We start from the raw sequence: 56004 nt of genomic DNA, 5'->3' as shown, positions 1-56004 counted from the left end.
CAGCTCGGGCAGGGATTCCGCCAGGGCTCCGGCGCCGACCCGGCCGCGCGAGCCGGCGAAGTCGGGCCAGCGCAGCCCATCGGCGCCTTCGCCTCCGAGGAGGACGTCGATTCCGCCGCCGAGGGGGTCGCCGTCGATGAGGATGGTCCGCTCTCCGGCCCGGGCGGCCCGCAGGGCCAGGGCGCAGGCGAGGGTGGAGGCTCCGGCTCCGCCACTGCCCCCGATGACCCCGACGGTGAGGGCGGGCCGCCCTGCCCCCTCCACCACGTCGGCGATCCGGTCGACGAGCCGGCCCTCGGCGTCGGGGAGGGTCAGCACCTCCTCGGCGCCGATCTCCACCGCCCGCTGCCATACCCGGGGGTCGTCCAGATCCCGGCCGACGAGGAAGACCCCGTCCCGCCGGGGTGCGCCGCGCACCCGCCGGGCGGCGTCGTCGCCGACCAGGACGAGGGGAGCCGACTCCCAGCCGACACCCGCGACACCCGCGACATCCGCGCCACGCCCGGCGCCCGCGCCGCTGCCGTCACCGCTGCCGTCACCACCGGCGACGCTTTGCTCGGGCACCGCATGGTGCACATGCGGCTCGGCCCCGGCGGCGGCGCACAGCCGCAGCAGGTCGTCGAGCAGCAGGGGGTCCTCGGTGATGATCAGTGGTCGCCCGCCGGCGGCAACAGGCCTACCGGCACCGGGATTCAGCCCGTCCCCGCCCGCCACCACGAGATCCCGGACTTCACACGACTTCGATCCAGCCACGATCTCCGCCTCCTTCTCACCGCAAATCCAGCGCCGCGGACTTCGCGGCCGGAATCACCGTGACGGGATCGGGAAAAAGAAGTGGATCTTGCTCGAAAACCGTGGACAGCCTGCCCGTTGTGAATAACTCGCTCACCCCAACAGGTGAGTTCCGGTGCGCGCCGGAACGACTACACACCGTGACGAGTTCGGGAGGGTGAGGGCCTTCGCCGTGCGGGCCCCCGGAAGGGGAGGAGACCCGAGGAATGATCACTCAGGGTCGAAAGCGGGGACGCAAACCGCGTCCGGACATGCGACGACCCCCGCCGGGGGGGAGAGCGGGGGTCGTCCCCACGGTCCGACTCGGGGGGGGAGGAGCCAGACCGGGTTAGCACGGTCGCGAACGATCCGTGACTTCCATGGTGTACCCGAGAGGCTTCTCAAGCAAACCCACGCGCCGGACTTTACGCCGAATGGTGGGCGCCTATGCTCGGGGCGTGGAAAACCAGCCCTTGCCGCACTCCTTGCCTCGCACCGCAGCCTTCTTCGACCTGGACAAGACGGTCATTGCGAAGTCGAGCACTCTGACGTTCAGCAAGTCCTTCTACCAGGGCGGCCTGATCAACCGAAGGGCTGTGCTGCGCACCGCCTACACGCAGTTCATCTATCTGGCCGGCGGCGCCGACCACGATCAGATGGAACGGATGCGGGAGTACCTGTCCGCCCTCTGCAAGGGGTGGAACGTGCAGCAGGTCCGGGAGATCGTCGCCGAGACCCTGCACGACCTCATCGACCCGCTGATCTACGACGAGGCCGCCTCCCTCATCGAGGCCCACCACACCGCGGGCCGCGACGTGGTGATCGTGTCCACCTCCGGCGCCGAAGTCGTCGAGCCCATCGGCGAGATGCTGGGCGCCGACCGCGTCGTCGCCACCCGGATGGTGGTGGGCGAGGACGGCTGCTTCACCGGCGAGATCGAGTACTACGCCTACGGACCCACGAAGGCCGAGGCCGTACGGGAACTCGCGGAGTCCGAGGGGTACGACCTCGCGCGCTGCTACGCGTACAGCGACTCGGTCACCGACATCCCGATGCTCGAGGCGGTCGGACACCCGCACGCGGTCAACCCCGACCGGGCACTGCGGCGGGAGGCAGTGGCGCGGGAGTGGCCGGTGCTGGTGTTCAACAAGCCCGTACGGCTCAAGCAGCGGCTGCCGGGACTGTCGATGCCCGCGCGGCCCGCCCTGGTCGCCGCCGCCGCGGTGGGCGCCGCCGCTGCCACCGCCGGACTGGTCTGGTACGCGAGCCGCCGGCGTGCGCTGGCCGCCGCTGCATCCAGCTGACCTGCGAGAACGCCGAATGTCCGGTACCTCCGCAATAGGCCCGTAAAGGCCGGTAAAGCAAAGAAATGCGGCCAGGGGTTTCGCTCCACTCCGAAGCGGAGTACAAAGGAATCAACGGCCCGCGAGACCAAAGAACATCCGAGAGGATCATCTTTAAAACGCAGTAAGGCCCACGGACCGAAGCATGAGCGCCGAGCACCCACGCGACGTCGACCCGTCGATTACGGGCCAGCCGCACCAGGTAACGGGCAGAGTTCCCGACCTGATGGGCATACATCGAGGACGCTTGGTAACTGGGCGCAAATGCCAGCGGCGACACCAGCAGCACGGTGTCGCCGCAACCCATGTCCGGCCCCGGCGGGCGCCCCGGTCCGCCGCCGGACCCGCGTCAGGCCGCGCCGCGCTGGAGCGCCTCGCAGACCGCCGTCGACTCGCGAACGCCGAGCTCGACCGCGCGGCCGCAGTGCGCGATCCAGGCGGACATCCCCTCCGCGGTCCCGGAGACGTAGCCCCCGAAGGCCTCCACATAGGCCTCCCGGCCCTGTTCCGCATGGCCGGCCTCCGCCGGGCAGATCGCCTTCGGGTCCAGGCCGCTGTTGATCAGCACGATCCGCTCCGCAGTCCGCGCGACCAGGCCGTTGTACGAACCGAACGGACGCAGCGCGAGCAGCTCGCCGTGCACCACCGCCGCCGTGATCAGCGCCGGAGCGGAGCCGCCCGCGATGATCAGGCGGGAGAGCCCGTCCAGCCGGCCCGCCACCTCCTGGGCGTCGGGCAGCGGCAGGTCGATCAACGGCTCGTCCACCGGCTCACCGGCCAGGCGGGGCCGGCCGACCACATCGCCGTCGGCCGTGGAGCCCGAGGCCACCAGGTGGAGCCGCGCCAGGACCCGTAGCGGCGACTGGCGCCAGATGCTCAGCAGCTGGCCGGCCTCCGCCGTCAGCCGCAGGGCGGCGCCCACCGTGCGCGCCTGCGGTTCCGAGCCGAAGTCGGTCCGGCGGCGGACCTCCTCCAGCGCCCAGTCGGCGCCGGACAGCGCCGCACTCCCGCGCGCGGCGCGCAGTGCCGCCTCCGAGGTGATCTCCCCGGCGCGGCGCCGCATGACGCGGTGGCCGTAGACCCGGTCCACGGCCTTGCGCACGGAATCCACGGACTCGGCGACACCCGGCAGACCGGCCAGCGGTGCGAGCGGGTCGGCGGCGGCCCCGGAGGAGGCCGAAGCGGCGGCAGCGGAGGAAGAGGCGGAACCGGCGGCGGAAGCAGAAGCGCTACTCATAAGTAGGGAGCCTACGCACTGCTTCCCCATAGCACCGACCCCTCCTTGGAGTGGTCTTCTTCACTCAGGCACACAACACACAGCCACCGACCCACTACGCTTTGTGAACATGAAGATCGCTTTCGTGGGGAAGGGCGGCAGCGGCAAGACCACGCTGTCCTCCCTTTTCATCCGCCACCTCGCCGCCAATGAAGCCCGTGTCGTCGCGGTGGACGCCGACATCAACCAGCACCTGGGCGCCGCGCTCGGACTCAGCGAGGACGAGGCGGCCTCGCTGCCCGCGCTGGGCGCGCACCTGCCCCTCATCAAGGAGTACCTGCGGGGCTCCAACCCGCGCATCGCCTCCGCCGACACGATGATCAAGACCACTCCGCCCGGCACCGGCTCCCGACTGCTGCGCGTCGACGAGGACAACCCCGTCTACGACGCCTGCGCGCGCACCCTGACGCTCGACGGCGAGTCCGTGCGGCTGATGGCGACGGGGCCGTTCACCGAGTCCGACCTGGGCGTGGCCTGCTACCACTCGAAGGTCGGCGCGGTGGAGCTCTGCCTCAACCACCTCGCCGACGGCCCGGACGAGTACGTCGTCGTCGACATGACGGCCGGTTCGGACTCCTTCGCCTCCGGCATGTTCACCCGCTTCGACGTGACCTTCCTGGTCGCCGAGCCGACTCGCAAGGGCATCTCCGTCTACCGCCAGTACAAGGAGTACGCGCGGGACTTCGGGATCACGTTGAAGGTCGTGGGCAACAAGGTGCAGGGACCGGAGGACATCGAGTTCCTCCAGGACGAGGCCGGCGACGACCTGCTGGTGACGGTCGGGCACTCGGACTGGGTGCGGGCGATGGAGAAGGGCCGCCCGGCCGCCTTCGAGCTGCTGGAGGCCACCAACCGGCTGGCCCTGCAGGCACTGCAGGACGCGGCCGACGACTCCTACGCGCTCCGCGACTGGGAGCGGTACACGGAGCAGATGGTCCACTTCCACCTGCGCAACGCGGAGAGCTGGGGCAACACGAAGACCGGGATCGACCTGGCGGAGCAGGTCGATCCCGGTTTCGTCCTACGGGAGCTGCTCACTCCTCGTTCTGACTCGCTTCAGCCGGCTCCGCAGCCGGCTTGACCCCGGCGGGGGCGGCCGGCTTGGCCGGCGGCCCCGCCGTCAGGAATTTGTTCCAGCCCTCCTTCGGCGTCTCGCCGACGCCGAGGGTGCGCATCCACTCCAGGGCCTTCGGGTCCTGGGCGTCCAGCCAGTCCACCAGCTCACGGAAGGGCACGCAGCGGACTTCCTTCTGCGTGCACATGGTCTTGATGGAGTCCTCGACGGCACGCATGTAGGTGCCGCCGTTCCAGGACTCGAAGTGGTTGCCGATGATCAGCGGCGCCCGGTTGCCCTGGTAGGTCCGCTCGAAGGCCTTGACCAGGCCGTCGCGCATCTGCTCGCCCCAGTACTCGTGCTGGGAGGGATCGCCCTGCGTGGTCGTACCGGACTGGTTGACCAGGTAGTTGTAGTCCATGCTGAGCGTTTCGAAGGCGCGGCCCGGCATGGGGACCAGCTGCAGCGGGATGTCCCAGAGGCCGTCCGTCTTCTTCGGCCAGATCTGCTTGCTGATGCCGCTGGAGTCGTAGCGGAAGCCGCCCATCTCCTTGGCCGCCAGCATGAAGTTCTTCTGGCCTTCGAGGCAGGGGGTGCGGGCCCCGATCATCTCCTTGTCGTAGTCGAACGGGAGCGCCTCCATGCCCTTGAGGGCCGGCGAGTTCGTCTTCCAGTTCTTGACGAACGACTTCGCCTGGTTGATCTCGCTCTTCCACTCCTCCACGGACCAGGTCCCGACACCGCCCTCGGGTCCGCAGAAGTGGCCGTTGAAGTGGGTGCCGACCTCGTTGCCCTCCAGCCAGGCCTCGCGCACCTGGGTGGCGGTGTCCTTGATGCCCTGGGGGTCACCGAAGCCGATGTCGGACCGGCCCGAGGAGTGCTGGGGCGCGGTGTAGAGGGAACGCTTCTCCTCCGGGAGCATGTACACGCCGCTGAGGAAGTACGTCATGCGCGCGTTGTACTTCTTGCCGACCTCACGGAAATGCGAGAAGAGCTTCTGGCTGTCCTCTCCCGCTCCGTCCCACGAATACACGACGAACTGCGGCGGCTTTTCGCCGGGCTTCAGCTTCTCCGACTTCTTCACGTTCGGCTGCAGGCCCGTGTACGCGGTCGAGCCGTCACCGATGGGCCGGTTGACGCTGCCCGGCGCCGGGGCCTGTGGGACGGCCGCGCCCTTCTTGGCCGCCTGGCCTCCGGGGGCCGGGCGACTGGTGGGCTCCGAGGTGCTGCACCCGGCCACTCCCAGGACCAGCGCCGTGGCGACCAGACCGCCGGCGATCCTCTTCGTGCCGCCGGCGGCCTTCTTCTTGGTGGCAGTCATCCGCCGCACCTCTTCCCTCGCAGTTCCCTCGCAGGACTTCCGTGCCGCAACGTCCCACGCGGTCCGTTTTAAGGAAGGTGTGACAAGCCGGACTAAATGCCTAATCACTCGTGAGCGTTAATTCCTAGGCCGTTTGCCCGCATTGCCCCCCACTGGCCTTTACTCTCCATTACCTTTCATTTACCGAGTGTTGAGAATCCCGCCGCTTCACCCCTCCCCCGAGGAGACGGGACCTGATGACCGCCAGCCCCGCACCCACTCCCCCTCCCCCCTCCAAAGGCCTGCCGGCCGGCCCGTCGGCCTGCTTGCCGACCGGGCGCCCGTCCGGTCTGCACGCCGATCTCTCCGCCTCCGTCGCCGTCTTCCTGATCGCCCTGCCGCTCTCCCTCGGCATCGCCCTGGCCACCGGCGCACCGCTCCAGGCGGGTCTCGTCGCCGCGGCCGTCGGCGGGATCGTGGCCGGACGGCTCGGCGGAACGCCCCTCCAGGTGAGCGGCCCGGCGACCGGACTCACCGTCGTCACCGCCGAGTTGATCCAGCACTACGGATGGCGCACCACCTGCGCCATCACGGTGCTCGCCGGGCTGTGCCAGCTGGGCCTGGCCGCGCTGCGGACCGCCCGGTCCGCGCTGATGGTCAGCCCGGCCATCGTCCACGGGATGCTCGCCGGCGTCGGAGTCACGATCGCGCTGGCGCAGCTGCACATCGTGCTCGGCGGCACCCCGCAGAGCTCCGCCCTGGCCAATGTCCGCGGCCTGCCCAACCAGTTGGCCGATCTGCATCCCGCCGCGCTCGGTGTCAGCGTGCTCACCCTGGCCGTCCTGTTCTGCTGGCCACGGCTGCCGGGCCGCACCGGGCGGTACCTGCGCAAGATCCCCGCCGCGCTGGCCGCCGTCGCCGTCGCCACGGCCTGCGCCGCCTTCGCCGGGCTCACCCTGCCCCGCGTGGACCTGCCGTCCTGGCGCAGCCACGCGCTGGCCGGGCTGCCCGAGGGCCCGGTCCTCGGCATCCTCGCCGCCGTGCTGACCATCACCCTGGTCGGCAGCGTGGAATCACTGCTCTCGGCAGTGGCGACCGACAAGCTCATCGCCACCCAGCGGGCCCCGGAGGGTCGCCCCGCACGGTCCGACCTCAACCGCGAACTGCGCGGACAGGGCGCGGCGAACATCGTCTCCGGGGCACTGGGCGGACTGCCCGTCGCGGGAGGCGCCGTCCGCAGCATGGCGAACGTCAAGGCCGGGGCCGTCAGCCGCCGGTCGGTCATGCTGCACGGGCTGTGGGTGCTGATCGCCGCCGGGCTGCTGGTACCCGCCCTCGACCTGATCCCGCTCGCCGCGCTCGCCGCCCTGGTGATGGCGGTGGGCGTGCAGATGGTGAACGCCACGCACCTGCGCACCGTCACCCGGCACCGCGAGTTCCTGGTCTACGCGACGACCATCGTGGCCGTGGTGCTCGGCGGGGTCCTGGAGGGCGTCGCCATCGGCATCGCGATGGCCGTCGCCCTGGCCCTGCACCGCCTCGCCCGGACCCGGATCACCGTCGAACAACTCGACAGCGGGGTCCACCGGGTGTGGGCCCGAGGGCAGTTGACCTTCCTCGCGGTCCCGCGGCTGAGCCGGGTGCTGAACCAGATCCCGCACACCGCGCACGCCGTCGTCGAACTGGACGGCTCGTTCATGGACCACGCCGCCTACGAGACCCTCCAGGACTGGCAGGACTCCCATCTGGCCCACGGCGGCTCGCTGGAGGTCACCGGCCGGTCAGGGGCCAGGATCGCCGAAGCCGAGCAGGCCCAGCGGGCCCAGCGGGCCGAGCGGGGTGAGCGGGCCGAGCAGCGCGGGGACCACCAGTGCTGCCGGCCCTGGACCCCGTGGCAGAACCACTGCGACCACCGCGGCACGGTTGCCCGTACACCCCAGACGGTGGCCGTGGCCGCGGCCGCGCCCCCCGTCCCCGCCGTACCGGCCGGCCCCCGCAGGCGCGGCGCCGGTCAACTGGCCAACGGAATCAGCGCATTCCAGCGGGACACCGCCCCGCACGTCCGTGAGGAGCTGGCCCGGCTGGCCCGGGAGGGGCAGCGGCCCTCGCAGCTCTTCCTGACCTGTGCGGACTCCCGACTGGTGACCAGCATGATCACGGCCAGTGGACCGGGAGACCTGTTCACGGTCCGCAACGTCGGCAATCTCGTCCCGCTCCCGGGGGCCGAGTCCACGGACGATTCCGTCGCGGCGGCCATCGAGTACGCCGTGGACGTCCTGCAGGTGGACAGCATCACCGTGTGCGGGCACTCGGGGTGCGGGGCCATGCAGGCGCTGCTCAATTCCGCGCCCGGGGTGCCCATGACCCCGTTGCGGCGGTGGCTTCGGCACGGACTGCCGAGCCTGGAGCGGATGGCCAGCCGCCACCACGCCTGGGCGCGGATCTCCGGGAGGCTGCCGGCGGACGCCGTGGAGCAGCTGTGCCTGACCAATGTCGTGCAGCAGCTGGAGCACCTGCGGGCCCATGAATCGGTGGCCCGGCGGCTCGCCGAGGGCACGCTGGAGCTGCACGGGATGTACTTCCACGTCGGCGAGGCCCAGGCGTACCTGCTGTCGGAGGGGGAGGACTTCTTCGACTGCCGGGTCTTCGACACCGTCGGAGCGGGTGCGCTGCGCGGCTGACCGCCCGCCCCCGGTCAGGAGCCGCCGTCGGATCCGCCCGCCGGATCTCCCCGCTGGGGCTCCCACCAGCGATTCCCGTTCGAGCGGGAGCTTTGAACCGATAGCCTCCCGTATCCGTGCCACTGAGTGGCCCCTTCCCGCCCCCTTCGGCGGGCGGGGGCCACTCGCGCGTGGGCCCAGGCGAGTAATAGGTCTACACCAATTCCCGGCTACCCCTTGTCACCTGGGCCATTGACTGATGAGCTATGCCGGGGACACAACGGACACCCTGGGAAAGGGATATGTCGTGAGCAACGAGAGCCTGGCCAATCTGCTCAAGGAGGAGCGGCGGTTCGTACCGCCTGCCGATCTGGCCGCCGCCGCCAACGTGACAGAGGCCGCGTACGCACAGGCCGACGCGGACCGGCTGGGCTTCTGGGCCGAGCAGGCGCGGCGGCTGAGCTGGGACACCGAGCCCACGCAGACGCTCGACTGGACCAACCCGCCCTTCGCGAAGTGGTTCGCGGACGGCAAGCTGAACGTCGCGTACAACTGCGTGGACCGCCACGTCGAGGCCGGCAACGGCGACCGTGTGGCCATCCATTTCGAGGGCGAGCCCGGCGACAGCCGCTCGATCACCTACGCCGAGCTCAAGGACGAGGTCTCCAAGGCCGCGAACGCCCTGACCGAGCTGGGCGTACAGGCCGGCGACCGGATCGCCGTCTACCTGCCGATGATTCCCGAGGCGGTCGTCGCGATGCTCGCGTGCGCCCGCGTCGGCGCCGCGCACTCCGTGGTCTTCGGCGGTTTCTCCGCCGACGCCGTCGCCTCCCGCATCCAGGACGCCGACGCCAAGCTGGTCATCACCGCGGACGGCGGCTACCGCCGCGGCAAGCCTTCGGCGCTGAAGCCCGCCATCGACGAGGCCGTCGCCAAGTGCCCGCAGGTCGAACACGTCCTCGTGGTGCGCCGCACCGGCCAGGACACCGCCTTCACCGAGGGCCGCGACGTCTGGTGGCACGAGATCGTCGACCGCCAGAGCGCCGAGCACGCGCCCCGCGCCTTCGACGCCGAGCACCCGCTCTTCATCCTCTACACCTCGGGGACGACGGGTAAGCCCAAGGGCATCCTGCACACTTCTGGCGGCTACCTCACGCAGACCGCGTACACCCACCACGCGGTGTTCGACCTGAAGCCGGAGAGCGACGTCTACTGGTGCACCGCCGACATCGGCTGGGTGACCGGGCACTCGTACATCGTCTACGGGCCGCTCGCCAACGGCGCCACCCAGGTGATGTACGAGGGCACGCCGGACACCCCGCACCAGGGCCGGTTCTGGGAGGTCGTGCAGAAGTACGGCGTCACCATCCTCTACACCGCGCCCACGGCGATCCGGACGTTCATGAAGTGGGGAGACGACATCCCCGCGAAGTTCGACCTGTCGAGCCTGCGCGTACTGGGCTCGGTCGGCGAGCCGATCAACCCCGAGGCCTGGATCTGGTACCGCAAGCACATCGGCGGTGACCGCTGCCCGATCGTGGACACCTGGTGGCAGACCGAGACCGGCGCGATGATGATCTCCCCGCTGCCCGGAGTCACCCAGACCAAGCCCGGTTCGGCGCAGCGCGCGCTGCCCGGCATCGCCGCCACCGTCGTGGACGACGAGGCGAACGAGGTCCCGAACGGCGGGGGCGGCTACCTGGTCCTCACCGAGCCGTGGCCGTCGATGCTGCGCACCATCTGGGGCGACGACCAGCGGTTCATCGACACCTACTGGTCCCGCTTCCCGGGCAAGTACTTCGCGGGCGACGGCGCCAAGAAGGACGATGACGGCGACATCTGGCTGCTCGGCCGGGTGGACGACGTGATGCTGGTGTCCGGCCACAACATCTCGACCACCGAGGTGGAGTCGGCGCTCGTCTCGCACCCCTCGGTCGCCGAGGCGGCGGTCGTCGGCGCGAACGACGAGACCACCGGCCAGGCCATCGTGGCCTTCGTCATCCTGCGCGGCAGCGCCACCGAGACGGACACGCTGGTAGGTGAGCTGCGCAACCACGTGGGTGCCACGCTCGGGCCGATCGCCAAGCCGAAGCGGATCCTGCCGGTGCAGGAGCTGCCGAAGACCCGCTCGGGCAAGATCATGCGCCGCCTGCTGCGCGACGTGGCCGAGAACCGCGCGGTCGGTGACGTCACCACGCTCGCGGACTCCTCGGTCATGGACCTGATCCAGAGCAAGCTGCCGGCGGCCGGCAGCGAGGACTGAGGTCCCACCCGGCACCACCCACCTGTGCGACACGGTGGGAAGGGGCATTCGGCGCGTCGCGCCGGATGCCCCTTTCGCACATAAAGTGAAGATCACCGGATACGCCTACGCGTGCACCCTGTAACGTATTAGACGGTTAAAGAACTACTCCACAGGGTGCGCCGGGAAGTCTGGTCGGCAACATGCTTCGCCATGCCGTCCAACCCACCCCGGAGGTACCACCCGTGGTCGCGCCCCACCCCACCGACAACCAGAGCCGCAAGCTCCTCGGCCGCCTTTCGCTGCCCGAGCGCCGCTTCGTGGCCGACGCCCTGCGCGCCGAGACGGTCGGCGGCGTCCTCCTCCTCGTGGCCGCGATCGCCGCACTCGTCTGGGCTAACGTGCCCGCCATCTCGGCGAGCTACGAGAACGTCCGCTCCTTCCACATCGGCCCCGCCTCCCTCGGCCTGGACCTCTCGCTCCAGCACTGGGCGGCCGACGGCCTGCTCGCCGTCTTCTTCTTCGTCGCCGGCATCGAGCTCAAGCGCGAGCTCGTCGCGGGCGACCTGCGCGACGCCAAGGCGGCCGCGCTCCCGGTGATCGCCGCGATCTGCGGCATGGCCGTGCCCGCGCTGGTCTACGTACTGACCAATGTGCTCGGCAACGGCTCGACGGACGGCTGGGCGGTCCCGACCGCCACCGACATCGCCTTCGCGCTCGCCGTCCTCGCCGTCATCGGCACGTCGCTGCCGTCGGCCCTGCGCGCGTTCCTGCTGACCCTCGCCGTCGTCGACGACCTGTTCGCCATCATGATCATCGCGGTGTTCTTCACCAGCGAGATCGACTTCCTGGCGCTCGGCGGCGCGGCCGTGGGCCTGGCCCTCTTCTGGTTCCTGCTGCGTGCGAAGGTGCGCGGCTGGTACATCTACGTCCCGCTCGCCCTGGCGATCTGGGGCCTGATGTACAACAGCGGCGTGCACGCCACCATCGCCGGTGTGTCCATGGGCCTGATGCTGCGCTGCCACCGAGAGGAGGGCGAGCAGCACTCTCCCGGCGAGCACATCGAACACCTCGTCCGGCCCCTGTCGGCCGGCCTCGCCGTCCCGCTCTTCGCCCTGTTCTCGGCCGGCGTCTCCCTCTCCGACGAGGCCATCGGCCAGGTCTTCACCCGGCCCGAGACCCTCGGCGTGGTGCTCGGCCTCGTCATCGGCAAGACGCTGGGCATCTTCGGCGGAACCTGGCTCGCCGCCCGCTTCACCAAGGCGGAGCTCAACGACGGTCTGGCCTGGCCGGACGTGTTCGCCGTCGCCTCGCTCGCCGGCATCGGCTTCACCGTCTCGCTCCTGATCGGCGAACTCGCCTTCACCGACGACCCCGTCCTCACCGACGAGGTCAAGGCCGCCGTGCTGATCGGCTCGCTCATCGCCGCGATCCTGGCGTGCATCCTCCTGAAGATGCGCAACCGCAGGTACAAGGCGCTCACCGAGGACGAGGAGCGCGACGAGGACCTCGACGGCATCCCCGACATCTACGAGCAGGACAAGCCGGACTACCACCTGCGGATGGCCAAGATCTACGAGGCCAAGGCGGCGGAGCACCTGCGCAGGGCCGAAGCGGCCGCGGCCGATGCGCCACACGCCGCGGCAGAAGCTGCGGGCGGGTCCAGCGCCGACGGCGGCCGTCCGGCATGATCTGAACTGACGACAGGACAGCCGTCGCAGTCGGACGACAGAGGGAGAGATCGATGAGCGCAGTGGACCACGGGGCCCCGGGAGCCGAGCGCACACTCGGCCAGCTGGTCGCCTCGGCCACCGCCGAGATGTCCGCCCTGGTGCACGACGAGATCGCCCTCGCCAAGGTGGAGATCAAGCAGGACGTCAAGCGCGCGGGCATCGGCAGCGGCGCCGCCGTCGTCGCGGGCGTGCTCCTCCTCTTCTCGCTGCCGGTGCTGAGCTTCGCGGCGGCGTACGGGATCCACAACCTCGGGCTCGGGCTGGCCTGGTCCTTCCTGATCGTCGGTGTGGCGTTCTGGCTGCTGGCGGGAGTGATCGGTCTGATCGCCCTGGCGAAGTTCAAGAAGATCAAGCCGCCGGTGAAGACCATCGCCTCGGTCAAGGAGACGGCGGCCCTCGTCGGCACCGTCAAGCCCCACGCCCGCTCGGTCAGTGACAACGCCGTGGGTGTGGCACGCTCGTCCTCATGACAGCGCCCTCGTCCGATTCCGGCACATCCGGTACGCCTCCCACCGCCGCCACGGCGGTACGGATCGACATCCCGGGCGGGCGAGCGGTGACCCACCGGGACGTCGCGGCGAACGGGGCGCGGTTCCACGTCGCCGAACTGGGTGACGGACCCCTGGTGCTGCTCCTGCACGGGTTCCCGCAGTTCTGGTGGACGTGGCGGCACCAGATGACCGCCCTCGCCGACGCGGGCTACCGGGCCGTCGCGATGGACCTGCGCGGGGTGGGCGGCAGCGACCGCACCCCGCGCGGCTACGACCCGGCGAACCTGGCGCTCGACATCACCGGGGTCGTACGGTCCCTCGGCGAGCCCGACGCCGCCCTCGTCGGGCACGACCTGGGCGGCTACCTCGCCTGGACGGCGGCGGTGATGCGGCCGAAGCTGGTGCGCCGGCTGGTGGTGTCCTCGATGCCGCACCCGCGCCGCTGGCGCTCCGCGATGCTGTCGGACTTCGGTCAGACCCGGGCCAGTTCGCACATCTGGGGCTTCCAGCGGCCGTTCGTGCCCGAGCGTCAGCTCGTCGCCGACGGCGGGGCGCTCGTCGGCGAACTGATCCGGGACTGGTCGGGCCCGCGGCTCCCCGAGGAGGACGACGTTGCGGTGTACCAGCGCGCGATGTGCATCCCTTCCACGGCGCACTGCTCGGTCGAGCCGTACCGCTGGATGATGCGGTCCATGGCCCGGCCCGACGGTCTGCAGTTCAACCGGCGCATGAAGCGGCCGGTACGGGTACCGACCCTGCACCTGCACGGCTCGCTCGATCCGGTGATGCGTACGCGTAGTTCGGCGGGGTCCGGGCAGTACGTCGAAGCCCCGTACCGCTGGCGGCTCTTCGACGGGCTCGGGCACTTCCCTCACGAGGAGGACCCGGCGGCCTTCTCGACCGAGCTGGTCAACTGGCTGAAGGATCCCGAGCCGGACCGCTGAGCTGACCGATCCTCACACGCCGTTTATATGACAACCGTTCAATTGCCTGACGCATAGGCCAATTGGCCGCCCCCAACGCGATTACCGACCTTGGGGCCCGGGCACAGCTCGGAGTATGAGCTGGACGCACGACTACGGTGACACCGCACACGAACGCCGCTCGACGGTCACGCCGGGCACGCACAGGGGGCAGGGCCGCGAAGGCCACGACGACCCCCGACTAGGGATTCCACGCATTCTGCGCCGGCGGGCCCGCTGGGTCTCCGCCCGGCTCAGGCACCAGCGCACGTAGGCACTGACCCCGCAGGGCTTCCGGGGCGCCCGGGCGGTCACGAGGACCGACAGGGCCCGGGAAGCCCTGCAGGGCTCCGTAGGGCCCCCCGGGGACTCAGAGGGCGCAACCCTGGCTGCCGACCCGCCGGTCCGCGGCCTTCCCGGTCTGGATGTCGTCGCGGACCTCGTCCGCGGTCAGGGCGTAACCGGTGTTGGGATCGTCGAGGGATTTCGCGAAGACGACCCCGTAGACCTTGCCCTCGGGCGTCAGCAGCGGGCCGCCGGAGTTGCCCTGGCGGACCGTCGCGAACAGGGAGTAGACGTCCCTTCGCACGGTTCCGCGGTGGTAGATGTCCGGGCCGTTGGCGTTGATCCGGCCGCGGACCCGCGCCGAGCGGACGTCGTACGAACCGTTCTCCGGGAAGCCCGCGACGATGGCGTCGCTGCCGCTCGCCGCGTCCTTGTCGGTGAACTCCAGTGCGGGCGCCTTCAGCCTGGGCACGTCCAGCACGGCGATGTCGCGCTCCCAGTCGTAGAGCACGACCTTGGCGTCGTAGAGCTTGCCCTCGCCGCCGATCTGCACGGTCGGCTCGGTGACCCCGCCGACGACGTGTGCGTTGGTCATCACCTTGCCCGGTGCGAAGACGAAGCCGGTGCCCTCCAGCACCTTGCTGCACGCGGGCGCCGTGCCGACGACCTTCACGATCGACCGCTTGGCCTGCTCGGCGACGGGGCTGTTCGCGAGCGCCGGATCGGGGGGATTGACCTCGGTGATCGGCTCGTTGGAGAACGGGCTGAAGACCTGTGGGAAGCCGTTGCGGGCCAGGGTGGAGCTGAAGTCCGAGAACCAGGTGTTCGCCTGCGCCGGGAGCACCCTGGAGACGCCGAGGAGCACCTTGGAGTTGCGGACTTCCTTGCCCAGCGTGGGAAGTGACGTACCGGCGAGCGCGGAGCCGATCAGCCAGGCCACCAGCAGCATCGCGACCACGTTCACCAGGGCGCCGCCCGTCGCGTCGAGCGCGCGGGCCGGGGACCACGTGATGTGGCGCCGGAGCTTGCTGCCCAGGTGGGTGGTGAGCGCCTGGCCGATCGAGGCACAGATGATGATCACCACCACGGCGATGACGACGACCGTGGTGGACACCTGGGTGCCGTTGTCGGTGACCCGGTCCCAGATCAGGGGCAGCAGGGACACGGCGATGAGACCACCGCCGAGGAAGCCGATCACCGACAGGATGCCGACGACGAACCCCTGGCGGTAGCCGACGATCGCGAACCATACGGCGGCGAGCAGCAACAAGATGTCCAGCACGTTCACAGGGGCCACCGTCTCATGCGGTCCAGTCGAGCGGGACTTCCCGGGCCCGGTCCCAGGGACGCTCCCAGCCGGCGAAGTGCAGGATCCGGTCGATCACCCCGGCGGTGAAACCCCAGACCAGAGCCGATTCCACGGTGAAGGCCGGGCCGTGGAAGCCGCCTGGGTGGACGACGGTGACCCGGTGCTCCGGGTCCGTGAGATCGGCCACGGGCACCGTGAAGACCCGGGCGGTCTCGGCCGGGTCGACCACGCCGACCGGGCTGGGGGCGCGCCACCAGCCGAGCACCGGGGTCACGACGAACTCGCTGACCGGGATGTAGAGCCGGGGCAGCACTCCGAAGAGCTGGACCCCGGCGGGGTCCAGGCCGGTCTCCTCCTCGGCCTCGCGCAGGGCGGCGCGCAGCGGGCCGGTGGTGTGCGGGTCGCCGTCCTCGGGGTCCAGGGCGCCCCCGGGGAAGGAGGGCTGGCCGGGGTGCGAGCGCAGGGTGCCGGCCCGCTCCATCAGCAGCAGCTCGGGACCGCGGGGGCCCTCGCCGAAGAGGATCAGCACGGCGGACTGGCGGCCTCGCCCGTCCTCCGGCGGCAGGAACCGGCTGAGCTGGGTGGGCCGCACCGTCCGGGCCGCCTCGACGACGGGGTCCAGCCAGCCGGGCAGGCCGCGGGTGAGCAGGGCCGTGCTGCCGCGCCGACCCCTCGGCGCGTCGTGCGTGGCCTCGTGCAGGGCCCCGTAGCGAGCTTCGTACGGATCCTCGGGCGCGGCGCCCGCGCCGGGCCCGGCGGCGTCCGCCCGGCGGTTCTGCGTGGCCTCGGTCATGGGCACCCCTGTCCGTGTTCCCCCACACACCGGCAAACGCGGCGCGGGTAGTGATTCGTTCCTTACGGGTGCGGCTCTGCTGCCGGGCTCCGCACCCGGACCCCTCGAACGCCCCCAGGGCGTCCGGGAGGCCCCGCAGGGGACTCAGGCGCCTGCCGGGGCGGATCGGGCCGGCGCGGGCAGGCCCGGGTAGTCCGGCGGCGGGCTCAGGCGCTGGCCGGGCTGGCCGCCCTTCTCGTACTTCAGGAGCATCGCCGCCTTCTCCGGATCGGTCTCGCCCTCCCCGTAGGCCGGGCAGAGCGGAGCGATCGGGCAGGCCCCGCAGGCGGGCTTGCGGGAGTGGCAGATCCGGCGGCCGTGGAAGACGACGCGGTGCGACAGCATCGTCCACTCGCTCTTCGGGAAGATCGCGCAGATCTCCGCCTCGACCTTCTCCGGGTCCTCCTGCTCGGTCCACTTCCAGCGCCGCACCAGTCGGCCGAAGTGGGTGTCAACCGTGATCCCGGGGACGCCGAAGGCGTTGCCGAGGACCACGTTCGCCGTCTTGCGGCCCACCCCGGGGAGCGTCACCAGGTCCTCGATCCGGCCCGGCACCTCGCCGCCGAAGTTGTCGCGCAGCGCCTGCGAGAGACCGAGGAGGGACTTGGCCTTCGCCCGGAAGAACCCGGTCGGCCGGATGATCTCCTCCAGCGCCTCGGGATCGGCTCCGGCCATGTCTTCGGGGGTCGGATAGGCGGCGAAGAGGGCCGGGGTCGTCTGGTTCACGCGCAGGTCGGTGGTCTGCGCGGACAGGACGGTGGCGACCAGCAGCTCGAAGGAGTTGCGGAAGTCGAGCTCCGGATGCGCGTACGGGTAGACCTCGGCCAGCTCCCGGTTGATCCTGCGCGCCCGCCGCACCATCGCCAGGTGGCTCTCCGGCTTCGCCCCGTCCTTCTTGACCTTGCTCTCTGCCATCCCCGAAGGCTACGCCGGACAGCCCTCCGCCCGTGGCCGGACGTGACCTCCGGCCCGGCCGGGGTTTCTTGGCCGAAGTTTTGCCCTGGAGCCGGGGTGACTGCTCCGGGAGGGCCCCCGACGAGCCGTGTTCGCCCACGGCTGAATTCACTGCCGCGGTCACTCCCCCGGACCCCTTGGCCTGTGCTCTCACCGGCCTGTTGGACGCCCGGCCGGTCCGGGGCACGGCGGCCAGACCCGCCCCGGACCTCAGGTAACACCACCCCGATAGGCCTCTCGCCGCACAGCACACCCGTACGTCCGGCATCCTTGTGATGAACGTGATTGATCGCACTGTTTGAGCCGTCCGGCAAAATGGGGGACCGATCCCCTGGCTGGTCGACATAGGAGAGAGACTCGTGGACGACGTACTGCGGCGTGCCCCGCTCTTCGCGGCGCTCGATGACGAGCAGGCCGCGGAGCTCCGCGCCTCCATGGGCGAGGTGACCCTCGCGCGCGGTGACGCCCTGTTCCACGAGGGCGACCCCGGTGACCGGCTCTACGTGGTCACCGAGGGCAAGGTGAAGCTGCACCGCACTTCCCCCGACGGGCGCGAGAACATGCTGGCCGTCCTCGGCCCCGGAGAGCTGATCGGCGAGCTGTCGCTGTTCGACCCGGGCCCGCGCACCGCCACCGCCACCGCCCTGACCGAGGTCAAGCTGCTCGGCCTGGGTCACGGAGACCTCCAGCCGTGGCTGAACGCCCGGCCCGAGGTGGCGACCGCGCTGCTGCGCGCCGTCGCGCGGCGCCTGCGCAAGACCAACGACCAGATGTCCGACCTGGTCTTCTCCGACGTTCCGGGCCGGGTGGCCCGTGCGCTCCTCGACCTGTCGCGCCGCTTCGGCGTGCAGTCGGAAGAGGGCATCCACGTCGTGCACGACCTCACGCAGGAGGAGCTGGCCCAGCTCGTCGGCGCGTCGCGCGAGACCGTGAACAAGGCTCTGGCCGACTTCGCGGGGCGCGGATGGCTCCGCCTCGAGGCGCGTGCCGTGATCCTGCTGGACGTGGAGCGGCTGGCGAAGCGCTCGCGCTGACGTCCGCAGTCTTCGTAGAGGGGTCCCGCCCGGTGGGCGGGGCCCCTTTTCGTCAAGGCCCCTTTTCGTCGGGGCCCATTTCATGCCCGGCGTTTCGGCCGGACGCACGCGGCCGGAGTGGGGGCACAGTGGACCCATGGAGCACAGAGGCCTCGACGCGTACGGGTACTTCGAGCGCGAAGGCTCACTCGGGCAGGTGCCGGCCGAGTTCCGCGGGCTCGTCGCCGCCGCGCGGGCGCGGATCGGTGAGGCGTACGGGCAACGGCTGCACAGCGCCTACCTGTACGGGTCCGTGCCGCGCGGGAGCGCCCGGTACGGGCGGTCCGACCTCGACCTGCTGATCGCCCTGCACCACGCGCCCTGCGACGAGGACCGCGACACCACCGAGGTACTGGCACGCGGCCTCGACGAGGACTTCGCGGAGATCGACGGGGCCGGGATCCTGCTGTACGGCAAGGACCGGCTGCTGAGCGAGCAGGAACGTTACGACCTCGGCTGGTTCCTCGCCTGCCTGTGCACCCCGCTGCTCGGCGCGGACCTGGCCGAGCACCTGCCCCGCTACCGCCCGGACGGCCTGCTCGCCCGCGAGACCAACGGCGACCTGGCCGAGCTGCTGCCGCAGGTCCGGGACCGGATCCGGGCGGCGGCCACGCCGGAGGAGTACCGCAGGCTGTGCCGGGGCGTCTCGCGGCACCTCGTGCGGACCGGATTCACCCTCGTCATGCCCCGGTGGGGCGGCTGGACCAGCGACCTCACCGAGTCGGCGGAGGTGTTCGGGCAGTACTACCCCGAGCGCGCCGACCAGATGTGCGCCGCGGCCGCCGCCGCGCTGGACCCGGTGGCGGACCCGGCCGTGCTGCGGTCCTACGTCGAGGACCTCGGCCCGTGGCTCGCGGACGAGTACACCGCCCGGCACGGGACGAAAACTCCCCGTCCGGCGGGATAGTTCGGCTGCGGCCCGCTCACTCGGGACCCCCCGGGATCAGGCCGTGCTCCCGCAGGTACTCCAGCTGCGCGCGTACGGACCACTCCGCGGCCGGCCACAGCGACCGGTCCACATCCGCGTAGACGTGGGCGACGACCGCCTCGGGGGTGCTCAGACCGTTCTCGACCGCCGTCTCGATCTGCGCGAGGCGGTGCGCCCGGTGGGCGAGGTAGAACTCGACCGCGCCCTGCGCGTCGTCCAGGACCGGCCCGTGTCCCGGGAGCACCGTGTGGACGCCGTCGTCGACCGTCAGCGAGCGCAGCCGGCGCAGGGAGTCCAGGTAGTCGCCGAGCCGCCCGTCGGGGTGCGCGACCACGGTGGTGCCGCGCCCCAGGATCGTGTCACCGGTCAGGACCGCGCGGTCGGCCGGCAGGTGGAAGCAGAGCGAGTCCGCGGTGTGGCCGGGCGTCGGGACCACGCGCAGCTCCAGACCGCCCGTGCGGATGACGTCCCCGGCGGCCAGACCCTCGTCGCCCAGGCGCAGAGCCGGGTCCAGGGCGCGGACCTTCGTCCGGGTCAGCTCGGCGAAGCGGGCCGCGCCCTCCGCGTGATCGGGATGTCCGTGGGTGAGGAGGGTGAGCGCGACCCGCTTGCCCGCCCCCTCGGCGGCGGCGACGACCGCGCGCAGGTGTACGTCGTCCAGCGGGCCGGGGTCGATCACCACGGCCAGGTCGGAGCCGGGCTCGGAGACGAGCCAGGTGTTGGTGCCGTCGAGGGTCATCGCGGAGGCGTTCGGGGCCAGGACGTTCACCGCGCGGGCGGTGGCGGGTCCGGAGGTGACGACTCCGCGGGGCTGGCCGGGCAGGGCGGCGGCATCGGTCATGCGGGCGCTCCTCCGGGGTTCGCGGGGCCGGGGTCCACGGGGCCGTTCGCGGGGCCCCGGTTCGCGAGGCGGACGCGTTTGGTGAACTCGTCGTGGCCCGGCCAGCTGAGCACGAGCTCGCCGTCCGTGAGTGTGGCCCGGGCGAGGACCGGGGCCAGGTCCTGGCCGCCGGCCGCGGCGAGGGCCTCGGAGGGGCTCCCGTAGGGCTCCAGGGACCGCAGGGTGGTGATGGTGGGCGGCATCATCAGCAGCTCGCCCTTGTCGTAGCCGGCGGCTGCGTCGGCGGGGCGGATCCAGACCGTGCGGTCGGCCTCGGTGGAGGCGTTGCGGGTGCGCTGGCCTTCGGGGAGGGCCGCGACGAAGAACCAGGTGTCGTACCGGCGCGGCTCGAACTCCGGGGTGATCCAGCGGGCCCACGCGCCGAGCAGGTCGGAGCGCAGGACCAGGCCCCGCCGGTCGAGGAACTCGGCGAAGGACAGCTCCCGGGCGACCAGGGCCGCACGGGCGGCCTCCCAGTCCTCGCCGGTGGTGTCGCCGACGACGGTGTCCGCGGACTCGCCCGCGAGCAGGACCCCGGCCTCCTCGAAGGTCTCGCGGACGGCTCCGCAGACGATCGCCTGGGCGGTGGCGGGGTCGGTGCCCATCCGCTCGGCCCACTCGGCGCGGCTCGGGCCCGCCCAGCCGATGAGGTGGTCCTCGTCGCGGGGGTCCACGCCGCCGCCGGGGTACGCGTAGGCGCCTCCGGCGAAGGCCATCTCGACCCGGCGGCGCAGCATGTGCACGGCGGGGCCGTCGGGGGTGTCGCGCAGCAGCATCACGGTGGCCGCCCGCCTCGGTTCCACCGGGGTGAGCGAGCCGTCCGCGAGCGCGCGGATGCGGTCGGGCCACTCCGGGGGGTACCACTGACCTCCCGCTGAGGTCTCTTGCTGACCGTACTGACCATTCGGCATGGCGGGATGCTACGGCCATCCGGGCCGATGTTCGAGGGCCACCTGTCGGCGGGCCGCGCCGGCGGCGGCCACGGAGGCGGGCCGGCGCGCCCGCGCCGGCCCGCCGGACCCGCGCCGCGAACGCCGGCGGGGCCGGATCCCCCTGAGGGTGATCCGGCCCCGCCTGGGCCGTGCCGGAGGTCAGGCTCCCGGAACCAGCTCGACCTGGATCTCGATCTCGACCGGGGCGTCCAGCGGGAGGACCGCCACGCCGACCGCGCTGCGGGCGTGGACGCCCTTCTCGCCGAGGACGGCGCCCAGCAGCTCGCTCGCGCCGTTCAACACGCCCGGCTGGGCCGTGAAGTCGGGGGCCGAGGCGATGAAGCCGACGACCTTCACGACGCGCGCGATCTTGTCGAGGTCGCCGACGACGGACTTCACCGCGGCCAGCGCGTTGAGCGCGCAGGTCGCGGCCAGTTCCTTGGCCTGCTCCGCCGAGACCTCGGCGCCGACCTTGCCGGTGACCGGCAGATTGCCCTTGATCATCGGGAGCTGGCCGGCGGTGTACACGTAGGCACCCGACCGCACGGCCGGCTGGTACGTGGCCAGCGGCGGGACGACCTCGGGCAGGGTCAGCCCGAGTTCGGCCAGCCGCGCCTCGACGACTCCGCTCATGCCGCCTTCTCCCGCTTCAGGTAGGCCACCAGCTGCTCGGGGTTGTTCGGCCCGGGTACGACCTGGACGAGCTCCCAGCCGTCCTCGCCCCAGGTGTCCAGGATCTGCTTGGTGGCGTGGACCAGCAGCGGGACGGTCGCGTATTCGAACTTCTTGGTCATGGGAGCGAGCGTAGTGCCTGCCGTACGGGCCCCCGCCACCACCGCCGCCGCCCGGGAGGAATTAGGCTCGGGCCCTGTGAGCAGGCTCCAGGTGGTCAGCGGCAAGGGCGGCACCGGCAAGACCACGGTCGCCGCCGCACTCGCGCTCGCCCTCGCACGCGAGGGCAAGCGGATTCTTCTGGTGGAGGTCGAGGGCAGGCAGGGCCTCGCCCAGGTCTTCGGGGCGGAGGCGCTCCCCTACGAGGACCGCAAGATCGCCGTCGCCGCGGGCGGCGGCGAGGTGTACGCGCTCGCCATCGACGCGGAGCGGGCACTCCTGGACTACCTCCAGATGTTCTACAAGCTCGGCTCGGCCGGCCGCGCCCTCAAGAAGCTCGGTGCCATCGACTTCGCGACGACCATCGCGCCGGGGCTGCGGGACGTGCTCCTGACGGGCAAGGCGTGCGAGGCCGTGCGGCGCAAGGACAAGTCCGGCCGGTTCGTCTACGACCACGTGATCATGGACGCTCCGCCGACCGGGCGGATCACCCGCTTCCTCAACGTCAACGACGAGGTGGCGGGCCTGGCCAAGTTCGGGCCGATCCACAACCAGGCGCAGGCCGTCATGAAGGTGCTCAAGTCCCCCGAGACGGCCGTGCACCTGGTCACCCTCCTGGAGGAGATGCCCGTGCAGGAGACCGCCGACGGGATCGCCGAACTCCAGCAGGCGGGCCTGCCGGTGGGACGGGTCATCGTCAACATGGTCCGGCCGCACCACCTCGACGAGGCCGCCCTGCGCGCCGCCGCGGGCGAGCACCGCTCCGGCGTCTCCAGGGCGCTGTCCCGGGCCGGCCTCGGCAGCGCCCGGCGCGGCGGGCTGGCAGAGCGGCTGGTGGACCCGCTGCTCGTGCAGGCCTCGGAGCACGCCAGCAGGGTGGAGCTGGAGCGCGCCCAGCGCACCGTCCTGGCGGGGCTGCGCGTACCGACGTACGAACTCCCCATGCTCGGCGCGGGGATCGACCTGGCCGGCCTCTACGGGCTCGCCGCGGAGCTGCGAAAGCAGGTGGGCGAGGAATGAGCGAGGCCGGGACCATGGACGTTCCCCCGCGGCTGGCCGTCGACCGGCTGCTGGACGATCCGCAGACCCGGATCATCGTGTGCTGCGGGGCGGGCGGGGTCGGCAAGACCACGACCGCCGCGGCGCTCGGGGTCCGGGCGGCCGAGCGCGGGCGCAAGGTGGTCGTCCTGACCATCGACCCGGCGCGCAGGCTGGCCCAGTCGATGGGGATCGACTCGCTCGACAACACCCCCCGCAAGGTACGGGGGGTGCAGGGCGCGGACGGCGGCGAACTGCACGCCATGATGCTCGACATGAAGCGGACCTTCGACGAGATCGTCGAGGGCCACTCCGATCCCGAGCGCGCACAGGCGATCCTCGCCAACCCCTTCTACCAGTCCCTGTCGGCCGGCTTCGCGGGCACGCAGGAGTACATGGCGATGGAGAAGCTGGGGCAGCTGCGGGCCCGGGACGACTGGGACCTGATCGTGGTGGACACGCCGCCGAGCCGGTCCGCCCTGGACTTCCTGGACGCGCCGGGGCGCCTGGGGTCCTTCCTGGACGGGAAGTTCATCCGGGTGCTGATGGCTCCGGCCAAGGTCGGCGGCCGGGCGGGGATGAAGTTCCTGAATGTCGGCATGTCGATGATGACGGGCACGCTCAGCAAGCTGATGGGCGCCTCGCTGCTGAAGGACGTACAGACCTTCGTGGCCGCCATGGACACCATGTTCGGCGGCTTCCGCACCCGCGCGGACGCCACCTTCCAGCTCCTCCAGGCGCCCGGCACCGCGTTCCTCGTGGTCTCCGCGCCCGAACCGGACGCGCTGCGCGAGGCCGCGTACTTCGTCGAGCGGCTGGCCGCGGAGCGGATGCCGCTGGCCGGGCTGGTACTGAACCGGGTGCACGGCAGTGACGCCGAACAGCTCTCGGCGGAGCGGGCGTTGGCCGCCGCGGAGAATCTTGAAGAGGGCCGCATTGTGGATCAGGAGTCCGGGAAAGCTGGTCTTCGTGACTCCACGGACCCCGACTCGGACACCGAGACCGACACGGATGCCGAGACCCGCACCGAGACCCGCACCGAGCGAGAGACCGCCGCCGACGCCGTAGACGCCGACGTGGACGGGATCACCGCAGGACTGCTGCGCCTGCATGCGGAGCGCATGCAGGTCATCGCGCGCGAAAAGCGCACGCGCGACAGGTTCACCTCGCTGCACCCCGAGGTGGCGGTGACCGAAGTGGCTGCCCTGCCCGGCGACGTACACGACCTCGCCGGGCTGCGGGCCATCGGAGAGCGACTCGCGGCCGGGGTTCCGGCCGGAGCGTAGGCGTTCCTACGACGTGGTGCCCTGGCGGTCTACCCGGCTGCCGCGTACGTCTCGTACGGAACGTCGATCTCCTCATCGGCATCCATGGTGAGGATGCCCGTACTGCGCTCGTACTCCGTGCGGGCGGTTTCGAGCAGTCGCCGCCACGAGGTGACGGTGGGACGCCGGCGCAACAGCGCACGTCGTTCCCGCTCGGTCATTCCGCCCCACACTCCGAACTCGACACGGTTGTCGAGCGCGTCTGCCAGGCATTCGGTCCGCACCGGACATCCGGTGCACACCGCCTTGGCCCTGTTCTGTGCCGCTCCTTGAACGAACAGTTCATCCGGATCGGTAGTGCGGCAGGCTGCCTGCGCACTCCAGTCGGTAACCCAGCCCATCCCGGCGCCGTCCTCTCCCGAATCGAGGCTCCCCCACGGCGGTAGCGGCATATTCACCGCTGCCAGTTGAGGACGTTACGGAAGGTGGGCACAGTGCAACACCCCCGACGGGCCCAATCTTGAATGGTCCGAACGGACTATGGGTAAGCGGCAGATCACCCGACGGAGTGATCCTGCGACATGCCCGACCATTCCGGCGATTTGGGTGAAATCGGCGGGGCGACCTGGTCACAGGGGGCGAGATTCGGACATGCGTCCACCCCATTCGGGAAGGGTGAAAAACAAGCCGTGGGGTTGATGTCCCGCCGCGCTGCTGTGACAGTTGGGAACAGCTTAGGCCAAGGCATTCGCATGTGTCCGGCGAATGAGAACGTAGGCTGCCCTCCATGGGAAAGAAGCGCTCGGGCGGCGGGCTCACGGGGCCACAGCAGGCCGCCAAGTTCCTCGGTGTGTCCGTTCTCTCCGGAGTTGTGCTCGCGGGCATCGCGATCCCGGGTGCCGGCGCCCTGGGGCTCGCGGCCAAGGGGACGGTCGAGGGGTTCGATGAGATCCCGGCCAATCTCAAGACACCGCCGTTGAGCCAGCGGACCACGATTCTGGACGCAGAGGGTGGCCTGATCGCCACGGTCTATTCGCGTGACCGGCAGGTGGTCCCGATCACGGCCATCTCCCCGTACATGCAGAAGGCGATCGTCGCGATCGAGGACTCCCGTTTCTACGAACACGGTGCGGTCGACCTCAAGGGCATCCTGCGCGCGGTCAACCGCAACGCCCAGGAGGGCGGCGCGGCGCAGGGCGCCTCGACGCTGACGCAGCAGTACGTGAAGAACGTCTTCGTCGAAGAGGCCGGCAACGACGAGACGAAGGTGCGCGAGGCCCAGGAGAAGAGCCTCGGGCGCAAGATCCGCGAGCTGAAGTACTCGATCCAGGTCGAGGAAGAGCTCGGAAAGCAGAAGATCCTCGAGAACTACCTCAACATCACGTACTTCGGGCAGCAGGCGTACGGAATCGAATCCGCCGCCCAGCGGTACTTCAGCAAGCCGGCCAAGGACCTGACCCTGGACGAGTCGGCGCTGCTGGCGGGCGTGGTGCAGTCGCCGAGCCGGTTCGACCCGGTGAACGACTCGCAGGAGGCGACGAAGCGCCGCAACATCGTCCTTCAGCGCATGGCCGACGTGAAGAACGTTTCGCAGGCGGAGGCGGACGCGGCGAAGGCGAAGCCGGTGAAGCTGAAGGTGACCAAGCCGAAGAACGGCTGCATCACCGCCGTCAAGGGCGCGGGCTTCTTCTGTGACTACGTGCGCAACTCGTTCCTCGACGACACCGCCTTCGGCAAGACGCGCGAGGAGCGGGCGAAGGTCTGGAACCAGGGCGGCCTGACGGTCCGCACGACCCTGGACCCGCAGTCCCAGGACTCCGTCAACGAGTCCATCAAGGACCACGTGGACCAGGACGACAAGGTCGCGACGGCCGTCACCCTCGTACAGCCCGGCTCCGGGCGGGTCCTCGCGATGGGCCAGTCCAAGCCCTACGGCTTCGGCAAGGACGAGACCCAGATCAACTTCTCGGTGGACAAGAAGATGGGCGGCTCGAACTTCGGCTTCCCGACCGGCTCCACCTTCAAGGCGTTCGTCGCGGCCGCCGCCATCGAGCGCGGTCTGCCGCCGACCAAGATGTACCCGGCCCCGTACGACATGGACTATCCGAGCCCGGTGCAGACCTGCGGCGACAAGCCCTGGATCAACGACGGCAAGTACAAGGTGGAGAACGAGACCGAGTCCGAGGTCGGTCCGTACGGCATGAAGGACGCGATGGCCAAGTCGGTCAACACCTACTTCGTGGAGATGATCTCCGAGATGGGCCTGTGCCCCGTCACCGAGATGACCACCAAGCTCGGCGTGATCCCGGCCAACGGCACCAAGCTCCCCGAGGTCCCCGCCATCGCGCTCGGCAGTGAGGGCATGTCCCCGCTGACCATGGCCAACGCCTACGCCACCTTCGCCAACCGCGGCGTGTACTGCACCCCGGTCGCCATCGAGTCGATCACCGACTCGCACGGCAAGGCGCTGACGGTCCCGAAGTCCAAGTGCGGCCGCGCGATGACCGAGCGGACCGCCGACACCATCAACACGCTGCTGCTCGGCGTGGTCGACTCGGGTACGGGCCAGCAGTCGGGACTGTCCGACCGGCAGAGCGCGGGCAAGACCGGTACCACCGACAGCCGCTACAACGCCTGGTTCGTCGGCTACACGCCGAACATGTCCGGCGCGACCTGGGTCGGCTCCGGCGGCGCCAAGCAGGTGTCGATGGAGAACATCACCATCGGCGGCCAGTACTACGACAAGGTCTTCGGCGGCGGGCTGCCCGGCCCGATCTGGAAGCAGGCGGTCTCGGGCGCACTCTCCGGCCGCGAGGCTCCGGGCTTCACCACGGTGAACATCCCCGACACCCCGAGCCCGGCCGCCGGCGGCAAGCCCACCGGCAAGCCCACGAAGCCCGGCAAGCCGGGCCGCGACGGCAAGCCCGGCGACGGGCGGCCCGGCGGGCAGGCCGCGGCCGGAGCCACCGGCGGGACCCCGGGCGGTACGGGCGGCGACGGTGAGGGCGGGGACGACCCCCTCGCCGGGATCACCATCCCGCCGGGCATCATCGGCGGGCGCGACTAGGACCCGTAGCAGAACGACGAAGGGGCTCTCCACCGGATCCGGTGGAGAGCCCCTTCGTCGTTTGCCCCGAGTACCTCGGGTACCCCGGGCCCCCCGAGTACTACGACAGGTGCTTCTTGACGGCGGCGGCGACGCGCCCGCCGTCCGCCAGCCCCGCGACCTTCGGGTTCACGATCTTCATCACGGCGCCCATGGCCCGCGGCCCCTCGGCTCCCGCCGCCTTGGCCTCCTCGACGGCCTGCGCCACGATCGCGCCGAGCTCCTCGTCACCGAGCTGCTTGGGGAGGTAGCCGTCGAGGAACTCGCCCTCGGCGGTCTCCCGCGCGGCCTGCTCGGGACGGCAACCCTGCGCGAAGGCGTCCGCGGCCTCGCGGCGCTTCTTCGCCTCCTTGGCGATCACCTTGAGGACTTCCTCGTCGGAGAGCACACGGGCTTCCTTGCCCGCGACCTCCTGGTTGGTGATGGCGGAAAGGGTCAGGCGCAGCGTGGACGAGTGCAGCTCGTTGCGCGCGCGGATGGCGGTGGTGAGGTCTTCCTGGAGCTTGGCCTTGAGCGTGGTCATGGCCCGAGTCTGCCAGGTACGGGGGCTTTGGCGCCCGTCCGTTTCCTGGTGTGCCCGCCGGGTCTGCGAACATGAGGCCATGCGTGCGCGTTACGGAGTACCTCTGAAGGTCACCGCCGGGATCGCCGCGGCGGGGGCCGCCGGTCTGGCCTATGCCGCCGGTTTCGAAGCCCGGTCCTTCCGCCTGCGCCGGGTCACCGTGCCCGTGCTCCCGCGGGGGATGCGTCCCCTTCGGGTCCTGCAGGTCTCGGACATCCACATGGTCGGCGGGCAGCGCAAGAAACGCGCCTGGCTGCATTCGCTGGCGGGGCTGCGCCCCGACTTCGTGGTGAACACGGGCGACAACCTCTCCGACACCGAGGGCGTGCCGGAGGTGCTCGACGCGCTCGGCCCGCTGATGTCCTTCCCCGGCGTGTACGTCTTCGGGTCGAACGACTACTACGGCCCCCGGATGCGCAACCCCGGGCGCTACCTGATCGAGAAGACCCAGGGCAAGCACGGGCTCAACGGCAACGCCCCGGTCGTGGGCGCCGTGCACAACCCGTGGGAGGGCATGCGGGACGCCTTCGACGCGGCCGGCTGGCTGAACCTCACCAACACCCGGGGCCGGCTCAAGCTCGACGGGCTGGAGCTGGCTTTCACCGGCCTGGACGACCCGCACATCAAGCGCGACCGGTACGAGAAGGTCGCGGGCGGGCCGGAGGCGGACGCGGACTTCTCGATGGCGGTCGTCCACGCCCCGTACCTGCGCGTCCTCGAAGCCTTCACCGCCGACCGGTACCCGCTGATCCTGGCCGGGCACACGCACGGCGGGCAGCTGTGCATCCCCTTCTACGGGGCCCTCGTCACCAACTGCGACCTGGACACGAAGCGGGTGAAGGGCCTCTCGACGCACGAGGCGCAGGGGCAACGCGCCTACCTGCACGTATCGGCGGGCTGCGGGACCAACCGCTTCACCCCGGTGCGCTTCGCGTGTCCGCCCGAGGCGACCCTGCTGACACTGACCCCGAAGGCCTAACGCGGGCCGGTCCGCCGGGTACGTTGACCGGATGATCGCACCTGCCGCCCTCCGCCTCACGACCGCCGCCTTCCGTGCGCTGATCGCGGCCGCGGCCCTCACCGGCCTGGTCATCGAGTGCGCTTACGGCAGCGTGCCCGTCGTCCTCAGTTTCTTCACGATCTGGACGAACATCCTGGTCGCGGTCGTCTTCGGGGTCTCGGCCGTCCGCGTCCACCGGCGCGAGCCGGACGTGGCCCCCCCCCTTCTGGCGGGGCGGAGTCCTCCTCTTCATCCTGATCACCGGGCTGGTCTTCCACCTGGTCCTCGCCAACCCGTCGAGCCCCTTCAACGTGGTCGAGGACCTGGACAAGTTGTCCGGCGCGAAGTCCGTAGCCAACCAGCTCCTCCACACGGTCACCCCCATCGGCGCGGCCCTGGACTTCCTCTTCCTGACCGCCCCCCGCACCCTGCGCCCGCGCTACGCCGCGCAGTGGCTGGCTTACCCGCTTCTCTACGTGGCCTTCGCGCTGGCCCGCGGCGCCCTCCTGTCCCCCGACACGCCGACGCGGTACACGTACCCCTTCATCGACGCCGCCCAGTACGGCTACGGCAGGGTCGCGGTGAACGCGGTGATCCTGGGCCTCGCCTTCTACGCCCTCGGTCTCGCCCTGGTCGCGGCGGACCGCTGCCGTCCGCCGCGTGAAAACCGGATTTCGTCTCCGGCCGAGGGTCCGCTAAAGTAATCGATGTCGCCAGGGCAGCAGCGCTGCAACGGTGGACATCGGGGTGTAGCGCAGCTTGGCAGCGCGCTTCGTTCGGGACGAAGAGGTCGTGGGTTCAAATCCCGCCACCCCGACTTCGCAAGACCAGGTCAAGGGTCTGATCCAGTCAATGGATCAGGCCCTTTCCTGCGTCTCCGGAGATCGCGCGCCCGCCTGTCTGTCTGGGTGTGCCCGAGCCCGAGGTCCGTGCCCCTTGTCTTTCTCCCCCACGTCCATATCCGCGCGACTGCGCGACGTCCGCCGTCCGGGGCGGCCCGTCTGGCTCTCGCCGAAGGTGTTCCGGACCGAGGTCCTCGCCGGTCTGGTCGTCGCGCTGGCGCTGATTCCCGAGGCGATCTCGTTCTCGATCATCGCGGGGGTGGATCCGGCGATCGGGCTGTTCGCCTCGTTCACGATGGCCGTCGTGATCTCGGTCGTCGGCGGGCGGCCGGCGATGATCTCCGCCGCGACGGGCGCCGTGGCCCTGGTGATCGCTCCGCTGAACAGGGAGCACGGGCTGGGGTATCTGATCGCCGCGGTGATCCTGGCCGGCGTCTTCCAGATCGTGCTCGGCGCGCTCGGTGTGGCGAAGCTGATGCGGTTCATCCCGCGCTCGGTGATGGTCGGTTTCGTCAACTCCCTCGCCATCCTGGTCTTCATGGCCCAGGTCCCCGAACTCCTCGGCGTTCCCTGGGCCGTCTACCCGCTGATGGCCGCCGGGCTCGCACTCATGGTGTTCTTCCCGAAGGTCACGAAGGTGGTCCCGGCGCCGCTCGTGTCCATCGTCATCCTCACTTCGATCACCGTGGCCGCGGGCATCGCGGTCCCCACGGTCGGCGACAAGGGCGCGCTGCCCTCCGCGCTGCCGGTGCCGGGCCTTCCGGACGTGCCGTTCACCCTGGACACGCTGACCCTCATCGCGCCGTACGCGCTGGCCATGGCGCTCGTCGGGCTGATGGAGTCGCTGATGACGGCGAAGCTGGTCGACGAGATCACCGACACCCGGTCCTCGAAGACGCGGGAGTCCATCGGTCAGGGCGTCGCGAACATCGTCACCGGGTTCTTCGGCGGCATGGGCGGCTGCGCGATGATCGGCCAGACGATGATCAACGTGAAGGTGTCGGGCGCCCGTACGCGGCTGTCGACCTTCCTCGCCGGGGCCTTCCTGATGGTGCTGTGCATCGCCTTCGGGCCGGTGGTGTCCGAGATTCCGATGGCCGCGCTCGTCGCGGTCATGGTCATGGTCTGCTTCGCGACCTTCGACTGGCACTCCATCGCGCCGAAGACCCTCAAGAGGATGCCCGCCGGTGAGATCACCGTCATGGTCGTCACCGTCGTGTGCGTGGTCGCCAGCCGCAACCTGGCCGTGGGCGTCGTGGTGGGCTCCGTCACCGCGATGGTCCTCTTCGCCCGGCGCGTCGCGCATCTCGCCAACGTCACCTCGGTCCTCGATCCGGACGGCGGCCAGGTCGTCTACTGCGTGACCGGCGAGCTGTTCTTCGCCTCCTCGAACGACCTGGTCGAGCAGTTCGACTACGCCGGCGACCCGGACAAGGTGGTCATCGACCTCTCCGCCGCCCACATCTGGGACGCCTCCTCCGTGGCCGCCCTCGACGCGATCGAGCACCGGTACGCCGGGCGCGGCAAGAGCGTGGAGATCACCGGCCTGAACGGACCCAGCGCCCACCTGCACGGGAAGCTCAGCGGCGAACTCGCCGGCGGCAGCTGAGCCGGCGGGTGGCTACGGATCCCGCCGCGGGGCGGGACCCGTGCGCCGGGAGGCGGGTCAGAGGGTGCGGAGCTTCGTGGTGAAGACCTGGTTCGCGATCTTGTCTCCCATGGCGAGGCCGTCCGTGGCGTCCCACGGGTAGTGGACGCCGAGCCAGATGCGGCTGTCGGCGTCCTCCTTGCCGGCCGCGCTGAAGCTGGTGAAGTGGCGGGTCTTGACCGGGGCCAGCGGTTCGTCGGTGGTGAGGTCGAAGGAGATGTTGTCACTGCCGAAGTAGCGCTTCATGACCCCGGCCCAGGCACCGCCGAAAGAGGCGTGGCCGGAGACGTACGCGGGGAAGCAGGGGCTGACGTTGACCCCCGACGGGCTCTTCAGCAGGGGCTTCCACTGGGGGTCGAAGCCGCCCTCGCGGATTGCCGAGACGGGCCGCCACAGGTCGATGGGGGTGGCGAACTTGGCGTCGCGGACCGCGATTCCGGTGTCGGCGAGGGCGATGGAGACGAGGGCGAAGAGGCGGGCGTTGGCGTAGACCCCGAGGCTGCGGGCCCTGGAGACCTCGCGGGTGGCCTGGAGCATCTGGCCGGGCGGCTTGTAGGTGCCGTTGTTGTCGTTGGCCCAGAACCAGGCGGCTGCGAGCTGGTCCGGGGTCCGGTTGATCACGGGGGTGGCCGCCGTCGGCTTGTCGGCGCCGGCCGTCCGGACCACCTCGACCTGGCGTTTGTACTCGTCGCTCGCCACCAGGTTCTCGTACGAGCCGTACTGGGCCAGGGTCGTGGGGCGGAACTGGGAACCGGAAGCCAGCGAGAACGGCTTGACCTGGCCCCAGAGCGGGTCGATCGCGTCGCTGTCCTCGTCACAGGAGGCATCGGGCATGTCGGGGTAGCTCGTCGGCCGCCAGGCGCCCGGCTTGTTGTCCCCCACGTATACCTGGGGGTTCTCGGAGCCGTCGCCCGTGCGGGCGTCCGTCATCTGCCTGACCATGGTGCCGACCACGGAGAGGTCGAGGAAGTCGCCTGCGGTGGGCTCGGTGCCGAACCGCTCGCGGAAGCGCGAGTCCAGGTACTGCGTCTGGTCGGCGTACCGGCTCTGCTTGTTGCCGTAGAGGCCGAGAAGGATGTTGTAGGCCGTACGCCCGATGACGCGCTCCTCCTCGTCCGGGCCCTCGGCCCAGCCCGCGTAGTTCTCCGCGTGGATGTACGGCTCCGAGGTGATCTTGCCCTTCCACTTCAGCTGGTACGAGGACTCCGCGTCGTAGATCGCGGCGTTCATCATCGCGGCGGCGCGGGCCATCGGGACGGGTCCGCCACCCGTCCGCCGGAAGACGTTCTGCAGCACGTCGTTCCAGTAGTGCACGGGGTCGGCTATCGACTGCGCCGGCAGTGCGGCATGGGCGGGCTGCGGGGCGGCGGCGAGGATGGATCCGGTCGCGGCCAGGACGACGGCGCTCGCCATGGCACGGCGCCAGAGAGTGGTGCGACGTGGGGTTCGGACGGTTTCGGGCATGGCTCGACTCCCTTTGATCACAGGTGTGTTGATCGCCTCCGAACGGGGCGCCGTGATCATGGCGCGAGGTGGGCCGGGCCGCTTGTAGAAAATGGAACGCCCGTGCGGAATGGCTGGTCCCGCCCGGCTGGACGGCGCGAACCCGACAGGCTCTGCTCCCCTCTCTCTCCCCCGACCCCGCACCCACCCGCCGCGCCAGATCGTGGATCGCCGGAACTGCGCGCCCTCGTCCGCCGACTAACTGCGGGCGGAGAGACGGCCGGTGTCAGCGGAGGGGCGAGCGATGGGCGGGCTGGACGTACGGATGGAGGGGGTGGGGTGCCGGCACGGGCGGGTCGAAGCCGTCGTCGGGGTCGATCTGGAGATCGCCGCCGGTGAGCGCGTCGCGCTGACCGGCACCAACGGATCGGGCAAGACCACACTGCTGCGCGCCGTGCTCGGACTGCACCCCCAGGTCAGCGGAACCATCCTGGTCGGGGGGCGCGGCGGCGACCCGGCCTGGCGGCGGCGGGCGTGCGCGTGGATTCCGCAGAAGCCGGCCGCCGGACGCTTCCCGCTCCTGGGCGGCGAACTCCTCGCCAGCAGTGGGGACCCCCGGGCGGCCGACGAGGCCGCGGACCGGCTGGGCGTGGGAGCACTGACCGGGCGGGCGCTGCACACCCTGTCCGGCGGACAGCTCCAGCGGATCTACCTGGCCCGGGCGATCGGCTGCGTCGCCGCCGGCGCCGGGGTGCTGCTCGCCGACGAGCCGACCGCCGCCCTGGACTTCGCCGGACAGTACGAGGCCGCCGACGTACTGACCGCGCTGCCCGTGACGCTCGTCGTCGTCACTCACGACCGGGCGCTCTCGGAACGCTGCGACCGCGTGCTGGAGATGGCCGCGGGCCGCCTGCGGGAGGTCCGGTGAGCGCCGCGCTGGCCGTCGGCGCCGACCTCGGAACCCTGCTGCAACTGGCCCCCGTACAAAGGGCGGGCTTCGCCCTGCTGCTGGCCGCCGTCGGGCTGCCCGTGATCGGGGTGGTCATCGTCGGGGTGGTCATCATGCCGGTGCGCTTCGCGATGATGCACGTCGCGCTGCTGGGCATCGCCAGGCCGAGGAGGCCAGCGACCACGGCCCGGCCGCACTGGGGTCGGCCCCGCTGCTGGACGCGACGATGCTGTGGCGCCACGGCGGCGACCGGGTGCGCGCGCTGTACCCGAAGCGGCTGACGGCCGGCGAGCTGCGCGCCTGCTACGCCATGACCGACCCGGACTCCCCGGGCACCGACCCGTTCCTCACCTCCACGCGCGCGGTCGAACAGGCCGACGGGAGCTGGACCGTGAGCGGCCGCAAGTGGTTCACCTCGCACGCCGCCGAGGCCGATGTGGTCACCGTCCTGGTCCGCACCGACGGGCAGCCGGGGAACCGTACGGGGCTGTCGCTGCTCGTCGTCCCCACTTCGGCGCCCGGCTTCCGGGTGGTGCGGGAGCTGCCGGTGCTGGGCGCGTCCGGCCAGTGGGGGATCGAGTTCGACCGGGTACCCGTGGACGCCGACCACCTCCTCGGCGAACGCGGCGGGGCCCTGGCCGTCGCCGGGGAACGGCTCCAGCTGGGCCGCACCCTGCGCTGCCTGCGCTGGCTCGGCCAGGCACAGCGCGCCTTCGACCTCATGTGTGAGCGCGTGAACTCCCCTACCGGGGCCCGCGGTCCGCTCCATGGGCACCAGCTGGTGCAGCAGCACGTCTTCGAATCGCTCCTGGCGCTGCGCAGCACCCGGTCGCTCGTCCACGAGGCCGTGGCCGGGATCGCCGCCGGACGGGACGCGCACGTGGAGGTGGGGCTGGCCAAGGTGGCCACCGCCCGCATGCTCCAGCAGGTGACGGACTCGGCCGTCCAGATCCACGGCGCGGCCGGCCTCGGCCCCGACACCCCCCTGCCCGCCCTCTACCGCTCCGGGCGCACGGCCCGGATCCTGGACGGCCCGGACGAACTCCACATCACGGGGGTGGCACGGCGGGTCCTGCGGGAGTACGGGGCGTAGCCCGGCGGACGTACGGGGGCCAGGAGCGGGGATCCGGGCGGCACGCCCGGTCCCCGGGGGCCTTGCGGCGCCGCCACCGGTCGGCGACGATCTGGGCTTTCCGTCGGTCGGGGGGCGTTGTCGGTGGCAATGTTGATCATGCTGTGCGTACTGGTCGGGCTCTTGGTGTTCGGGATCTCGCTGGGGATCTACCTTCATTCGAGCCCGCTGCTCAGGCGGGGCATACGCACCTCGGCGGTGTGCGTGAACGTGGGCCAGGTCGCGGCGGGTTCGATGCTCCTGCTGGAGTACACCCCGGTGGGCGCTCCGGCCCGGCAGCACACCGTCGGACCGTTCGTCTTCCCGCCGGTACGGGTCGGGGGCCGCATGGACGTCATCTACGACCCGAAGCGCCCGCAGGAGGTGAGCCTTCCGGAGCGCCTCCCCAAGAGCACGCGCGGCCTGGTCATCGCCATGGTGGTGTCCGGCGCGGTCCTCGCGGCCTGCGCGGTGTGGATCGTCTGACCGCGCGGGGCTGAGCGCTCCACCGGCGTCGAGAAATCGAGCGCGCCGGGGACGCGGCCGGGCCGTGTGACGTTGGTGTAGTACCTGGCAGCGTGCGGGGCGGGACGTCCGCGACGCCCTGCGCACGCATCGCTTCCCCCGCGGGTCCGGCTGGAGCCGGGGCTCCACCGGTCTCGAGTTGAGGCCTCGCCCCATCGGCGTAGCGTGGAAGAGGCACCGTACTCGGGCGACAGGGCGAGTGGCGGGGTACAGCCGCGAGGAGCGATTGCCATGAGCAAGCTCTCGATCGAGCAGTTGCGCGAACGTGTCCGCGGGACGGTCACCACCCCGGACGACGCCGCCTACGACGAAGCGCGCACGGTCAACAACGCCATGATCGACAGGAGGCCGGCCGCCGTCGTGCGCTGCGTCAACGCGGGCGACGTCATGGCCACCGTCGACTTCGCACGGGAGAACGAGGTCGACCTGGCGGTGCGGGGCGGCGGGCACAGCGTGCCCGGATTCGGTACCTGCGACGGCGGTGTCGTGGCGGACCTGTCCGGGATGCGCGGCGTACGGGTCGACCCCCGACATCGGACAGCACGCGCCGAAGGCGGCGCGACCTGGGGCGACTTCAACGCGGCGACGTACGCCTTCGGTCTGGCGACGACCGGCGGGATCATCTCGACCACGGGTGTCGGCGGGCTCACCCTCGGCGGCGGCATCGGCTACCTGGCCCGCGGACTGGGGCTGAGCTGCGACAACCTGATCTCCGCAGACGTGGTGACCGCGGACGGCCGGCTGCTCGTCGCGAGCGAGGAGGAGAACGACGACCTCTTCTGGGCCCTTCGCGGCGGCGGTGGCAACTTCGGCGCGGTGACCTCCTTCGAGTTCCGGCTCAGCCCCGTCAAGGACATCTACGGCGGGCCGATGCTCTTCGAACTGGACGACGCCGCCACCGTGCTGCGCTCCTTCGGCGAGTACATCGCCGACGCGCCGGAGGAACTCGGCGCCTTCCCGCCTTCCAGCTGGCCCCGCCGCTCCCGTTCATCCCCGAGGACCGGCACGGCGACCCCTTCGCCCTGATCGTGTCGTGCTGGTCGGGGCCGCTGGAGGAGGGGGAGCGCGCCCTCCAAGCCTTCCACGACTTCGCACCGGTGGTCGCCGAGCACGTCGGGCCCATGCCGTACCCCGCGCTCAACAGCGCCTTCGACGCGCTGGTGCCGCCCGGCCTCCAGCACTACTGGAAGGCCAACTTCGTGACCGAGCTCAGCGAGCCCGCGATCGCCGCGCACGTGCAGCACGGGCCACGGCTGCCGGCCGTGAACTCGACGTGCCACATCTACCCGATCAACGGTGCCTGCCACCGCGTCGCACCGGAGGCGACGGCCTTCGCCTACCGGGACGCCTCGTTCGCCACGGTCATCGCCGGGATGTGGCCCGACCCGTCCGCCAACGAGGCCGGCATCGCGTGGGTCCGCGACTATTACGAGGCGACCGCCCCGCACTCGGAGGAGGGCGGATACATCAACTTCATGGCCGACGACGACCAGAGCCGGATCAAGGCCAACTACAAGAGCAACTACGACCGCCTCGTCGAGGTCAAGCGGAAGTACGACGCGGGGAACCTCTTCCATCTGAACCAGAACATCAAGCCGTAAAGGCCTACGGGAGCCGGTGTTGGGGCCTCGGGGTCTTGGGGCCTTGGGGCCTTGGGGCCTTGGGGCCTTGGGGCCTTGGGGTCAGATGGTGCGGACGTCCGCCAGCCCGGTCAGTTCGGCCAGCCGGAGTGCCAGAAAGAAGTCCCCCCACACCAGTTCGTGGCGGACGGCGATCCCCTTGTCCGCGTCGTAGCAGCCGTCCAGCAGCCGGCCCCCTACGAGGTGAGCGTCGACCAGGCACTGCAGGATCTCGGCGGCGCGGTGCGCGTACCGCGCGGCCCCGGGGCCGGGAAGACGGGCGAGTTTCAGGAGCGACGGCGGGCCGGTGCAGTACGTCGGCCAGCGCGAGCAGCAGCCAAGCCGGTCCGCGGCTCCAGCCGGGCGCCGGCTCCGCGCAAGGCCGCCAGCCCGTCTCCTCCCCGTGGGACCAGGCCGGTACGAATGGGGGAGGCACAGGGTCAGGTGTCGGTGGAGGTGGGCGGCGGCGGCCGCCTCGCCCCGGAGCCCGGCGGCGGCGAGCAGGGGGACCGTGCCCGGCAGGCCGTCCACCCGGGCCAGCAGGCGGGGGCCGCCGAACGCCGATCCCCAGGGCAGCAGGCCGAGTTCCGTGTCCATCGCCGCCAGGCAGGCTACGGCCGCCCGCGTACGCAGCTCCCGCGCACCGGTGTCCGCGCCGGCCAGGGCGGTCCCGTACCAGAGGATCAGCCCGCGCGTGGAGGTGTCGGCGTCCACCCAGCCAGCCGTGCGGTGCACGCGGAGGCGGCGGCCCGGTGGGCGGCGGCGCCCGTGTGCGCGCCCTGCACCGCGACGTGCGCCGGTACATCGCCTACCTCAGCGCCGACCCGCAGTCCGCCGAAGACCTGACCCAGGAGACCTTCCTGCGCGCCCTCGGCAGTCTCCACCGCTTCGAGGGCCGCTCCTCCGCCCGCACCTGGCTGCTCTCCATCGCCCGGCGCACCGTGGTGGACAGCCTGCGCCACAAGGCTGCCCCCCAAGATCGCCGACAGAGACGACTGGCAGACCGCGGCCGAGCAGAACCAGTCCCGCGACCTGCCCGGCTTCGAGGACGGCGTCGTGCTCGCGGAGCTCCTGGCGGCGATCCCCGCCGAACGCCGCGAGGTCTTCGTCCTCACCCAGCTCATGGGCCTGCCGTACGCGGAGGCGGCCCTCATGCTCGGCTGCCCGATAGGCACCGTCCGCTCCCGCGTGGCCCGGGCCCGCTCGTCCCTGATCGACCTGCTGAAGGACACCGAATCCGACTCCACGACCGCCGGGGCCGGGGCCGCGGCCTGACGGACGGCCGGCAGGCCGGCCCGCGCCGAAAACCGCCTGAACGGGGACCGGTCCGCGATCGGTCCGGTCCCCGTTCGGCGGGGCAGTGCGGGGGTCGCTCAGGCCAGGAGCTTGTCCTTGGCCTTGTCGAACTCCTCCTGCGTCAGGTGGCCCTTCTCCTTGAGGGAGGACAGCTTGGCGAGTTCCTCCGCCGGGCTGCTGCGGGGGCCCGCGGCCTTCTGGACGTAGTCCTGGAAGGCCTGTTCGCGTTCCTGCGCCACCTTCACGTCCCTCTTGCCCATGCCCCGGCCTCGGACGATCAGGTAGACGAACACGCCGATGTAGGGCAGCAGGAGCACCAGGATCAGCCAGCCGGCCTTGCCCCAACCGTGCAGCTCGTGGTCCCTGAAGATGTCGGTGATCACCTTGAACAGCAGGAAAAACCACATGACCCACAGGAAGAGCCACAGCATGGTCCAGAACAGGTTGAGCAGTGGATAGTCGTCCACGCGTCACTCCGATCAGATAAGGGACAGATCCATTCATACCGCCCGATTGGGTGACTCGCACGCGGAGTAGCCGGTCCATCGCCGGCGCGGGACGATGAACCCATGGAGGAGCGTCCCCTCGAAGGGATCAGCCCCCCGGGCCGGATCGCCGCCGCCGGGGAGGGCATCGGCCAGGACGAGCTGGCACTCGCCGCGCGCAACCACGGGCTCCCGCTGGAGGCCCTGCGGTACGAGGTCACGCCCGCCGGGCTGCACTACGTACTCGTGCACTACGACATCCCCGACGCGGACCCCGATACCTGGCGCCTCACCGTCCGCGGCTGCCTGCGGACCCCCCTGGAGCTGGGTTTGCCCGAGCTGCGGGCCCTGCCCGCCGTGACCCGCCGGGTCACCATGGAGTGCGCCGGCAACGGCCGGGCCCGGCTGTCCCCGCGGCCGGTCAGCCAGCCCTGGCTGGTGGAGGCGGTGGGGACCGCCGAGTGGACCGGGGTGCCGCTGCACGTGGTCCTCGCGGAGGCCGGGGTGGCTCCGGACGCCGTGGAGGCGGTGTTCACGGGCGCCGACCACGGGGTGGAGCGGGGCGTCGAGCAGGACTACCGGCGCAGCCTGCCGCTGCCCATCGACGAGGACGAGGACGTCCTGCTCGCCCACACGATGAACGGCGGACCCCTGCCGCCGCAGCACGGGTATCCGCTGCGGCTGGTCGTGCCGGGCTGGTACGGAATGGCCCACGTGAAATGGCTGCGCGACATCGAGCTCGTCGACACGGCCTTCGACGGTTTCCAGCAGTCCGCGGCCTACCGGTACAAGCAGAGCGCCGAGGAGTCCGGCGAACCCGTCACCCGCATCGCACCGCGCGCCCTGCTGATCCCGCCCGGATTCCCCGACTTCATGTCGCGCACCCGGGTGGTGGACCCCGGCCCCCTGCGACTGGCCGGGCGTGCGTGGTCGGGCCACGGGGCGGTCGTGCGCGTGGAGTTGAGCACCGACGGGGGCGGGGGCTGGGCCGACGCCGAGGTGCTGCCGCGGGGCGGCCACCCGTACGCCTGGCAGGGCTGGCACGCCGACTGGACGGCGGTCCCGGGCTGCCACACCCTCCTGGTCCGCGCCACCGACTCCTCGGGGCGGACGCAACCGCTGCGACAGCCGTGGAACCGCGGAGGCTTCGGCAACAACCTGGTCCAGGCCGTCACCGTCGTGTGCCGCTGAGCCGCAACCGGCCCCTCCCCTCGGCCAACCCCTTGCCACACGCCTCCCCTTGCCTCGAAACTGACACATCGTCAGATCATTGCGAGGGAACGAGGGAAGGAACCGAGGATGCAGACCATCTGGCTCGGCGGACCCGAATGGGTCGCCGTTCTGCGGATCGGGCTCGGGCTGTGGTGGCTGGAGAGCTGGCGGCACAAGGACAAGAAGGACTGGTTCGGCGGAGGCGGCATCCGCTGGGCGGCCGGCGTGGCCGAGAAGCACCGCTGGGGGTTCGTCACGCGCGGGTTCGACGTCGTCGTGAAGCCCTACCCGCGCTTCATGGCCTACCTCGTCGCCTATGCCGAACTGGCCCTGGGCCTCGGCCTCGTCGTCGGATTCCTGACCCCGATAGCCCTGCTCGCCGGGCTGCTGCTCAATCTCGTCTACCTGATCCTGATGATCCACGACTGGGGCGAGCAGGGGCAGAACCTGATGATGGCCCTGATCTCCGGGGTCGCCTTCTTCGCCATGGGCTGGCAGGTCTGGTCCCTGGACAACGCCCTGGGGCTCTTCTGAGCCCCGGCGGCCCCCCGATCCCCACGGTGCCGCCGGTACCCCCGGTCCCGCCCCGTCAGCCCCGTCAGCCCCGCCCGTCGAGCGGGTTCGCCGCGATGCGCTCCTTGGCGCCGCTCGCCACATAGGCCGCCGCCGCGCACTGCGGCTTGCGCACGGCCTGGTCCGCGACCAGCGCGAAGAAGGCTTCGCCGAAGCCGAGGCGCGGGTACTCCGTGAGCAGAGCGGCCGTGAAGACGGGGTCGGCGTCACCGACGCCGACCCCGGAGACGTCCGCGGTCGTACCGATCTGGAGCAGGTGACTCTCCACGTCCTCGGCGGCCGTGACGTCCTCGCGCATGTGCCGCACGATGACCTCCTCGGCGCGCGCCCGCCGCTCCGCGGGCCAGCCCAGCCCCGCCGTCAGCACGCGCGCGACGTGGCCGCCCGCCTCCTCGAAGGGCAGGGTGTGGCTGTCGAAGGGCGCGGTCAGCCCGAGATCGTGCACCAGCGCGCTGACGTAGAAGAGTTCCCGGTCGTAACTGAGCCCGTGCCGGTCCGCGTACTCGGCCCCGAAGGCGTACGACCGGACCGAGTGGTTCAGCAGCGCCCCCTCGGTGTATTCGGTGGCGATTTCCAGCGCGGCCCGGGCCGACGGAGTGTCAAGAGTCCATGTCACAGAGGTCATGGCCGGTCAGCGTAGGCGGGGGCGGAAGTCCACCTCGGAGGGGCCCTCCTCCCCCGGCCAGGCCAGCAGCCGGGGCGGAGCCGCGGGGGTCTCCGCGAGGACGGTGCCGCGCGAGACGACGTAGCGGGGGCGGACCTGGCGGCGGACGGCCTCGGTGGGCGATTCGGCCGGCAGCAGGACGAAGGAGGCCGGGGCGCCCTGGCGGACTCCGTACTCCGAGGGCGAGAGGCCCAGGACGCGCGCGGCGCGCTCCGTCACCATCTCGAAGGCCACCGGGATCTCGTCCGCTCCCGTGAGCTGGGCGGCGTAGATCCCGACGAGGGCGGTCTGCAGCGGGTTGCCGGTGCCGAGCGGGTTCCAGGGGTCCATCACGTCGTCGTGGCCGAAGGCCACGTTGACCCCCGCCGCCAGCATCTCCTTGACCTGGGTGAGGCCGCGCCGCTTGGGGTAGGCGTCGAAACGGCCCTGGAGGCCCAGGTTGGCGAAGGGGTTCGAGACGAGGTTGATCCCGGAACGCGACAGCAGACGCTGGAGTTTGAAGCTGTACGCACCGCCGTAGGAGCCCATCGCCGTCGTGTGCGAGGCCGTCACGTGCCCGCGCAGGCCCGAGCGCAGCGCACGGGTGGCGAGCACCTCCACGAAACGGGACTGCTCGTCGTCGATCTCGTCGCAGTGCGCGTCCACCCGCAGTCCCTGCTCCTCGGCCAGCGCGAAGGCGATGGCCAGCGAGGCCAGCCCGTCCTCGCGGGTGTCCTCGAAGTGCGGGATCGCGCCGACCACGTCGGCCCCGCGCCGGACCGCCTCGCGCAGCAGCGCCTCACCGCCGGGGAAGGAGACGATGCCCTCCTGCGGGAAGGCGACGATCTGCAGGGTCATGACGTCCCGGACCCGGTCGCGCACCTCCAGCAGCGCGTCGAGCGCGGTCAGCGCCGGATCGGTGACATCACAGTGGGTTCGCACGTGCAGGATTCCCTGCGCCGCCTGCCAGCGCAGCACCTCGGTGGCCCGCGCGACCACGTCCTCGCGGGTCAGGGTCTTCTTGCGCTCGCTCCAGCAGGCGATGCCCTCCCAGAGGGTCCCGGAGGCGTTGGGGCGCGGATCACCGGCCGTCAGGGCCGTGTCCAGATGAATGTGGGGCTCGACGAAGGGCGCGCTGAGCAGCCCGCCGTGCGCCTCGATCAGCACCCCCGTCGCCGGCGGCTCCTTCTGGTCGTCGTACGGAAGCACGCGCGCGATCCGCCCGTCCGGCGCGACCTCGACGTCGTGCAGGCCTTCGCTGTGCAGCAGCCGGGCACCCCGGACGATCATCCGCATCTCGTCAGCCTACGGCTCAGCCCCTCTTCGCCTGGGCCTTCTGCTGCATGCCCCGGGTCTTCGCGGAGACCGACTGCACATCGCGGACGGCCGCCTTGGCGCGCGCCTCGGCCGCCGTGTTCTTCGCCATCGCACGCTCGGAGTCCTGGTGGGCGGGCTTACCGGTACGCGCCTTCTTCGCCATGACCGCTGCTCCTCTGCTCCTGCCACGGGACCGGGAACGGGACGCGACCTCGCGCCTCCGTACGCAGACCACCTTCCGCCCGTTCGGCCCTGTCGGCATCTCGGGGGACGGGGTGCGGGCGATCGGGTTACATGGGGTGCATGACTGATGCCACCGCCGCAACCGAAGCCGCCATGCCCGACTGGGAGAAGCGCTTCCGGGCCCCGCGCGTAGGACTGCCCGACTGGGCCGAGGACGCGCCCGACCGCTCGCTCTTCGTCTCCAACGCGACCGGGACCTACGAGCTCTACGCCTGGGACCGCGCCACCGGCACGCAACGGCAGGCCACGGACCGCCCCAACGGGACCACCGACGGCACCCTCTCCCCCGACGGCGAGTGGGTCTGGTGGTTCTCCGACACCGACGGCGACGAGTTCGGCACCTGGGTCCGCCAGCCCTTCGCGGGCGGCCCCGACGAACCGGCCACCCCCGGGCTGGAGGCCTCCTACCCCGCCGGACTGGCCATCGGCCGCGACGGGACGGCCGTCGTGGGGCGCTCCACCGACGAGGACGGCACCACGATCCACGTGGTGCGGCCCGACGGGACGGAGCCGGCCGTCGTCTACCGGCACCGCGAGTCGGCCGGAGTCGGCGACCTGTCCCGGGACGGGACCCTGCTCGCCGTCGAGCACACCGAGCACGGCGACGCCATGCACTCCGCCCTGCGCGTGATCACTTTGGACGGCGGGGCCGTCGCCGAGCTGGACGACTCCAAGGGCGGCACCGAGGAGCTGGGCCTCATGGTGCTCGGCTTCGCGCCCGTCGCGGGAGACACCCGGCTGCTGGTCGGCCACCAGCGGCGCGGCCGCTGGGAGCCGATGGTGTGGGACGTGGCCGCGGGCACCGAGGAGGAGCTGGCCGTCGACCTGCCCGGCGACGTGGGCGCCGAGTGGTACCCCGACGGGTCCGCGCTGCTGATCGAGCACGGCTTCGAGGCGCGCAGCGAGCTCTTCCGCTACGACCTGGCCGCCCGGGACCTCGTACGCCTGGACACGCCCCCCGGGACGGTGTCGGGTGCGACGGCGCGGCCCGACGGATCGGTGGAGTACCAGTGGTCCTCCGCGGCCGAGCCCTCGGTCCTGCGATCGACCTCGGGCGGGGTCGTCCTCGACCCTCCCGGTTTCCGGCCGCCCGGCTCCGTACCGGTCGAGGACGTGTGGGTCGAGGGACCCGGCGGGCGGATCCACGCCCTCGCCCAGCGGCCCACCGGCCACGGCGACGGCCCCTTCCCGACCGTCTTCGAGATCCACGGCGGGCCCACCTGGCACGACAGCGACGCCTTCGCCGCGACCCCGGCGGCCTGGCTCGACCACGGTTTCGCGGTCGTGCGGGTCAACTACCGCGGCTCGACCGGCTACGGACGCGAGTGGACCGACGCCCTCAAGCACCGGGTCGGCCTGATCGAGCTGGAGGACGTCGACGCCGTACGGGAGTGGGCGGTGGCCTCCGGCCTCGCGGACCCGGCGCGCCTGGTGCTGTCCGGCGGGTCCTGGGGCGGCTACCTGACGCTGCTGGGCCTCGGCACCCGGCCGGAAGCCTGGGCGGTGGGGCTGGCGGCCGTACCGGTCGCCGACTACGTGGCGGCGTACCACGACGAGATGGAGGCGCTGAAGTCCCTGGACCGCACCCTCTTCGGCGGTACGCCGGAGGAGGTCCCGGAGCGCTTCGAGGCCTCCTCGCCCCTGACGTACGTGGACGCGGTGCGGGCGCCCGTCCACATCGCGGCGGGCCTCAACGACCCGCGCTGCCCGATCCGGCAGATCGAGAACTACGTGGACCGCCTCGCGGCGCGCGGGGCGGAGCACGAGGTGTACCGCTACGACGCCGGGCACGGCTCGCTCGTCGTGGAGGAGCGGATCAAGCAGGTCCGGATGGAAATCGACTTCGCGCTGAAGCACCTGCCGCGCTGATACCGCGACCGGGCCCGCGACCGGCGCCATGACCGGTGCCGGGCCCCGGCACCGGCGATCCGGTGCACCCCCCGTACGGTGGTGGGGTGCACCGGTTTCTCCTGACCCCGCGCTGGTGGGGGATCAACGTCTTCGTCGCCCTCGGCGTTCCCTTCTGCCTGTTCATGGGGACCTGGCAGCTCGGCCGGTTCGAGGACCGCGTCGACACCCACAAGGAGGCGACCAGCGCACGCCCCTCCGAGCAGGTGGCCGCGCCGCTGGACTCGCTGCTCCCGGTGGACAAGCGGACCTCCGGACTGCTCGCCTCGGTCTCCGGGGAGTACGCCGACCAACTGCTCGTCCCCGAACGGCGGCTCGACGGGAAGTCCGGCTTCTACGTCCTGACCCTGCTGCGGACCGACACCGGCAAGGCCGTACCCGTGGTCCGGGGCTGGCTGCCCGGCGGCGCCGACGCGGGCCGCGCCCCGGCCCCGCCGGCCGGGCGGGTCGAGGTGACGGGCGCTCTCCAGGCCTCGGAGAACTCCACCAGCAAGGGCGTCCACTCCGCGGGCGGGCTGCCTGCCGGGCAGCTCGGCGTCATCGGGGCCGCCTCGCTCGTCAACATCGTGCCGTACGGCCTCTACGACGCCTGGCTGACCGTGCAGACGGCCACCGACGGGATGACTCCCGTGCCGGCGCAGGCCCCGGTCAACACCGGGCTCGACCTCAAGGCCTTCCAGAACCTCGGCTACACCGGCGAGTGGTTCGTCTTCGCCGCGTTCGTGCTCTTCATGTGGTTCCGGCTCTACCGGCGGGAGGTGGAGACCCTGCGCGATACGGAGGCGGGCCTCCTCACCGAGACCCCGGAAGCCGCGGAAACCGCGGAAACGCCGGAAACGGCGGAGCCGACCCCTGCCGGCGCCGGCTCGGCGTAGCTCGCTGGGCTTGCAGGGGTTCCTTGGCGCCCCTGCTTCCTACCGCATCGGGATGACGCCGGTCCGGTAGACCGTTCCGGCGCACGCCTCCGAGATGACCATCCGCGTCGTCGGGCCGTCCGGGCCCAGGGTGTTGGGCGTGTGGGACACCGCGACACCGGGGACATCCGCCTGCGGCGGGGGGTTCTGGCCCCCGTCGGTGGACCCGGTATCCGTGGAGCCGGACTCCGGCGCCCCGGCTCCCCCGGAGCCGTTCGCGGCAGGACAGCCCTGCTCCGACGGCACCCATGCGAAGCGGACCTCGTACTCCGCTCCCGGCGCGAGCACCAACCGTGAGACCTCCACCGACGGGTCGGGCAGCAGGCCGGTCGCCGGATCGCCCGTGACATGGTTGACGACGGCCACCGCGGCTCCTCCGTCTGCGGACGCGGGACCCGTCGCCGGGGCCGCCGTCAAGGTCTCCGGGCCGCGGACCGTACAGGCCTGCGACGACACGTTGGTGACCCTGAAACTGCCGTAGACCTTGCCGTCGGCCGACGGGGACCGGGTACTGCTCTGCACCCCGACCTGGCTGATCGTGCAGAAGGGCACCGCTCCCGGAGCCGGCTGCGGGGGTAGCGCGCCGCCCCCGACCGTGCCGGAGGTGCCGATGCCCGGGGAGGCGGCGACGCCGGGCGGGGTGATGCCGGGCCCGTCGAGGTCCGGGAAGCCGTTGTCCTGCGGAGACGGCGAGGCGCTGGTGCCGCCGCTCCCGGTGTCCTTGTCCTTGTCCTTGGCGGACCGCTTGGGCTTCGGCTTGGAACCGGAGCCGTTCTGGTGCGCGTCGGAGCCCTTCGAGTTCCCGTCCTGCAGACCGTGGCCCGCCATGGTGGAGCGGTCGCTGTTCCCGCCCGTCCCGGAGACCAGGTGCAGGGTCGTCGGCACCGAGGTGCCCACCAGCAGCGCGACCCCCGCCGCCACGAGGATCCGCCGCTTGCGGACCCGGCGCGCGGGAACCGCGTACCGCAGCCGCTCCAGGGCGTTGCCGGAGGGTTCGATCCCGCCGACGACACCACGCAGCAGATCCCGCAGCGCCTCCTCGTCGCCCGCGGAGAGCGAGGTGGCGGGCTCGGCGGGGGCGGACTCGGTGGCGGCGGGATCGGTGGCGGCGGGCTTGGTACCAGCGGCCTCGGTGGTGGCCGACTCAATGGCGGCGGATTCAGTGTCCTCGGGCTCGGTGCCGGAGGCTCCGGCGCGCAGGCTTCGGAGCACCTGCTCCTCGCCCTCGTTCTTCTCCCGGTCCTCGTTCATGACTGCGCAGCCTCCATCGCCACCCGCAGCGCTGCAATGCCCCGCGATCCGTACGCCTTGACCGAGCCGAGCGACAGGCCGAGGGTTTCGGCGACCTGGACTTCCGTCATGTCCGCGAAATAGCGCAGCACCAGTACCTCGCGCTGGCGTCGCTGGATCCCTCGCATCGCCTTGATGAGATCGTCCCGTTCCAGCAGGTCGTACGCGCCCTCCTCAGCGCTCGCCATGTCCGGCATCGGCTTCGACAGAAGCTTCAGGCCGAGGATGCGGCGGCGCAGGGCGGAGCGCGAGAGGTTGACTACGGTCTGACGCAGGTAGGCCAGGGTCTTTTCCCGGTCCCGGACCTTTTTCCGGGCCGAGTGGACGCGGATGAAGGCCTCCTGGACGACGTCCTCACAGGAGGCGGTGTCGTCGAGGAGCAGCGCGGCGAGACCGAGGAGCGAGCGGTAGTGGGCCTGGTAGGTCTCGGTGAGGTGGTCGACGGTGGTCCCCGCGACCACCTCCACCACTTCCGGCACCTCGGCCACCGTGGCCGGCTGCGTACTCCCGGGGCCCTCGGCGCTGTCGCGCGGCCCGGGCACCCGGCCTTCCTTGGTCGACGCGGACGCGCGGGCGCCGGGCACACCGGGCGCACCGGGCACACCGGGGAGCACGGGAGCTCCGGACGCCGCCGCGGTCGGCGGAACGGGAACGATCACTGGGAGGCCACCGGGCACGCGGGACCGCAGGCGCGACGGGATCGTCCCGGTGCGCACCGAAATGACGGGGAATTCCAGCAATGCTTCCACGCCAGTTGGACACGTATCCCCCCGTCAGGGTTGTACGCGGGGGGAAGATTCATCGGCGGGTTTCCATGGCCTTCTTGCTTAGCCGCTCACCCTGACGGCCGCCGTCTTGCGACGGCGGCCGTCAGGCCATCACCTGGTTCAAGGGATCACCCATGATCCTACAAAGTGAAATAACCAAAATCAGCCGCGACGAGCTCGGCAGTTTGGACGGCGTTCAGCGCGGCACCCTGGCGGAGGTTGTCGGCGCAGACGAAGAACTCCAGGGAACGCGGGTCGTCGAGCGAGCCGCGCACGCGTCCCACCCAGGCCGGATCCGTCCCCGCTGCGTCCGCGGGGGTCGGAAACTCGCCGGCCGCCGGGTCGTCCACGAGGACCACCCCGGGCGCCGATTCCAGGATCTCCCGGGCGTGCACCGCCTCGACCACACCCTCGAACCGGGCCCGTACGGTCAATGAGTGCCCGGTCAGTACGGGTACTTGTACGCAGGTCACCGACACCGGCAGCTCCGCCAGGTCCAGGATCCGGCGGGTCTGCGCCCGTACGGCCAGCTCGTGCGAGGACCAGCCGTCCTCGCGCAACTCACCGGACCACGGCACCACGTTGAGCGCGAGGGGACCCGCGAAGGGGCCGGTGTCCTCGCCCACGGCCCGGCGTACGTCCCCGGGCTGCTCACCCAGGGAGCTGCCGGCGACGAGCGACAGCTGGCGGCGCAGCGCCTGCGAGCCGACGCGCCCGGCACCGCTCGCGGCCTGGTAGGAGGAGACGGTCAGCTCGGCCAGCGCGTACTCGGCGTGCAGCGCGCCCAGCGCGGCGATCATCGCGGCGGTCACGCAGTCGGGGCCGGCGACGATCCCGCGCGGCCGGATCCGGGCCGCGTGCCCGTTCACCTCGGGCACCACGAGCGGCACCTCGGGGTCCTCGCGGAAGGCCGCGGACTGGTCCACCACGACGGTTCCGCGCGTGGTGACGACGGGAGCCCACCGGGCCGAGACCTCGGCCGGGGTCAGGAAGATCGCGATGTCGCCCGCCCCGAGGCCGTCGAAGGCGTCTTCGGTGAGGGCGAGCACCTCGGTCTCCGTACCGCGCACGGTCAGCCTGCGGCCGGCCGACCGCGAGGAGGCGATCAGGCGTACGTCGCCCCAGACGTCGGCCCGCTGGGACAGCATCTGGAGCAGGACGGAGCCGACGGCTCCGGTCGCCCCGACCACGGCGAGTGCCGGAGCCGGGCCCGACCGGGCCTCGGTCATCGTCCGGTGCCTCCGTAGACGACTGCTTCGTCGCCGCTGTCGGAGTCGAGTCCGAAGGCCGTGTGCACGGCGCGGACGGCCTCGTTGACATCGTCCTGGCGGGTCACGACCGAGATGCGGATCTCCGAGGTGGAGATCAGCTCGATGTTGACACCCGCGTCGGACAGCGCCTGGAAGAACGAGGCGGTGACGCCCGGGTTGGTCTTCATGCCCGCGCCGACCAGGGAGATCTTGCCGATCTGGTCGTCGTAGCGCAGGGACTCGAAGCCGATGGTCCCCTTCGCCTTCTCCAGGGCCTCGATGGCCTTGTGGCCCTCGGCCTTGGGGAGGGTGAAGGAGATGTCCGTCAGACCCGTGGAGGCTGCGGACACGTTCTGCACGATCATGTCGATGTTGATCTCGGCGTCCGCGATGGCGCGGAAGATCGCCGCGGCCTCGCCCGGCTTGTCCGGGACACCGACGACCGTGATCTTGGCTTCGGAGACGTCGTGAGCGACTCCGGAGATGATGGCGTGCTCCACCGGCTCGTCCCCTTGCGGATTCTCGTTGCTGACCCAGGTGCCCCGCAGTCCCGAGAAGGACGAGCGGACGTGGATCGGAATGTTGTAGCGGCGCGCGTACTCGACGCAGCGGTGCAGCAGCACCTTGGAACCGGAGGCCGCGAGCTCCAGCATGTCCTCGGAAGAGATCCAGTCGATCTTCTTGGCCTTCTTCACGACGCGGGGGTCCGCGGTGAAGACGCCGTCGACGTCGGTGTAGATCTCGCAGACCTCGGCGTCCAGCGCCGCGGCGAGCGCGACGGCGGTCGTGTCCGAGCCACCCCGCCCGAGGGTGGTGATGTCCTTGCTGTCGGCCGACACACCCTGGAAACCGGCGACGATGGCGATGTTGCCCTCGTCCAGCGCGGTGCGGATGCGGCCCGGTGTGACATCGATGATGCGTGCTTTGTTGTGCACCGAGTCGGTGATGACGCCTGCCTGGCTACCGGTGAACGACTGGGCCTCGTGGCCCAGGTTTCTGATCGCCATCGCCAGCAAGGCCATGGAGATCCGCTCTCCCGCGGTCAGCAGCATGTCGAATTCACGCCCGGCAGGCATCGGGGACACCTGCTCGGCGAGATCGATCAGCTCATCCGTCGTGTCGCCCATCGCGGAAACCACGACGACCACCTGGTGGCCGTTCTTCTTGGCATCCACAATTCGCTTGGCGACGCGCTTGATGCCCTCGGCATCCGCTACGGAGGAGCCTCCGTACTTCTGCACGACAAGGCTCACGTGCGCTCCTCGCTCAGTCCGTCTCATTGCTGGTGCAGTCTAACTAGCGACCGGGATCCGACCGCCTCGTACCACATCATGAGACGAAAAGATCAAAGGATTCGTTCCCTACGCGCGGCCCAGACCTCCGAGTTCCTGGACCATCACCTGTCCGGCCTGCTCCGCGAGCTCTTCCTCCGTCAGGTCCTCGTCCGTGTCCAGGCCGTCCAGGGCCGCCAGCGGCTGGTCGAGGCGTACGTGCGCGATCAGCGACTGGAGCGCGCGCAGGGTGGCCGAGGCCGTCGGGCCCCAGTTCGTGAAGTACGAGAACTGCCACCACCACAGCGCCTCGGTGATACGGCCCTCCTGGTGGTGGATGAGCCCGTGCCGCAGATCCGCGACCACGTCGGCCAGATCGTCGGAGATCCGGTGCGGGACCGGAGGCTTGCGCGGCTCGTAGGGGTCGAAGACCTCCGAGTAGATGTCGACCGGCTCCAGCATCACCGCGAACCGCTCGCGCAGATCGTCCACGTCCGGCTCCGGGCCCAGGTCGGGCTCGTAGCGCTCCTCGGGCAGGACGTCCTGGTAGGCGCCGAGCCGGCCACCAGCCAGGAGCAGCTGGGACACCTCCAGGAGGAGGAAGGGCACCGCGCTGTCCGGGTCCTCGCCCTTGGCCACCTCGGTGACCGCGACGATGAAGGAACCGATCTGGTCCGCGATCGACGCCGCGAAATCGTCCGGATCCAGTCCCAGGGCGTGCAGTGTTGCGTCAGACATCGAGAAGTCGCCTTCCTTCAAAGGCCCGCCCGAGCGTGACCTCGTCCGCGTACTCCAGATCTCCCCCGACGGGGAGCCCGCTGGCCAGGCGGGTGACCTTCAGGCCCATGGGCTTGATCATGCGGGCGAGGTAGGTGGCGGTCGCCTCGCCCTCCAGGTTGGGGTCGGTCGCGAGGATCAGCTCGGTGACCGCGCCGTCGGCGAGCCGCGCCAGCAGCTCCCGGATGCGGAGATCGTCCGGGCCGACGCCCTCGATCGGGCTGATCGCGCCGCCGAGGACGTGGTACCGGCCCCGGAACTCGCGGGTCCGCTCGACGGCGACCACGTCCTTCGACTCCTCGACCACACAGATGACCGTCAGATCGCGGCGCGGATCGCGGCAGATGTTGCACCGCTCCTCCTGCGCCACGTTCCCGCACACCGCGCAGAACCGGACCTTGTCCTTGACCTCGAGCAGCGTGTGCGCGAGACGTCGGACATCGGTGGGCTCGGCCTGCAGGATGTGGAAGGCGATCCGCTGCGCGCTCTTGGGCCCGACGCCGGGCAGCCTGCCCAGTTCGTCGATCAGGTCCTGGACCACGCCTTCGTACAACGGACTGCCTTCTTTCGGTTCGGGAGGAGGAAAGGACTAGAACGGGAGGCCGGGGATACCGCTGCCGCCGCCCAGCCCCTGGGCGAGGGGCCCCAGCTTCTGCTGCTGGAGCGCCTGCGCATTGTCGTTGGCCGCCTGGACCGCCGCGACCACCAGGTCCGCGAGCGTCTCCGTGTCCTCGGGGTCCACGGCCTTCGGGTCGATCACCAGAGCGCGCAGTTCACCGGAGCCGGTCACGGTCGCCTTGACCAGACCGCCGCCGGCCTGGCCCTCGACCTCGGCCAGGGCCAGCTCCTCCTGCGCCACGGCGAGGTCCTGCTGCATCTTCTGGGCCTGCTGGAGCAGCTGCTGCATGTCGGGCTGACCACCACCGGGAATCACAGGTCACTCACTCCGTAGCGTCGGGCCAAGCGCCGGCGGCTTGGTCAATCCGAGCCTACGTGCTCCCCGGGCGCCGCGCCCTACGCCGTGAGGACCAACTCTTTCGAGTGAAGGTCGAGGCGTACGCGTACCTGCTGGAGCCCTCCTTGCGGGCGGAAATCCCCGGAATCGTTGCCCACCGCGGCTCATTCGAAGGTAGGAAGAGCATGCGCACCATTGCGCACACGCGCACCACCACACGTTCAGCGCAGGCAGAGGGAGTGCCCGGGTGAGTCAGCCGGAGATGCAGCCCGAGGGGCCACCCCGGGACCCCGCAGAGGACGGCGACCTTACCGGCCGGCCGTTCCCTCTCGGGGACTGGGGAGAGCCCGCCGAGCGGCTCGACGAGCTCTACCGGCGGGTCGAGGCCGACGCGCTGCGCACCGCCGAGTGGTACCTGTCGGACCGGGCGTGGAAGCGCCGGGGGGCCCGGATCCTGCGGATCGGGGCCGCCGCGGGCGCGGTCACGGGAGCCGCCATGCCGCTGCTGGAGCTGACCGGCTCGGTGCCCGGGGCGGCCTCGTACGGCTATCTCGCGCTGCTCCTCGGCGCGGCCTGCCTGGCCTGCGACCGGTTCTTCGGCCTGACCTCGGGCTGGATGCGGGACGTGGCGACCGCCCAGGCCGTGCAGCGGCGCCTGCAGAGCCTGCAGTTCGACTGGGCCTCCGAGAACGTGCGGGAGGTCCTGGGCCCGACTGAAGGCACCGCGAGCGAGGCGGCGGAGCGATGTCTGACCGTGCTGCGGCGCTTCTCGGAGGACGTGACCGAGCTCGTACGGTCCGAGACGGCGGAGTGGATGGTGGAGTTCAGCTCCGGCCCCGCCCCGCTGGTCATGCAGTCCCTGGGCGCGGGCGGGTCCCGCTCGGACGCCTACGTCCCGCCGGCCCGTTTCCCGCTCCCCCCGGGCACCCGCCCGAACATGCCCCGCCAAAGACCGCCGGAGCAGCCGCGCTGAGCCGGCGGACCGGCCGCGGGAACCGGAGGAAGGGCGGGGCGGAGAGAACCCGCCTCCCCGCCCCCGACCCCGCTCACAGGCGTCTCAGCTGAAGATGATCATCGAGCCCTGGCCAAGGCTCCGCGTCGCCGCCGCGTGCAGTCCCAGCCATACGTGCCGCTCCCGCGCGAAGGGGCTGTCGTCGTACGGGATCGGCCCGGCCGGTTCCTCCAGCGTGGTCGGCCGCCCCGGTGGCGCGGGCGCCAGCGGGGGGTTCCCGGGGTCTATCCCGATCGCCGGAGCCACCAGCGCCAGCTCGCGCAGCAGCCCCTGGGCGGAGCCCAGCGGCCCGCCCCCGGCCAGCAGCTCCTCATTGGCCAGCGGATACGCGAAGTCGACGGGAACGTACGCCCCCGCGTGGTCGTAGTGCCACACCAGGTGCGACTGCTGGGCCGTCGGCTCGAACATCTCCAGCAGTTGCTCGTAGTCCCCGCCCAGCTCGTCCACCGGGGTCACCGGCAGTCCGCAGATCTGGAGCAGGTAGGCCCGCCGCAGGAAGTGCAGGGCGTCGTAGTCGAAACCGGCCACCGGGGCGACGTCCCCGGACAGCCCCGGCATGTACGCGAACACCGGCACGGACGGCAGTCCGGCCTCGCCCAGCGCCTTGTCGTACGAGGCGATCTCTTCCGCGAAGGGATTGTCGGGGCTGTGGCACAGCACGTCGACAAGGGGGACCAGCCACAGGTCACAGGCCACTCGGCCTCCGATCAGTCGTTGCCGCCGATCGTGCCAGCGTAGTGCGCCGGACACGCTCAGCGAAGGGGTGAGCAGAACCTTGGACGCGCACCGCACCGCGATCCGCGTCGCGATCCGGACCGCGGACGGCCCCGGTGACGTCTACGCCTCCCCCGGGCCCACCCTCCAGACCCAGACGTCGCTCACCCGCTCCGGCGGCCGGCCCAGCAGCCCGGTGATCAGCTCGCGCAGCTCCGTGTCCCGGTCCTGGGACGGCAGGACGACCGCGCCCGCCTTCCAGTACTCCAGGTCCTGGCGGGCCTGTGCCTTCCAGGACTCGGTGACCTCGGGGGGCTGGCCGCCGTAGCGGACGTCGCGCAGGAGGTTGGAGAGGTGCCGCGGAGTGGCTCCGTAGATGCCGATCCGGTCGGGTCCCCACGGGCCGTTGAAGTAGCCGCCGGCCAGCCTGAAGCCGAAGTCCGCCTCGACCTGCCAGTGCAGCGCGTCCGCCTGGCCCGGGTCCGGCAGCGGTACCGGAACGAGTGCCTCCCCGTCCTTGACGTAGCCCTTCCAGTCCCCCGAGGTGATGAACGCGGGCACCGGCGCGCGGTCCCGTACGGTCAGCGGCAGCGGCAGGACCGGGATCAGCGCGGCCGCCGCCCCGAGCAGGCCCAGCGTGCGCAGCTCGCGCGGGCGCAGCCGGACGATCCGGTCGAGCGCGAGGGCGAGCAGGATGCCCAGGACGGGGGCGCACACCATCGCCACGCGCCCCTCGATCACCGACTCGAAGAGCGGCAGCTTGATCATCAGGCGCCAGGGGCCCGGCAGCACGATCTCCGTACGGGGTACGGGCACCCACGGCCCGAGGGACAGCAGGAGCGCGGTGAATCCGGTGATCGCGAGGGCCCGTACCGCCTTGGCGCGCCACAGCCACACGCACACCGCGACGCCGAAGGCGAGCAGGGGCCAGCCGTAGAAGGCGTTCTGCTCGGTGGTGTTCAGGGAGAGGCGGCCGGCCGTCTCGGGGTCGCCGAAGAGGGAGCGGGCGGCGTACTCGATCAGGGCGCGCGGGCTGTTCCCGGCGTTGTCCCCGTGCAGCACCGAGTGGTAGCTCTGCGGGCCGGAGAACTGCCAGTACAGCGGGACTGCCACCAGCGGCAGGCACACCGCGAGCGCGACGGCCAGACCGGACCCCAGCGGCCGCGCGGCCGCGAGGGCCCGGCGGCGGTCCACGAGGAGGTAGGCGAGGCAGAAGACCAGCATGCCGAGCGCGGCGATGAGCAGCGGCTCCTCGCCGATGAAGATCTGGTACGTCGCGAACAGGCCGAGCAGGACCCCGTCGCGGACCACGTCGCGGCCTTCGCACAGGCGCAGCGCCCGGTCGATGATCAGCGGGATCATGAAGAGGACGACGAAGTTCGGGTGGCCGTTGGCGTGGGAGACCATCGGCGGCGCGAAGGCGGCGAGCGCCCCGCCTACGGCGGCCGCCCAGCGGCTGTGCACGAACCTGCGGCGGATCAGCCAGTACCAGGTCCAGGCACTGGCGGCCATGCCGAGCGTGAGGACCAGCGCGAAGGTGACGGTCTCGCCGAAGAGCAGTGTGACCGGGATCAGCGGCACGTTCAGGCCGAGCATCGTGGCGTTGGCCATCAGGTTCACGCCGTCGGGCATGCCCTGGGAGAGGGTGAAGAACGGGTTGCGGAGGTGGGTGATGTTGTCGGTGGTGACGCCGACGAACCACTCCCACTGGTTCTGGTCCTGGAGCGCGTCCGCGAGGTAGCTGCCGTCGAGGTCCGCCCACAGGCCTTGGAAGACGTAGAGGGAGAGCGCGAGGAACGCGGCGGCCACGGCGAGGCCGCCGGCGTTGAGGCGCAGCAGGTCGCCGAGGGCGTGGCGGCGGTCGGGGCGGGGCGCCGGGGCGCGCGGGCCGTCGTCGCGACGGCGTACCGGGACCTCGGCCACCTGCCAGCCCTGCCGGCGGACCCAGCGCAGCACCTCGGCGTCGACGGCCGGGCCGTCGAGGGTGGAGGCACCGAAGGCGGCGCGGGCGCGGTCGCCGTCGAAGAGGGCGAAGGCACAGGTGTCGGCGCGGAATCCCGGTATGCCGGGGATGCCGAGGGCGCGGACCAGGCGGTTCCGGAAACGGCCGAGGACTACGGCGGGGGCCTGGTCCGTGTACTGGGCTGCGGCCTGGCCTGCGTTCTTGTCTGCGGCCTGGCCTGCGTTCTTGTCTGCGGCCTGGCCTGCGTTCTTGTCTGCGGCCTGATCTGCGGCCTGATCTGTGGCCTCGCCTGCGGTCTGCTCTGCGTGCTGGTCCAGGGCCTCGGGGCCTGACCCTTGCTCGTGGACACCCTGATCATTGGATCGTGAAGATCCGAGGAACAGGAGTTCCCGTTGGGGACGTCGAAGTACAGCCTTGAGTTCCGGGCCGATGCCGTCGCGCTGTACCGGG

The 56004-nt window shown here is 71.1% G+C and carries 51 protein-coding genes, 1 tRNA gene and 3 pseudogenes (1 of these 55 only partly in view); 28 read left to right on the top strand and 27 right to left on the bottom strand.

Features of this window, described 5'->3' with window-relative positions; genetic code table 11:
• Nucleotides 1-717 carry the 5' portion of a septum site-determining protein Ssd gene (gene ssd, locus OTB20_RS32175; RefSeq protein ID WP_267822993.1) on the bottom strand. Its footprint begins 477 nt before the window's first position, so 717 of the gene's 1194 nt are visible here — the first part of the coding sequence; its start codon is at nucleotides 715-717; the stop codon falls past the left edge of the window.
• Nucleotides 718-1205: 488 nt separating this feature from the next.
• On the opposite strand from ssd, the gene OTB20_RS32170 reads away from it, so the two are divergent.
• On the top strand, nucleotides 1206-2075 hold the full coding sequence (locus OTB20_RS32170; RefSeq protein ID WP_267822944.1) for an HAD family hydrolase: 870 nt from the start codon (nucleotides 1206-1208) through the stop codon (nucleotides 2073-2075).
• Nucleotides 2076-2463: 388 nt separating this feature from the next.
• Here the strand turns inward: OTB20_RS32170 and OTB20_RS32165 are convergent, their stop codons facing one another.
• A complete protein-coding gene (locus OTB20_RS32165; RefSeq protein WP_267822942.1) occupies nucleotides 2464-3351 on the bottom strand; it encodes an oxidoreductase in 888 nt (295 codons plus the stop codon).
• 109 nt (nucleotides 3352-3460) lie between these two features.
• Between OTB20_RS32165 and OTB20_RS32160 the strand changes: the two genes are divergently transcribed.
• A complete protein-coding gene (locus OTB20_RS32160) occupies nucleotides 3461-4471 on the top strand; it encodes an ATP-binding protein (RefSeq protein ID WP_267822940.1) in 1011 nt (336 codons plus the stop codon).
• Here the strand turns inward: OTB20_RS32160 and OTB20_RS32155 are convergent.
• Complete coding sequence (locus OTB20_RS32155; protein WP_267822938.1) at nucleotides 4425-5765, bottom strand: hypothetical protein; 1341 nt, start codon at nucleotides 5763-5765, stop codon at nucleotides 4425-4427. The two genes, OTB20_RS32160 and OTB20_RS32155, sit on opposite strands and share 47 nt — an antisense overlap.
• A gap of 236 nt (nucleotides 5766-6001) precedes the next feature.
• On the opposite strand from OTB20_RS32155, the gene OTB20_RS32150 reads away from it, so the two are divergent.
• From OTB20_RS32150 to OTB20_RS32130, 5 genes are all read left to right on the top strand, one after another.
• Nucleotides 6002-8425: a SulP family inorganic anion transporter gene (locus tag OTB20_RS32150; protein WP_267822936.1), complete on the top strand. Its 2424-nt coding sequence runs from the start codon at nucleotides 6002-6004 to the stop codon at nucleotides 8423-8425.
• Between the two features lie 238 nt (nucleotides 8426-8663).
• Nucleotides 8664-10667, top strand: coding sequence for an acetate--CoA ligase (gene acs, locus OTB20_RS32145; RefSeq protein WP_267822933.1), 2004 nt, complete (start codon nucleotides 8664-8666; stop codon nucleotides 10665-10667).
• Nucleotides 10668-10849: 182 nt separating this feature from the next.
• Nucleotides 10850-12337 carry a Na+/H+ antiporter NhaA gene (nhaA, locus tag OTB20_RS32140; protein ID WP_420716531.1) on the top strand — a complete coding sequence of 496 codons (1488 nt, stop codon included), beginning with the start codon at nucleotides 10850-10852 and terminating at the stop codon, nucleotides 12335-12337.
• A gap of 53 nt (nucleotides 12338-12390) precedes the next feature.
• Complete coding sequence (locus tag OTB20_RS32135) at nucleotides 12391-12849, top strand: phage holin family protein (protein WP_267751828.1); 459 nt, start codon at nucleotides 12391-12393, stop codon at nucleotides 12847-12849.
• Nucleotides 12846-13814 (top strand): alpha/beta fold hydrolase, encoded by a 969-nt coding sequence (locus tag OTB20_RS32130; protein WP_267822931.1) that lies wholly within the window; start codon nucleotides 12846-12848, stop codon nucleotides 13812-13814. The genes OTB20_RS32135 and OTB20_RS32130 overlap by 4 nt, the downstream gene beginning before the upstream one ends.
• Before the next feature lie 388 nt (nucleotides 13815-14202).
• Here OTB20_RS32130 and OTB20_RS32125 read toward each other — a convergent pair whose 3' ends face one another.
• The 3 genes from OTB20_RS32125 to nth form a co-directional block, all read right to left on the bottom strand.
• Nucleotides 14203-15405: a MarP family serine protease gene (locus OTB20_RS32125; protein ID WP_267822928.1), complete on the bottom strand. Its 1203-nt coding sequence runs from the start codon at nucleotides 15403-15405 to the stop codon at nucleotides 14203-14205.
• Nucleotides 15406-15418: 13 nt separating this feature from the next.
• The gene (locus OTB20_RS32120) at nucleotides 15419-16219 is read right to left on the bottom strand and encodes an NUDIX hydrolase (protein WP_267822926.1); all 801 of its coding nucleotides are present in this window, start codon (nucleotides 16217-16219) and stop codon (nucleotides 15419-15421) included.
• A 144-nt stretch (nucleotides 16220-16363) separates the two neighbouring features.
• Nucleotides 16364-17173 carry an endonuclease III gene (gene nth, locus OTB20_RS32115; RefSeq protein WP_267822924.1) on the bottom strand — a complete coding sequence of 270 codons (810 nt, stop codon included), beginning with the start codon at nucleotides 17171-17173 and terminating at the stop codon, nucleotides 16364-16366.
• Between the two features lie 398 nt (nucleotides 17174-17571).
• Here nth and OTB20_RS32110 point away from each other — a divergent pair, with 398 nt between their 5' ends.
• Complete coding sequence (locus OTB20_RS32110; RefSeq protein WP_003981529.1) at nucleotides 17572-18246, top strand: Crp/Fnr family transcriptional regulator; 675 nt, start codon at nucleotides 17572-17574, stop codon at nucleotides 18244-18246.
• A 136-nt stretch (nucleotides 18247-18382) separates the two neighbouring features.
• Complete coding sequence (locus tag OTB20_RS32105; RefSeq protein WP_267822923.1) at nucleotides 18383-19192, top strand: nucleotidyltransferase domain-containing protein; 810 nt, start codon at nucleotides 18383-18385, stop codon at nucleotides 19190-19192.
• A gap of 16 nt (nucleotides 19193-19208) precedes the next feature.
• Here OTB20_RS32105 and OTB20_RS32100 read toward each other — a convergent pair whose 3' ends face one another.
• The 4 genes from OTB20_RS32100 to OTB20_RS32085 form a co-directional block, all read right to left on the bottom strand.
• Nucleotides 19209-20054, bottom strand: coding sequence for an MBL fold metallo-hydrolase (locus OTB20_RS32100; RefSeq protein ID WP_267822921.1), 846 nt, complete (start codon nucleotides 20052-20054; stop codon nucleotides 19209-19211).
• Nucleotides 20051-21004: an NUDIX hydrolase gene (locus OTB20_RS32095; RefSeq protein ID WP_267822919.1), complete on the bottom strand. Its 954-nt coding sequence runs from the start codon at nucleotides 21002-21004 to the stop codon at nucleotides 20051-20053. Before OTB20_RS32095 ends, OTB20_RS32100 begins: the two co-directional genes overlap by 4 nt.
• A gap of 180 nt (nucleotides 21005-21184) precedes the next feature.
• Nucleotides 21185-21658: a RidA family protein gene (locus OTB20_RS32090; protein WP_267751820.1), complete on the bottom strand. Its 474-nt coding sequence runs from the start codon at nucleotides 21656-21658 to the stop codon at nucleotides 21185-21187.
• On the bottom strand, nucleotides 21655-21819 hold the full coding sequence (locus OTB20_RS32085; RefSeq protein ID WP_112447450.1) for a DUF4177 domain-containing protein: 165 nt from the start codon (nucleotides 21817-21819) through the stop codon (nucleotides 21655-21657). Before OTB20_RS32085 ends, OTB20_RS32090 begins: the two co-directional genes overlap by 4 nt.
• Nucleotides 21820-21895: 76 nt before the next feature.
• Between OTB20_RS32085 and OTB20_RS32080 the strand changes: the two genes are divergently transcribed.
• On the top strand, nucleotides 21896-22876 hold the full coding sequence (locus OTB20_RS32080; RefSeq protein ID WP_267822992.1) for an ArsA-related P-loop ATPase: 981 nt from the start codon (nucleotides 21896-21898) through the stop codon (nucleotides 22874-22876).
• Nucleotides 22873-24180 carry an ArsA family ATPase gene (locus tag OTB20_RS32075; protein WP_267822917.1) on the top strand — a complete coding sequence of 436 codons (1308 nt, stop codon included), beginning with the start codon at nucleotides 22873-22875 and terminating at the stop codon, nucleotides 24178-24180. The genes OTB20_RS32080 and OTB20_RS32075 overlap by 4 nt, the downstream gene beginning before the upstream one ends.
• 29 nt (nucleotides 24181-24209) lie before the next feature.
• On the opposite strand, the gene OTB20_RS32070 is transcribed toward OTB20_RS32075, so the two are convergent.
• Nucleotides 24210-24560 (bottom strand): WhiB family transcriptional regulator, encoded by a 351-nt coding sequence (locus tag OTB20_RS32070; RefSeq protein ID WP_257559391.1) that lies wholly within the window; start codon nucleotides 24558-24560, stop codon nucleotides 24210-24212.
• A 386-nt stretch (nucleotides 24561-24946) separates the two neighbouring features.
• Here OTB20_RS32070 and OTB20_RS32065 point away from each other — a divergent pair, with 386 nt between their 5' ends.
• Nucleotides 24947-27226: a transglycosylase domain-containing protein gene (locus tag OTB20_RS32065; RefSeq protein ID WP_267822915.1), complete on the top strand. Its 2280-nt coding sequence runs from the start codon at nucleotides 24947-24949 to the stop codon at nucleotides 27224-27226.
• A gap of 100 nt (nucleotides 27227-27326) precedes the next feature.
• On the opposite strand, the gene OTB20_RS32060 is transcribed toward OTB20_RS32065, so the two are convergent.
• Entirely contained in the window at nucleotides 27327-27788 is a 462-nt protein-coding gene (locus OTB20_RS32060) for a GatB/YqeY domain-containing protein (protein ID WP_267822913.1), read from the bottom strand.
• A gap of 79 nt (nucleotides 27789-27867) precedes the next feature.
• Between OTB20_RS32060 and OTB20_RS32055 the strand changes: the two genes are divergently transcribed.
• The 4 genes from OTB20_RS32055 (at nucleotide 27868) to OTB20_RS32040 (ending at nucleotide 31278) form a co-directional block, all read left to right on the top strand.
• Complete coding sequence (locus OTB20_RS32055; protein WP_267822910.1) at nucleotides 27868-28806, top strand: metallophosphoesterase; 939 nt, start codon at nucleotides 27868-27870, stop codon at nucleotides 28804-28806.
• Between the two features lie 272 nt (nucleotides 28807-29078).
• A complete protein-coding gene (locus tag OTB20_RS32050; protein ID WP_324290442.1) occupies nucleotides 29079-29531 on the top strand; it encodes a Pr6Pr family membrane protein in 453 nt (150 codons plus the stop codon).
• 39 nt (nucleotides 29532-29570) lie between these two features.
• Nucleotides 29571-29644 (top strand) — tRNA-Pro (locus tag OTB20_RS32045).
• Nucleotides 29645-29763: 119 nt separating this feature from the next.
• The gene (locus OTB20_RS32040) at nucleotides 29764-31278 is read left to right on the top strand and encodes a SulP family inorganic anion transporter (RefSeq protein ID WP_267822909.1); all 1515 of its coding nucleotides are present in this window, start codon (nucleotides 29764-29766) and stop codon (nucleotides 31276-31278) included.
• 57 nt (nucleotides 31279-31335) lie between these two features.
• Here the strand turns inward: OTB20_RS32040 and OTB20_RS32035 are convergent, their stop codons facing one another.
• Nucleotides 31336-32781 (bottom strand): vanadium-dependent haloperoxidase, encoded by a 1446-nt coding sequence (locus OTB20_RS32035; protein ID WP_267822906.1) that lies wholly within the window; start codon nucleotides 32779-32781, stop codon nucleotides 31336-31338.
• Between the two features lie 283 nt (nucleotides 32782-33064).
• Here OTB20_RS32035 and OTB20_RS32030 point away from each other — a divergent pair, with 283 nt between their 5' ends.
• The 6 genes and pseudogenes from OTB20_RS32030 to OTB20_RS42580 all read left to right on the top strand — a co-directional run bounded on the left by OTB20_RS32030 (nucleotide 33065) and on the right by OTB20_RS42580 (nucleotide 36946).
• Nucleotides 33065-33688, top strand: a complete 624-nt coding sequence (locus tag OTB20_RS32030) for a metal ABC transporter ATP-binding protein (protein ID WP_267822905.1) — start codon at nucleotides 33065-33067, stop codon at nucleotides 33686-33688.
• Nucleotides 33685-33870, top strand: a pseudogene (locus OTB20_RS32025) (metal ABC transporter permease); the annotation flags it as partial. The gene OTB20_RS32030 and the pseudogene OTB20_RS32025, both read left to right, overlap by 4 nt.
• Nucleotides 33870-34802 (top strand): annotated as a pseudogene (locus OTB20_RS32020) (acyl-CoA dehydrogenase family protein); the annotation flags it as partial. The pseudogenes OTB20_RS32025 and OTB20_RS32020, both read left to right, overlap by 1 nt.
• A 123-nt stretch (nucleotides 34803-34925) precedes the next feature.
• Nucleotides 34926-35306, top strand: a complete 381-nt coding sequence (locus OTB20_RS32015) for a hypothetical protein (protein ID WP_267822903.1) — start codon at nucleotides 34926-34928, stop codon at nucleotides 35304-35306.
• Nucleotides 35307-35576: 270 nt separating this feature from the next.
• Complete coding sequence (locus OTB20_RS42585; protein WP_324290440.1) at nucleotides 35577-36371, top strand: FAD-dependent oxidoreductase; 795 nt, start codon at nucleotides 35577-35579, stop codon at nucleotides 36369-36371.
• 2 nt (nucleotides 36372-36373) lie between these two features.
• The gene (locus OTB20_RS42580; protein ID WP_324290439.1) at nucleotides 36374-36946 is read left to right on the top strand and encodes a BBE domain-containing protein; all 573 of its coding nucleotides are present in this window, start codon (nucleotides 36374-36376) and stop codon (nucleotides 36944-36946) included.
• Nucleotides 36947-37027: 81 nt separating this feature from the next.
• Here OTB20_RS42580 and OTB20_RS32005 read toward each other — a convergent pair whose 3' ends face one another.
• Complete coding sequence (locus tag OTB20_RS32005; protein ID WP_267822901.1) at nucleotides 37028-37678, bottom strand: hypothetical protein; 651 nt, start codon at nucleotides 37676-37678, stop codon at nucleotides 37028-37030.
• A 38-nt stretch (nucleotides 37679-37716) separates the two neighbouring features.
• Here OTB20_RS32005 and OTB20_RS32000 point away from each other — a divergent pair.
• Nucleotides 37717-38239, top strand: a pseudogene (locus tag OTB20_RS32000) (sigma-70 family RNA polymerase sigma factor).
• Nucleotides 38240-38337: 98 nt separating this feature from the next.
• On the opposite strand, the gene OTB20_RS31995 reads toward OTB20_RS32000, so the two are convergent.
• Complete coding sequence (locus OTB20_RS31995) at nucleotides 38338-38727, bottom strand: SHOCT domain-containing protein (RefSeq protein WP_267751784.1); 390 nt, start codon at nucleotides 38725-38727, stop codon at nucleotides 38338-38340.
• Nucleotides 38728-38829: 102 nt separating this feature from the next.
• Here OTB20_RS31995 and OTB20_RS31990 point away from each other — a divergent pair, with 102 nt between their 5' ends.
• Together OTB20_RS31990 and OTB20_RS31985 are read left to right on the top strand one after the other, a co-directional pair.
• Nucleotides 38830-39936, top strand: coding sequence for a sulfite oxidase (locus OTB20_RS31990; RefSeq protein WP_267822899.1), 1107 nt, complete (start codon nucleotides 38830-38832; stop codon nucleotides 39934-39936).
• A 108-nt stretch (nucleotides 39937-40044) separates the two neighbouring features.
• The gene (locus OTB20_RS31985; RefSeq protein WP_267751782.1) at nucleotides 40045-40491 is read left to right on the top strand and encodes a DoxX family membrane protein; all 447 of its coding nucleotides are present in this window, start codon (nucleotides 40045-40047) and stop codon (nucleotides 40489-40491) included.
• Nucleotides 40492-40555: 64 nt separating this feature from the next.
• Here the strand turns inward: OTB20_RS31985 and OTB20_RS31980 are convergent, their stop codons facing one another.
• Genes OTB20_RS31980 through OTB20_RS31970 form a run of 3 tightly spaced genes read right to left on the bottom strand, consistent with a single transcriptional unit; the run spans nucleotide 40556 to nucleotide 42653 of the window.
• Complete coding sequence (locus OTB20_RS31980) at nucleotides 40556-41155, bottom strand: HD domain-containing protein (protein ID WP_267822897.1); 600 nt, start codon at nucleotides 41153-41155, stop codon at nucleotides 40556-40558.
• A gap of 6 nt (nucleotides 41156-41161) precedes the next feature.
• Nucleotides 41162-42469: a cytosine deaminase gene (gene codA / locus OTB20_RS31975; protein ID WP_324290438.1), complete on the bottom strand. Its 1308-nt coding sequence runs from the start codon at nucleotides 42467-42469 to the stop codon at nucleotides 41162-41164.
• A gap of 16 nt (nucleotides 42470-42485) precedes the next feature.
• Nucleotides 42486-42653 (bottom strand): hypothetical protein, encoded by a 168-nt coding sequence (locus tag OTB20_RS31970; protein WP_243330618.1) that lies wholly within the window; start codon nucleotides 42651-42653, stop codon nucleotides 42486-42488.
• A gap of 140 nt (nucleotides 42654-42793) precedes the next feature.
• Between OTB20_RS31970 and OTB20_RS31965 the strand changes: the two genes are divergently transcribed.
• Nucleotides 42794-44602: a prolyl oligopeptidase family serine peptidase gene (locus tag OTB20_RS31965; protein WP_267822895.1), complete on the top strand. Its 1809-nt coding sequence runs from the start codon at nucleotides 42794-42796 to the stop codon at nucleotides 44600-44602.
• 86 nt (nucleotides 44603-44688) lie between these two features.
• Entirely contained in the window at nucleotides 44689-45516 is an 828-nt protein-coding gene (locus OTB20_RS31960; protein WP_267822893.1) for an SURF1 family protein, read from the top strand.
• Between the two features lie 39 nt (nucleotides 45517-45555).
• Here OTB20_RS31960 and OTB20_RS31955 read toward each other — a convergent pair whose 3' ends face one another.
• The 7 genes from OTB20_RS31955 to OTB20_RS31925 form a co-directional block, all read right to left on the bottom strand.
• Nucleotides 45556-46806, bottom strand: coding sequence for a hypothetical protein (locus OTB20_RS31955; protein WP_267822892.1), 1251 nt, complete (start codon nucleotides 46804-46806; stop codon nucleotides 45556-45558).
• Complete coding sequence (locus OTB20_RS31950; RefSeq protein WP_420716530.1) at nucleotides 46803-47459, bottom strand: SigE family RNA polymerase sigma factor; 657 nt, start codon at nucleotides 47457-47459, stop codon at nucleotides 46803-46805. Before OTB20_RS31950 ends, OTB20_RS31955 begins: the two co-directional genes overlap by 4 nt.
• A 293-nt stretch (nucleotides 47460-47752) precedes the next feature.
• A complete protein-coding gene (locus OTB20_RS31945) occupies nucleotides 47753-48841 on the bottom strand; it encodes an aspartate-semialdehyde dehydrogenase (protein ID WP_267822891.1) in 1089 nt (362 codons plus the stop codon).
• Nucleotides 48838-50115 carry an aspartate kinase gene (locus OTB20_RS31940; RefSeq protein WP_267751775.1) on the bottom strand — a complete coding sequence of 426 codons (1278 nt, stop codon included), beginning with the start codon at nucleotides 50113-50115 and terminating at the stop codon, nucleotides 48838-48840. The genes OTB20_RS31945 and OTB20_RS31940 overlap by 4 nt, the downstream gene beginning before the upstream one ends.
• 108 nt (nucleotides 50116-50223) lie before the next feature.
• The gene (locus tag OTB20_RS31935; protein ID WP_267822889.1) at nucleotides 50224-50871 is read right to left on the bottom strand and encodes a DUF5063 domain-containing protein; all 648 of its coding nucleotides are present in this window, start codon (nucleotides 50869-50871) and stop codon (nucleotides 50224-50226) included.
• Complete coding sequence (gene recR / locus OTB20_RS31930; protein ID WP_267751773.1) at nucleotides 50864-51463, bottom strand: recombination mediator RecR; 600 nt, start codon at nucleotides 51461-51463, stop codon at nucleotides 50864-50866. Before recR ends, OTB20_RS31935 begins: the two co-directional genes overlap by 8 nt.
• A gap of 36 nt (nucleotides 51464-51499) precedes the next feature.
• Nucleotides 51500-51844: a YbaB/EbfC family nucleoid-associated protein gene (locus tag OTB20_RS31925; RefSeq protein WP_267822887.1), complete on the bottom strand. Its 345-nt coding sequence runs from the start codon at nucleotides 51842-51844 to the stop codon at nucleotides 51500-51502.
• A 268-nt stretch (nucleotides 51845-52112) separates the two neighbouring features.
• On the opposite strand from OTB20_RS31925, the gene OTB20_RS31920 reads away from it, so the two are divergent.
• Nucleotides 52113-52838 (top strand): SLATT domain-containing protein, encoded by a 726-nt coding sequence (locus OTB20_RS31920; protein ID WP_267822885.1) that lies wholly within the window; start codon nucleotides 52113-52115, stop codon nucleotides 52836-52838.
• 84 nt (nucleotides 52839-52922) lie between these two features.
• Here the strand turns inward: OTB20_RS31920 and OTB20_RS31915 are convergent, their stop codons facing one another.
• Both OTB20_RS31915 and OTB20_RS31910 read right to left on the bottom strand, forming a co-directional pair.
• On the bottom strand, nucleotides 52923-53573 hold the full coding sequence (locus OTB20_RS31915) for a hypothetical protein (RefSeq protein ID WP_267822883.1): 651 nt from the start codon (nucleotides 53571-53573) through the stop codon (nucleotides 52923-52925).
• Nucleotides 53574-53714: 141 nt separating this feature from the next.
• Nucleotides 53715-56004, bottom strand: a 2290-nt coding sequence (locus OTB20_RS31910) for a glycosyltransferase 87 family protein (protein ID WP_267822881.1), incomplete at its 5' end; no start/stop codon positions are given.

The organism is Streptomyces sp. H27-H1 (assembly GCF_026627445.1).
GTDB lineage: Bacteria > Actinomycetota > Actinomycetes > Streptomycetales > Streptomycetaceae > Streptomyces.
Note: the sequence above shows the minus strand (reverse complement) of the source record. Positions and strands in the feature narration are given on the sequence as shown.

What these genes read in the sequence shown, in the direction of transcription:
- OTB20_RS32170 (WP_267822944.1), top strand. Translation starts at nt 1,206, where the DNA reads ATGGTGGGCGCCTATGCTCGGGGCGTGGAAAACCAGCCCTTGCCGCAC.
- OTB20_RS32165 (WP_267822942.1), bottom strand. Translation starts at nt 3,351, where the DNA reads ATGAGTAGCGCTTCTGCTTCCGCCGCCGGTTCCGCCTCTTCCTCCGCT.
- OTB20_RS32160 (WP_267822940.1), top strand. Translation starts at nt 3,461, where the DNA reads ATGAAGATCGCTTTCGTGGGGAAGGGCGGCAGCGGCAAGACCACGCTG.
- OTB20_RS32155 (WP_267822938.1), bottom strand. Translation starts at nt 5,765, where the DNA reads ATGACTGCCACCAAGAAGAAGGCCGCCGGCGGCACGAAGAGGATCGCC.
- OTB20_RS32150 (WP_267822936.1), top strand. Translation starts at nt 6,002, where the DNA reads ATGACCGCCAGCCCCGCACCCACTCCCCCTCCCCCCTCCAAAGGCCTG.
- acs (WP_267822933.1), top strand. Translation starts at nt 8,664, where the DNA reads ATGAGCTATGCCGGGGACACAACGGACACCCTGGGAAAGGGATATGTC.
- nhaA (WP_420716531.1), top strand. Translation starts at nt 10,850, where the DNA reads ATGCTTCGCCATGCCGTCCAACCCACCCCGGAGGTACCACCCGTGGTC.
- OTB20_RS32135 (WP_267751828.1), top strand. Translation starts at nt 12,391, where the DNA reads ATGAGCGCAGTGGACCACGGGGCCCCGGGAGCCGAGCGCACACTCGGC.
- OTB20_RS32130 (WP_267822931.1), top strand. Translation starts at nt 12,846, where the DNA reads ATGACAGCGCCCTCGTCCGATTCCGGCACATCCGGTACGCCTCCCACC.
- OTB20_RS32120 (WP_267822926.1), bottom strand. Translation starts at nt 16,219, where the DNA reads ATGACCGAGGCCACGCAGAACCGCCGGGCGGACGCCGCCGGGCCCGGC.
- nth (WP_267822924.1), bottom strand. Translation starts at nt 17,173, where the DNA reads ATGGCAGAGAGCAAGGTCAAGAAGGACGGGGCGAAGCCGGAGAGCCAC.
- OTB20_RS32105 (WP_267822923.1), top strand. Translation starts at nt 18,383, where the DNA reads ATGGAGCACAGAGGCCTCGACGCGTACGGGTACTTCGAGCGCGAAGGC.
- OTB20_RS32100 (WP_267822921.1), bottom strand. Translation starts at nt 20,054, where the DNA reads ATGACCGATGCCGCCGCCCTGCCCGGCCAGCCCCGCGGAGTCGTCACC.
- OTB20_RS32095 (WP_267822919.1), bottom strand. Translation starts at nt 21,004, where the DNA reads ATGCCGAATGGTCAGTACGGTCAGCAAGAGACCTCAGCGGGAGGTCAG.
- OTB20_RS32090 (WP_267751820.1), bottom strand. Translation starts at nt 21,658, where the DNA reads ATGAGCGGAGTCGTCGAGGCGCGGCTGGCCGAACTCGGGCTGACCCTG.
- OTB20_RS32085 (WP_112447450.1), bottom strand. Translation starts at nt 21,819, where the DNA reads ATGACCAAGAAGTTCGAATACGCGACCGTCCCGCTGCTGGTCCACGCC.
- OTB20_RS32075 (WP_267822917.1), top strand. Translation starts at nt 22,873, where the DNA reads ATGAGCGAGGCCGGGACCATGGACGTTCCCCCGCGGCTGGCCGTCGAC.
- OTB20_RS32070 (WP_257559391.1), bottom strand. Translation starts at nt 24,560, where the DNA reads ATGGGCTGGGTTACCGACTGGAGTGCGCAGGCAGCCTGCCGCACTACC.
- OTB20_RS32065 (WP_267822915.1), top strand. Translation starts at nt 24,947, where the DNA reads ATGGGAAAGAAGCGCTCGGGCGGCGGGCTCACGGGGCCACAGCAGGCC.
- OTB20_RS32060 (WP_267822913.1), bottom strand. Translation starts at nt 27,788, where the DNA reads ATGACCACGCTCAAGGCCAAGCTCCAGGAAGACCTCACCACCGCCATC.
- OTB20_RS32055 (WP_267822910.1), top strand. Translation starts at nt 27,868, where the DNA reads ATGCGTGCGCGTTACGGAGTACCTCTGAAGGTCACCGCCGGGATCGCC.
- OTB20_RS32035 (WP_267822906.1), bottom strand. Translation starts at nt 32,781, where the DNA reads ATGCCCGAAACCGTCCGAACCCCACGTCGCACCACTCTCTGGCGCCGT.
- OTB20_RS32030 (WP_267822905.1), top strand. Translation starts at nt 33,065, where the DNA reads ATGGGCGGGCTGGACGTACGGATGGAGGGGGTGGGGTGCCGGCACGGG.
- OTB20_RS42585 (WP_324290440.1), top strand. Translation starts at nt 35,577, where the DNA reads ATGAGCAAGCTCTCGATCGAGCAGTTGCGCGAACGTGTCCGCGGGACG.
- OTB20_RS31990 (WP_267822899.1), top strand. Translation starts at nt 38,830, where the DNA reads ATGGAGGAGCGTCCCCTCGAAGGGATCAGCCCCCCGGGCCGGATCGCC.
- OTB20_RS31985 (WP_267751782.1), top strand. Translation starts at nt 40,045, where the DNA reads ATGCAGACCATCTGGCTCGGCGGACCCGAATGGGTCGCCGTTCTGCGG.
- OTB20_RS31980 (WP_267822897.1), bottom strand. Translation starts at nt 41,155, where the DNA reads ATGACCTCTGTGACATGGACTCTTGACACTCCGTCGGCCCGGGCCGCG.
- codA (WP_324290438.1), bottom strand. Translation starts at nt 42,469, where the DNA reads ATGCGGATGATCGTCCGGGGTGCCCGGCTGCTGCACAGCGAAGGCCTG.
- OTB20_RS31970 (WP_243330618.1), bottom strand. Translation starts at nt 42,653, where the DNA reads ATGGCGAAGAAGGCGCGTACCGGTAAGCCCGCCCACCAGGACTCCGAG.
- OTB20_RS31965 (WP_267822895.1), top strand. Translation starts at nt 42,794, where the DNA reads ATGACTGATGCCACCGCCGCAACCGAAGCCGCCATGCCCGACTGGGAG.
- OTB20_RS31955 (WP_267822892.1), bottom strand. Translation starts at nt 46,806, where the DNA reads ATGAACGAGGACCGGGAGAAGAACGAGGGCGAGGAGCAGGTGCTCCGA.
- OTB20_RS31945 (WP_267822891.1), bottom strand. Translation starts at nt 48,841, where the DNA reads ATGACCGAGGCCCGGTCGGGCCCGGCTCCGGCACTCGCCGTGGTCGGG.
- OTB20_RS31935 (WP_267822889.1), bottom strand. Translation starts at nt 50,871, where the DNA reads ATGTCTGACGCAACACTGCACGCCCTGGGACTGGATCCGGACGATTTC.